Source organism: Nocardia sp. NBC_00416, from assembly GCF_036032445.1.
In the GTDB taxonomy this organism is placed as follows: Bacteria; Actinomycetota; Actinomycetes; order Mycobacteriales; family Mycobacteriaceae; genus Nocardia.
Genome location: NZ_CP107932.1, coordinates 5,064,244 through 5,121,914, shown reverse-complemented (window position 1 = coordinate 5,121,914; position 57,671 = coordinate 5,064,244). Strand labels below are relative to the sequence as shown.

General features: G+C 67.8%; 53 protein-coding genes (2 of these 53 only partly in view). 23 read left to right on the top strand and 30 right to left on the bottom strand.

All coding sequences use genetic code 11. The annotated features are described in order from the left end of the window. The 6 genes from OG804_RS22015 to OG804_RS21990 form a co-directional block, all read right to left on the bottom strand. A protein-coding gene (locus tag OG804_RS22015) for a GyrI-like domain-containing protein (RefSeq protein ID WP_328389418.1) crosses the window boundary here: on the bottom strand, positions 1–72 show its 5' end (the start). 354 nt of this gene lie to the left of the window's left edge; the window shows 72 of its 426 coding nt (coding positions 1–72); its start codon is at positions 70–72; its stop codon lies beyond the left edge, outside the window. Positions 73–80: 8 nt separating this feature from the next. Continuing rightward, the gene (locus tag OG804_RS22010; RefSeq protein ID WP_328389416.1) at positions 81–548 is read right to left on the bottom strand and encodes a GyrI-like domain-containing protein; all 468 of its coding nucleotides are present in this window, start codon (positions 546–548) and stop codon (positions 81–83) included. Positions 549–718: 170 nt separating this feature from the next. After that, a complete protein-coding gene (locus tag OG804_RS22005; RefSeq protein ID WP_328389414.1) occupies positions 719–3,058 on the bottom strand; it encodes a transglycosylase domain-containing protein in 2,340 nt (779 codons plus the stop codon). A 62-nt stretch (positions 3,059–3,120) separates the two neighbouring features. Then, on the bottom strand, positions 3,121–4,005 hold the full coding sequence (locus tag OG804_RS22000; RefSeq protein ID WP_442941596.1) for a carbohydrate ABC transporter permease: 885 nt from the start codon (positions 4,003–4,005) through the stop codon (positions 3,121–3,123). Then, a complete protein-coding gene (locus OG804_RS21995; RefSeq protein ID WP_328389410.1) occupies positions 4,005–4,955 on the bottom strand; it encodes a carbohydrate ABC transporter permease in 951 nt (316 codons plus the stop codon). Before OG804_RS21995 ends, OG804_RS22000 begins: the two co-directional genes overlap by 1 nt. A 124-nt stretch (positions 4,956–5,079) precedes the next feature. Beyond that, a complete protein-coding gene (locus tag OG804_RS21990) occupies positions 5,080–6,363 on the bottom strand; it encodes an ABC transporter substrate-binding protein (protein ID WP_328389408.1) in 1,284 nt (427 codons plus the stop codon). A gap of 248 nt (positions 6,364–6,611) precedes the next feature. Between OG804_RS21990 and OG804_RS21985 the strand changes: the two genes are divergently transcribed. Together OG804_RS21985 and OG804_RS21980 are read left to right on the top strand one after the other, a co-directional pair. Beyond that, positions 6,612–7,484: a DUF2786 domain-containing protein gene (locus OG804_RS21985; RefSeq protein ID WP_328389406.1), complete on the top strand. Its 873-nt coding sequence runs from the start codon at positions 6,612–6,614 to the stop codon at positions 7,482–7,484. 2 nt (positions 7,485–7,486) lie between these two features. After that, positions 7,487–8,020, top strand: coding sequence for a TIGR04338 family metallohydrolase (locus OG804_RS21980; protein WP_328389404.1), 534 nt, complete (start codon positions 7,487–7,489; stop codon positions 8,018–8,020). A 198-nt stretch (positions 8,021–8,218) separates the two neighbouring features. Here OG804_RS21980 and OG804_RS21975 read toward each other — a convergent pair whose 3' ends face one another. Together OG804_RS21975 and OG804_RS21970 are read right to left on the bottom strand one after the other, a co-directional pair. Further along, positions 8,219–9,208, bottom strand: a complete 990-nt coding sequence (locus tag OG804_RS21975; protein WP_328389402.1) for an o-succinylbenzoate synthase — start codon at positions 9,206–9,208, stop codon at positions 8,219–8,221. A 139-nt stretch (positions 9,209–9,347) separates the two neighbouring features. Next, complete coding sequence (locus OG804_RS21970) at positions 9,348–10,526, bottom strand: thiolase family protein (protein ID WP_328398607.1); 1,179 nt, start codon at positions 10,524–10,526, stop codon at positions 9,348–9,350. 104 nt (positions 10,527–10,630) lie between these two features. Between OG804_RS21970 and OG804_RS21965 the strand changes: the two genes are divergently transcribed. After that, positions 10,631–11,125 (top strand): winged helix-turn-helix transcriptional regulator, encoded by a 495-nt coding sequence (locus tag OG804_RS21965; RefSeq protein ID WP_328389400.1) that lies wholly within the window; start codon positions 10,631–10,633, stop codon positions 11,123–11,125. A gap of 55 nt (positions 11,126–11,180) precedes the next feature. Here the strand turns inward: OG804_RS21965 and OG804_RS21960 are convergent, their stop codons facing one another. Then, complete coding sequence (locus OG804_RS21960; RefSeq protein WP_328389398.1) at positions 11,181–12,254, bottom strand: ABC transporter ATP-binding protein; 1,074 nt, start codon at positions 12,252–12,254, stop codon at positions 11,181–11,183. A 280-nt stretch (positions 12,255–12,534) separates the two neighbouring features. On the opposite strand from OG804_RS21960, the gene OG804_RS21955 reads away from it, so the two are divergent. Continuing rightward, the gene (locus OG804_RS21955) at positions 12,535–13,770 is read left to right on the top strand and encodes an MFS transporter (protein WP_328389396.1); all 1,236 of its coding nucleotides are present in this window, start codon (positions 12,535–12,537) and stop codon (positions 13,768–13,770) included. Positions 13,771–13,784: 14 nt separating this feature from the next. Further along, entirely contained in the window at positions 13,785–14,153 is a 369-nt protein-coding gene (locus OG804_RS21950) for an ArsR/SmtB family transcription factor (RefSeq protein ID WP_328389394.1), read from the top strand. A 25-nt stretch (positions 14,154–14,178) separates the two neighbouring features. Here OG804_RS21950 and OG804_RS21945 read toward each other — a convergent pair whose 3' ends face one another. Further along, entirely contained in the window at positions 14,179–15,141 is a 963-nt protein-coding gene (locus tag OG804_RS21945; RefSeq protein ID WP_328389393.1) for an RNA polymerase sigma-70 factor, read from the bottom strand. A gap of 115 nt (positions 15,142–15,256) precedes the next feature. Next, positions 15,257–16,486, bottom strand: coding sequence for an NAD(P)/FAD-dependent oxidoreductase (locus OG804_RS21940; protein ID WP_328389391.1), 1,230 nt, complete (start codon positions 16,484–16,486; stop codon positions 15,257–15,259). 258 nt (positions 16,487–16,744) lie between these two features. On the opposite strand from OG804_RS21940, the gene OG804_RS21935 reads away from it, so the two are divergent. Next, positions 16,745–17,152, top strand: a complete 408-nt coding sequence (locus OG804_RS21935; RefSeq protein ID WP_328389389.1) for a YciI family protein — start codon at positions 16,745–16,747, stop codon at positions 17,150–17,152. Positions 17,153–17,189: 37 nt separating this feature from the next. Further along, the gene (locus OG804_RS21930; protein ID WP_328389387.1) at positions 17,190–18,335 is read left to right on the top strand and encodes an RNA polymerase sigma factor; all 1,146 of its coding nucleotides are present in this window, start codon (positions 17,190–17,192) and stop codon (positions 18,333–18,335) included. A gap of 114 nt (positions 18,336–18,449) precedes the next feature. Here the strand turns inward: OG804_RS21930 and OG804_RS21925 are convergent, their stop codons facing one another. Genes OG804_RS21925 through OG804_RS21910 form a run of 4 tightly spaced genes read right to left on the bottom strand, consistent with a single transcriptional unit; the run spans position 18,450 to position 23,875 of the window. Further along, entirely contained in the window at positions 18,450–19,751 is a 1,302-nt protein-coding gene (locus OG804_RS21925) for an MFS transporter (protein WP_328389384.1), read from the bottom strand. 25 nt (positions 19,752–19,776) lie between these two features. Beyond that, on the bottom strand, positions 19,777–20,994 hold the full coding sequence (locus OG804_RS21920; RefSeq protein ID WP_328389382.1) for a CaiB/BaiF CoA transferase family protein: 1,218 nt from the start codon (positions 20,992–20,994) through the stop codon (positions 19,777–19,779). Between the two features lie 11 nt (positions 20,995–21,005). Then, positions 21,006–22,466: a dihydroorotase gene (locus OG804_RS21915; protein WP_328389380.1), complete on the bottom strand. Its 1,461-nt coding sequence runs from the start codon at positions 22,464–22,466 to the stop codon at positions 21,006–21,008. Positions 22,467–22,507: 41 nt separating this feature from the next. After that, a complete protein-coding gene (locus tag OG804_RS21910) occupies positions 22,508–23,875 on the bottom strand; it encodes an FAD-dependent oxidoreductase (protein WP_328389378.1) in 1,368 nt (455 codons plus the stop codon). A 245-nt stretch (positions 23,876–24,120) separates the two neighbouring features. On the opposite strand from OG804_RS21910, the gene OG804_RS21905 reads away from it, so the two are divergent. The 4 genes from OG804_RS21905 to OG804_RS21890 are packed head-to-tail and all read left to right on the top strand — an operon-like array spanning position 24,121 to position 28,029. Next, the gene (locus OG804_RS21905) at positions 24,121–24,915 is read left to right on the top strand and encodes an IclR family transcriptional regulator (protein ID WP_328389375.1); all 795 of its coding nucleotides are present in this window, start codon (positions 24,121–24,123) and stop codon (positions 24,913–24,915) included. After that, positions 24,912–25,754: an HpcH/HpaI aldolase/citrate lyase family protein gene (locus OG804_RS21900; protein ID WP_328389373.1), complete on the top strand. Its 843-nt coding sequence runs from the start codon at positions 24,912–24,914 to the stop codon at positions 25,752–25,754. The genes OG804_RS21905 and OG804_RS21900 overlap by 4 nt, the downstream gene beginning before the upstream one ends. Continuing rightward, positions 25,751–26,590, top strand: a complete 840-nt coding sequence (locus OG804_RS21895; RefSeq protein WP_328389371.1) for a cyclase family protein — start codon at positions 25,751–25,753, stop codon at positions 26,588–26,590. Before OG804_RS21900 ends, OG804_RS21895 begins: the two co-directional genes overlap by 4 nt. Further along, on the top strand, positions 26,587–28,029 hold the full coding sequence (locus OG804_RS21890) for an MmgE/PrpD family protein (RefSeq protein WP_328389369.1): 1,443 nt from the start codon (positions 26,587–26,589) through the stop codon (positions 28,027–28,029). The genes OG804_RS21895 and OG804_RS21890 overlap by 4 nt, the downstream gene beginning before the upstream one ends. A gap of 132 nt (positions 28,030–28,161) precedes the next feature. Here OG804_RS21890 and OG804_RS21885 read toward each other — a convergent pair whose 3' ends face one another. Continuing rightward, the gene (locus OG804_RS21885; RefSeq protein WP_328389368.1) at positions 28,162–28,989 is read right to left on the bottom strand and encodes an alpha/beta fold hydrolase; all 828 of its coding nucleotides are present in this window, start codon (positions 28,987–28,989) and stop codon (positions 28,162–28,164) included. A gap of 255 nt (positions 28,990–29,244) precedes the next feature. On the opposite strand from OG804_RS21885, the gene OG804_RS21880 reads away from it, so the two are divergent. Continuing rightward, positions 29,245–30,039: an LLM class F420-dependent oxidoreductase gene (locus OG804_RS21880; protein ID WP_328389367.1), complete on the top strand. Its 795-nt coding sequence runs from the start codon at positions 29,245–29,247 to the stop codon at positions 30,037–30,039. 99 nt (positions 30,040–30,138) lie between these two features. On the opposite strand, the gene OG804_RS21875 is transcribed toward OG804_RS21880, so the two are convergent. Then, positions 30,139–30,789, bottom strand: a complete 651-nt coding sequence (locus tag OG804_RS21875; RefSeq protein ID WP_328389366.1) for an ammonium transporter — start codon at positions 30,787–30,789, stop codon at positions 30,139–30,141. Between the two features lie 493 nt (positions 30,790–31,282). Here OG804_RS21875 and OG804_RS21870 point away from each other — a divergent pair, with 493 nt between their 5' ends. Beyond that, the gene (locus OG804_RS21870; RefSeq protein ID WP_328389364.1) at positions 31,283–31,579 is read left to right on the top strand and encodes a hypothetical protein; all 297 of its coding nucleotides are present in this window, start codon (positions 31,283–31,285) and stop codon (positions 31,577–31,579) included. 321 nt (positions 31,580–31,900) lie between these two features. Here OG804_RS21870 and OG804_RS21865 read toward each other — a convergent pair whose 3' ends face one another. Further along, positions 31,901–32,392: a GNAT family N-acetyltransferase gene (locus OG804_RS21865; protein ID WP_328389362.1), complete on the bottom strand. Its 492-nt coding sequence runs from the start codon at positions 32,390–32,392 to the stop codon at positions 31,901–31,903. Beyond that, positions 32,389–33,090, bottom strand: a complete 702-nt coding sequence (locus OG804_RS21860) for an SDR family oxidoreductase (protein ID WP_328389361.1) — start codon at positions 33,088–33,090, stop codon at positions 32,389–32,391. The genes OG804_RS21865 and OG804_RS21860 overlap by 4 nt, the downstream gene beginning before the upstream one ends. A 259-nt stretch (positions 33,091–33,349) precedes the next feature. On the opposite strand from OG804_RS21860, the gene ggh reads away from it, so the two are divergent. After that, the gene (ggh, locus tag OG804_RS21855; RefSeq protein WP_328389359.1) at positions 33,350–34,687 is read left to right on the top strand and encodes a glucosylglycerate hydrolase; all 1,338 of its coding nucleotides are present in this window, start codon (positions 33,350–33,352) and stop codon (positions 34,685–34,687) included. Between the two features lie 25 nt (positions 34,688–34,712). Here ggh and OG804_RS21850 read toward each other — a convergent pair whose 3' ends face one another. Then, positions 34,713–35,138, bottom strand: a complete 426-nt coding sequence (locus tag OG804_RS21850; protein ID WP_328389357.1) for an SdpI family protein — start codon at positions 35,136–35,138, stop codon at positions 34,713–34,715. A gap of 482 nt (positions 35,139–35,620) precedes the next feature. On the opposite strand from OG804_RS21850, the gene leuS reads away from it, so the two are divergent. Further along, positions 35,621–38,521, top strand: a complete 2,901-nt coding sequence (gene leuS / locus OG804_RS21845; RefSeq protein WP_328389355.1) for a leucine--tRNA ligase — start codon at positions 35,621–35,623, stop codon at positions 38,519–38,521. A 774-nt stretch (positions 38,522–39,295) separates the two neighbouring features. Then, entirely contained in the window at positions 39,296–41,338 is a 2,043-nt protein-coding gene (locus OG804_RS21840; RefSeq protein ID WP_328389353.1) for a PhoX family protein, read from the top strand. Between the two features lie 18 nt (positions 41,339–41,356). On the opposite strand, the gene OG804_RS21835 is transcribed toward OG804_RS21840, so the two are convergent. After that, complete coding sequence (locus OG804_RS21835; protein ID WP_328398605.1) at positions 41,357–42,061, bottom strand: glycoside hydrolase family 25 protein; 705 nt, start codon at positions 42,059–42,061, stop codon at positions 41,357–41,359. 390 nt (positions 42,062–42,451) lie between these two features. Beyond that, positions 42,452–43,018, bottom strand: a complete 567-nt coding sequence (locus OG804_RS21830; RefSeq protein ID WP_328389351.1) for a hypothetical protein — start codon at positions 43,016–43,018, stop codon at positions 42,452–42,454. Positions 43,019–43,236: 218 nt separating this feature from the next. On the opposite strand from OG804_RS21830, the gene OG804_RS21825 reads away from it, so the two are divergent. From OG804_RS21825 to OG804_RS21810, 4 genes are all read left to right on the top strand, one after another. Further along, entirely contained in the window at positions 43,237–43,749 is a 513-nt protein-coding gene (locus OG804_RS21825) for an EXLDI protein (protein WP_328389349.1), read from the top strand. 117 nt (positions 43,750–43,866) lie between these two features. Beyond that, positions 43,867–44,094, top strand: coding sequence for a hypothetical protein (locus OG804_RS21820; RefSeq protein WP_328389347.1), 228 nt, complete (start codon positions 43,867–43,869; stop codon positions 44,092–44,094). A gap of 249 nt (positions 44,095–44,343) precedes the next feature. Beyond that, on the top strand, positions 44,344–45,852 hold the full coding sequence (locus OG804_RS21815) for a class I adenylate-forming enzyme family protein (protein ID WP_328389345.1): 1,509 nt from the start codon (positions 44,344–44,346) through the stop codon (positions 45,850–45,852). Positions 45,853–46,442: 590 nt separating this feature from the next. Next, the gene (locus tag OG804_RS21810) at positions 46,443–46,910 is read left to right on the top strand and encodes a polyketide cyclase (protein WP_328389343.1); all 468 of its coding nucleotides are present in this window, start codon (positions 46,443–46,445) and stop codon (positions 46,908–46,910) included. A 1,242-nt stretch (positions 46,911–48,152) separates the two neighbouring features. Here the strand turns inward: OG804_RS21810 and OG804_RS21805 are convergent. Both OG804_RS21805 and OG804_RS21800 read right to left on the bottom strand, forming a co-directional pair. Beyond that, positions 48,153–48,512: a hypothetical protein gene (locus OG804_RS21805; protein WP_328389341.1), complete on the bottom strand. Its 360-nt coding sequence runs from the start codon at positions 48,510–48,512 to the stop codon at positions 48,153–48,155. Between the two features lie 848 nt (positions 48,513–49,360). Beyond that, the gene (locus OG804_RS21800) at positions 49,361–50,020 is read right to left on the bottom strand and encodes a YqgE/AlgH family protein (protein WP_328389339.1); all 660 of its coding nucleotides are present in this window, start codon (positions 50,018–50,020) and stop codon (positions 49,361–49,363) included. Positions 50,021–50,147: 127 nt separating this feature from the next. Between OG804_RS21800 and OG804_RS21795 the strand changes: the two genes are divergently transcribed. Further along, positions 50,148–50,909: a lysophospholipid acyltransferase family protein gene (locus OG804_RS21795; RefSeq protein WP_328389338.1), complete on the top strand. Its 762-nt coding sequence runs from the start codon at positions 50,148–50,150 to the stop codon at positions 50,907–50,909. A 25-nt stretch (positions 50,910–50,934) separates the two neighbouring features. Here the strand turns inward: OG804_RS21795 and OG804_RS21790 are convergent, their stop codons facing one another. Next, positions 50,935–51,246 carry a GNAT family N-acetyltransferase gene (locus tag OG804_RS21790; protein ID WP_328389337.1) on the bottom strand — a complete coding sequence of 104 codons (312 nt, stop codon included), beginning with the start codon at positions 51,244–51,246 and terminating at the stop codon, positions 50,935–50,937. Positions 51,247–51,326: 80 nt separating this feature from the next. Continuing rightward, positions 51,327–52,424: a zinc-binding dehydrogenase gene (locus OG804_RS21785; protein ID WP_328389336.1), complete on the bottom strand. Its 1,098-nt coding sequence runs from the start codon at positions 52,422–52,424 to the stop codon at positions 51,327–51,329. Between the two features lie 261 nt (positions 52,425–52,685). On the opposite strand from OG804_RS21785, the gene OG804_RS21780 reads away from it, so the two are divergent. Then, positions 52,686–53,147 (top strand): nitroreductase/quinone reductase family protein, encoded by a 462-nt coding sequence (locus tag OG804_RS21780; protein WP_328389334.1) that lies wholly within the window; start codon positions 52,686–52,688, stop codon positions 53,145–53,147. 16 nt (positions 53,148–53,163) lie between these two features. Here the strand turns inward: OG804_RS21780 and aroQ are convergent, their stop codons facing one another. Then, positions 53,164–53,634, bottom strand: coding sequence for a type II 3-dehydroquinate dehydratase (aroQ, locus tag OG804_RS21775; RefSeq protein ID WP_328389332.1), 471 nt, complete (start codon positions 53,632–53,634; stop codon positions 53,164–53,166). A gap of 367 nt (positions 53,635–54,001) precedes the next feature. Here aroQ and OG804_RS21770 point away from each other — a divergent pair, with 367 nt between their 5' ends. Beyond that, a complete protein-coding gene (locus OG804_RS21770; protein WP_328389330.1) occupies positions 54,002–55,618 on the top strand; it encodes an NTF2-like N-terminal transpeptidase domain-containing protein in 1,617 nt (538 codons plus the stop codon). A 25-nt stretch (positions 55,619–55,643) separates the two neighbouring features. Here OG804_RS21770 and OG804_RS21765 read toward each other — a convergent pair whose 3' ends face one another. The 3 genes from OG804_RS21765 to OG804_RS21755 form a co-directional block, all read right to left on the bottom strand. After that, complete coding sequence (locus OG804_RS21765) at positions 55,644–56,012, bottom strand: DUF3054 domain-containing protein (RefSeq protein WP_328389328.1); 369 nt, start codon at positions 56,010–56,012, stop codon at positions 55,644–55,646. Positions 56,013–56,085: 73 nt separating this feature from the next. Beyond that, a complete protein-coding gene (locus OG804_RS21760; protein WP_328389326.1) occupies positions 56,086–57,189 on the bottom strand; it encodes a lysylphosphatidylglycerol synthase transmembrane domain-containing protein in 1,104 nt (367 codons plus the stop codon). Positions 57,190–57,257: 68 nt separating this feature from the next. Then, positions 57,258–57,671, bottom strand: partial view of an adenylate/guanylate cyclase domain-containing protein gene (locus OG804_RS21755; RefSeq protein WP_328398603.1) — the 3' portion only. Its footprint extends 1,065 nt past the window's final position; the window shows 414 of its 1,479 coding nt (coding positions 1,066–1,479); its start codon lies off the right edge, out of view; it ends in the stop codon at positions 57,258–57,260.

The window sequence follows — 57,671 nt, the reverse complement described above, 5'->3', positions numbered from 1 at the left end:
CTCACGACCGGCCAGCGGGATGGTGAGCCCGGCTACCAGGCTTTCGTCCAGTTCGACAATCTCGAAATCCACAGCTCTTCCTACCTGCTCGCCGAATCGTCTTCTGCCAGTGCCACGAACACTTCCACCGTGTTCCGGTCCGGGTAGCGTTCGTGGTCGCCGGTGTAGGAACGGGTCAGCCGGCCGCCGGCTTCGGCGTCCCAGATGGCGCGCCACAGGGTCACGATCGTTTCGCCGAGATCGTCGCCGCTGAGCGTGAAGCGGGCATAGCGGCCGGCGGGGATGCGGGCGAGGATATCGCCGGGCAGCAGGTCGTCGAGGCTGCGGCAGCGGTAGCCGATGATATGGGTGAGGTAGGAGTTGATCTCCGGCGCGTGGTCGACGAACGCGCTGGCCGGGGGGCCGGGTAAGGCTCGGGCCAGAGTGCGTTTCCAGGCTTCTTCGACTCTGGTGCGGCGCGGTCCTTCCACAGCGAGTGCCGGGCTGCGCAGCACCATTCCCGCCACCAGCGTTTCCGGGCGGTCAACGACATTGAATTCCACCGGCATAGCCCCTATGTCTCGTCATACGTCGTCGCTCGAGCGCTATCCTCCCGCACGCCCGTCCCGGCACGGGCGTCGGCCCGGGCCGGTCGGTCGGATGGGCGACATCTCACTCTGGCCAACGATGCTGCCATGCCGACCGTTCCTTCGGTGGTATCACGACCGGAATCCGTGGTTCACGGCACCGGGATCGTTACCCCCGGCAGGATTTCCACGACCCGGGGCGGCGGCGGAGGGGGCGGCGCCGCCGGGGGTGCTTCCACCGGGGGCGGGGCGGGAGCCCGTGGCACCGGCGCGGGTTCCGGCTCGGGTTCGGGTACATACGGTTCGGAAGCCGGCGGGATCACGATGAAGGGTTGCTGCTGCGACGGTTGCTGCTCCTGCGGTTGTGGCTCCGGTGGCGGGGGCGGCGGGTTGAGGATGTCGTAGGGGTTGCGCGAGGGTTGATCGGGCGCGGACGGGGCGCTGGATGACGGGGCCGGTGCGGGACCCGGCGCGCCTATCTGTTCGGTCGGAGTGTCGGCCAGGGCGCCGTCCATGGTTCGTTTCCAGATATCGGCGGGCAGACCCGATCCGTAGATGCGCCCGCCGCCCGCGGTCATGATCGGCAGGTTCAGCTCCGTGCCGACCCAGACCGCGGTGGACAGCGACGGGGTGAACCCGACCATCCAGGCATCCTTGTTCTGTCCGGTATCGCCCAGCTGGGTCGTGCCGGTCTTGGCCGAAGAGGGGCGGCCGTTGAGTCCGTGCCCGTTGGAGTACGAGGCGATCGGCAGCATGGCCGCGGCGGTCTGCGCGGCGATGGTCTGCGGTATCCGCTGCTCGCCGGGCGGCGGCTGCGCGCCGGTCCGCTGTTGCGGGTCGCCGCCGCGGTCCAGCAGTACCCGGCCGTCGCCGCGGACCACCCGCTGCACGAAGTACGGCTGGTGGTATTGCCCGTCGCCCGCGATGGTGGCGTAGGCCGAGGCCATGTCCAAGGGACGGACCAGGTACGTGCCCAGCACGATGGACGGCATGGGCGGGGCGCCCAGTTCGGTGAGGGACTGCCCCGGAACACCGGGGATGTCCTGGGGGATACCGGCCTGGTGGGCGGCGTCGGCGATCGCCTGGGGACCGTTGTTCATGGCCAGGGTGAGCCGATAGAAGCTGGTATTGAGCGAACGTTTGTAAGCCTCGCCCAGGCTGCAGGCGCCGCAGGATTCGTCTTCGACATTGCGGACCAGGACTCCGTTGACGTCCACGGGCGCGCTGTCGAACGCCCGGGACAGCGGGATGCCCTGTTGCAGCGCCGCGAGTACCGCGAAGGTCTTGAACGCCGAACCCGTCTGCACCGGGGCCTGGGCGAAATCGAAACCGATCCCGTCCGCGCCGCCGTAGTAGGCGCGAACCGCCCCGGACCGTGGATCGATGGACGCCACCGCCGCCCGGAGTTCCGGGGGCTGCCCGTCGAGAGTCTCGCCGGCGGCGGCGGTGGCGGCCTGCTGGGCCTTCGCGTCGATGGTGGTGGTGATCTGCAGGGCGCCGGTGTTCAGTTCCCGGTCGGAGATCCCGGCGTCGGACAGTTCGCGCAACACCTGCGTCTTGATATGCCCTTCCGGGCCGCGGGTGCTGCGGACGTCGTCCGGGGCGGGCGGGGGGATCGTCGGCGGGAAGTCGATCGTGTCGCGTTCGCCGGGGGCCAGGGTGTCCATCTCGACCATGCCGTTGAGCACGTAGTTCCAGCGTTGCAGCAGCTGGGGGAGCTGGGCCTGCGGATCCAGGCCGGACGGGGACCGGATCAACGCGGCCAGTACCGCTCCCTCGGCGACGGTGAGTTCGGAGACCGGTTTGCCGAAGTACGCCGTGGCCGCCGCGGCGATCCCGTAGGCGCCGCGGCCGAAGTAGATGGTGTTGAGGTAGGCGCCGAGGATCTCGTCCTTGCTCCATTCCTTCGACATCTTCGAGGAGATGATCAGTTCGTGCATCTTCCGGCTGACCGTGCGCTCGGAGCCGAGGAAAGCGTTCTTCACATACTGCTGGGTGATGGTGGAACCGCCGCCGGCGTTGGCCCGCCCCAAGGCGTTGTCCCGGACGGCGCGCAGCAGACCCGAAGCCGAGAAGCCGGGATTGGTGTAGAAGTTGCGGTCTTCCGCGGAGAGCACCGCGTCGCGCACGTGGTCGGGCACATCGGACAGCGGCACCGGGATGCGATTGCCCTCGGGGGGTACGACCTCGGCCAGTACGGTCGTGCCGTCGGAGGCGGTGATCCGCGCGGTCTGGTTGATCGGCACGGTTCCGGCGGGCGGGATCTCCGCGCTCCAATAAACCAGCGCCACCAGCAGCGCCGGTATGGCGACCAGGATGGTGAACAGCCACAGCACCAGGTGGCGGATGCGCTGGCCGCGCGTCCGATGTGGGCGGTTATAGGTGGGTGGGCGGGGACGGGGACCGGAGTCGTCCAGCTGTTTCCATCCGGCAATGGAGGGGTACTGCGGTGGTAGCGGACCACGGCGAGAACGGGACGAGCTCACGATCATCTCCTCTCGGAGCGTCGGAACAACTCAGGCGTACCATCGCCAGTCCTCAGGATACCCAGTGATCAGCTTTTGACGCCGCCGGCGGTGAGACCCGAAATGATGCGCCGCTGGAAAATGAGCACCAGAATCACCAGCGGCACGGTCACCAGCGTGCCCGCCGCCATAATCGCCGCATAGGGCTCTACCTGGGGATTGTTACCGGAGAATCGGGCGATCGCCACCGTCACCGGCTCCGTTTCGCTGCCCGAGAGCACCCGGGCGAGCAGATACTCGTTGACCGCGGCGATGAAGGCCAGAATCGCGGTGGTGAACACCGCGGGCGCGGCCAGCGGCAGCATGACCAGACGGAACGCCTGGATCTTGGTGGCGCCGTCGATACGAGCGGCTTCCTCCAGTTCCCACGGCAGTTCGGCGAAGAACGAGGCCAGGATGTAGACGGTCAACGGCAGCACGAACGAGATGTTCGGCAGGATGAGCGCCTGGTATTCGCCGATCCAGCCGATATCGGTGAACAGCTGGAACAGCGGAGTGACCAGAACCACCACCGGGAACATCGACGCGCTCAGGATCAGCCCGGACACCAGGTAGCGGCCGCGGAAAGTGAGCCGGGCCAGCGCGTAGGCGGCCATGATCCCGATGATCAGCGCGATGGCGGTACTGGCCGCACCGATGATCACGCTGTTGAGCAGAGCCTTGCCGAAATCGTTACCGCGGCTCGTGTCGAACGCGTCGCGGAAATTGTCCAACGTGACATGGGTGGGCCACGGTGTGGAGTCGAAGGTGTAGGCGGGGTCGCGGAAAGCGGTCACCGCCATCCAATAGAACGGGGCCAGCCCCCAGAGGAGCACGATCAGCGCACCCACGTAGATGCGCGCCGAACCGAGTTTGCGCCGCCACGCGGGCGCCGGTCCGGCGGTACCGGCTTTGTGTGTTGTCACCGCGGCCATCACGCCTTCCGCTGTTCTTCCTGCGTCCGCACCGCGTTCGCGCCCAATATCTTCACGAGTACGAAGGCCGCCGCGAAGATCAACAGGAAGGTGATCGTCGATAGTGCGGCCGCGCTGTTGGGTCCCTGCCGCGTCTGCTCGACCACCAGCACCGACAGGGTCCTGGTGGCCGGCAGATTATCGGTCATGATGGCGGGCAGGTCGTACATGCGCAGCGCGTCCATACTGCGGAACAGCACCGCGACCAGCAGCGCGGGCTTCAGCAGCGGCATGGTGATCTGAGTGAACCGCTGCCAGGCCGAGGCGCCGTCCACCCGGGCCGCCTCGTACACGTCCTCGGGGATGATCTGCAGACCGGCCAGCAGCAGCAGGGCCACGAACGGTGCGGTCTTCCACACATCGGCGGCGATCACCGCGAACCGGGCGGGCCAGGTATCGGAGGTCCACAGTATTTCCGTGCCGAACACGGTGTTGACGATGCCGTCGTACTGGAACATGAACTCCCAGAGCCGGGCCGTCACCGCGGTCGGGATGGCCCAGGGGATCAGCACGGCCGCCCGCAGCAGCGCCCGGCCACGGAAGGTCTTGCCCATCACCATCGCCATCCCCAGCCCGATCGCCACCTCGAGTGTCACGGTGACGACGGCGAAGAACAGGGTCACGCCGACCGCGCCCCAGAATTCGGCGCCCAGGTTGCCGGTGGGACATTCGGTGACGCCCCCGGTGATGACCTGGCACTGGCCGAGCAGCCAGTGCAGGTAGTTGTAGAAGGTGCCCTGGCCGCTGTCGACGAATCGGCCGGTCGTCTCGTCGAGCTGATCGTCGAAGTGGAACGACATCCACAGTGCCCGGATCACCGGGTAACCGATCACCACGGTGAGCGCTATCAGCACCGGCGCGACGAACAACCACGCCCGGCCCGACATCCGCGCTTCGTCGCGAAGCTTCATGGCCGTCCCACGATTACGCGCTGCGTTCGCGGGCTCATCTGTACGGACCGACGCCTGCGCGTCCGTTCCGGAAGGATCCGACACCGTTCTCTCTCCTGGCTCGCCGGGTCCGGTTGAACAATCACTACGATCCGGCCGTCTCGATGCCCTTCTGCATGCCGATGATCGCGTCGTTCACGGACTTGGTTCCGGTCAGGGCAGCATATGCGTTGTCCTGAATGGCTTTGGACACCGCCGGATAGAACGGGGTGACCGGTCGGGGCACCGCGCTGGCGATGGAATCCTTCAAGGCGGGCAGGTACGGCATCTTGGCGATGAGCGCCGGATCGTCGTAGATCGAGGCCCGCACCGACGGCAGTGCGCCGGAGGCGATGATGTGCTGGGCTTCCTCGCTGATCAGGTACTTCAGGAAATCCAGTGCCGTGGCCTTGTTCTCGGAATACGCGCTGATCGCGGCGTTGTAGCCGCCGAGAGTCGAAGCGCCGATGCCGGTGTCGCCGGGTAGCGGGGCCACGCCGAACTTGTCCTTCACGGCCGAGGCCTCCGAAGACGCGTCGCCGTAGGTGGACGGCCAGCTGCGCAGGAACATGAGCTTGCCCTGGTTGAAGGCGGCGCCGCTCTCCGGTTCCTGGAAGGTGATCGCCTCACGGGGTATATCACCGACCCGGAAGGCGTCCACCAGCTGTTCCAGGCCCGCCCGCGACTGCGGACTGTTCACCGTCGGCGTGCGGCCGTCGGTGCCGACGAAGGTGCCGCCGAACGCGTTGATCACCTCGGCGGTGTTCACGGTCAGACCTTCGTACGGCGCGAACTGGCCCGCATAGCAGCCGATCTGGTTATCGCGCGCCAGCGGGCAGCTCGCCCGCATCTCGGCCCAGGTACGCGGCGGCACCGGGACCAGATCCTTGCGGTAGAACAGCAGGCCGCCGTTGGTGTTGCGGGGGGCGGCGTAGAGGGTGCCGTTGTAGGTGGCGCTGGCGACGGGCGGGGACAGCAACGGGGAGGTGTCGATGGCGAACTGATCCTCGAGCGGCTGGATCCAGCCCTTCGCCGCGAATTCCGCGGTCCACGGAACGTCGAGCGCCACCACGTCGTAGTCCGACGATTTCGCGCGCATGTGCTCGACCAGATCGTCGTACTGCGCGGACGCGTCGTTGGACTGTTCCTTGTAGGTGACCTGTTCGTCCGGGTGGGTGGCGTTCCAGTTGTCGATCACCTGTTTGACCGCACCGGTTTCGGTGGTGTCCTTACCCTCGACGTAGGTGATCGGGCCGCGTCCGTCCTGGTTCCTGCCGAGCTGTTCGTCGGTATCGCTGGTGTTGCATGCGGTGGCAAAGGTCACGGTCAGCAGCGCGATCGGCCATAGGACGAGCGCGGCACGTAGAGACGGCACCTTCTTGAAAGCCATCGCGGAACTCCAGGGTCGACACGTGAGCGGCAGCACAAGGCAACATACATGGTGTGCACGTCGCGTGCCGGGTTCTCCCCGGACCGGAGTGAACGGCGGCTCCGGTTGCCGGTTCCCGGCCCGGCCCGGGCGAATAGTGCGGTTCAGGTATAACGACAGGTGAGAGGGTTTGTGAACCTCTCCCCGGCTCCGGGCCGGACCGGCCGCGGGTGGAGCCCGTGCGGCTACGCCGATTAGGCTGGTCCGCGATGTCCTCCGCCGACGCAGTATCCGATCGCCTGCTCACCAGGATCGGCGGACTGCTGCGCAAAGCCGAATCCACCGACAACGAACACGAGGCCGAGGCCTTCCTCGCCGCGGCCCAGCGGCTGGCCACCCGGTCCTCCATAGATCTGGCGGTGGCGCGGGCACACACCCGGGACCGGGAACGGCCCGCCGAGCTGATCCAGCGGATGATCCCGATCGGTGAACCCGGCCGAAAGGGTCTGCGCACCTATGTGCAGTTGTTCGTCGCCATCGCCGGGGCCAACGATGTGCGCTGCGATGTCGCCCGGACCTCGACACAGGTCTACGCCTACGGTTTCGCCGCCGATATCACGGTCTGCGAGGCGCTGTACTCGAGCCTGCTGGTGCAGATGGTGCGGGCGTCGGACCGGTACATCAAATCCGGCGAGTACCGGTCGGCGACGATGGAGAAGGTCGTCGCCGAACGCCGGCGCGGCCGCCGGGTGCGCCGGGTGGTGCGGGTCCCGGTCGCCGGGGTGACGGCCCGCCTGAACTTCCAGATGGCATTCGCGGAACGGATCGGCCTCCGGTTGGCCGAGGCCAAACAGGAGGTCGAACGCGCCGCGACCACCCGTGACACGCACGCCGCCGACCCGATCTCCCAGGAGCAGGCCGCGGGAACGGCGCTCGCGTTGCGGGGCAAGGAGATCGAACTGGCGGATTTCTACACGCGTAACTCTGAGGCCCGCGGTACCTGGCGGGGACCGCATACATCCACCGGTTACGCTCCGGACGCCCGGCGAGCGGGCGACCGAGCCGGTCGGGCGGCCAGGCTGGGCTTCGCGCCGGAACTGGATTCCGGTCGGGGACAGCTCATCGGCGGCGTGGGGGAGTAGCGGTGTCCGCGGTGCGAGATACGCAGCGCGCGAGGGTCTACGACGCCGAGCAGTTGGTACGCGTGATATTCGACCGGGCCGCCGAATTCGGGCATCGCACGATCGAACTGCACGGTTCGCGATTGACCCTGCCCGACGAACGGAAATTCGCCTCGGTGGAATCGGTGCAGCGGTACTGCGATCGCGTCCTCGCCCTGGGCTGGGTCGCCTCGAACTGGGCCCGCGCCGGGGTGCCCATCCGGGTTCGCGCCCGCGCCGGGACTGTCGCCGCCCACTACGAATCGGATCCCGCCGTGCTGGCGGTGCCGGTGCACGCAGATCGCGCGTCGCGCGGCGGCAGATCCGCGTGGGCGCTGCGGGAGCTGGTGGTCCTGCACGAACTCGCCCATCACCTCGAACCACGGCCCGCCGCGGTGGCGGCGCACGGGCCCGGATTCTGCGGACGGTACGTGGAATTGGTCGACGGGGTGATCGGGCCGGAAGCCGGTCTGCTGCTGCGCGTCACGCTGCACGACTGCGGGGTTCGGCTGGGGTGAGCTGTGTTTATTTGCGCCGCCTGCGGCGGCGCGGGTTGCGGCCCCTGAGGGCCCGCGTTTCAGCGCCCGAGACTCGCGCCTGCGGCGCATGCGTTTCGGGCGCTGAAATGCGGGCCGGGCCGCAACCTTTGTGAGCCTCGCTGAACTCGGCGCGGGGTGGGTACGACGGTCCGGAGTTCGCCGAGCCGTCCGAGGGGTTCAGTCCCGCGTGCCGTAAGCGCGCCATATGCGCAGGAACCGCTCGGTCCACCAGGCCGTGCGATCCGGGTCCGGGTGGCGGTATTTCTCCAGCAGGGCCGGGTCGGGATCCGGGCTGGTACGGGGTACCGGGAGGTAGCCGTCCACCGGGCGCAGCGAATCGGTGACCAGATCGCCTTCGAACAGGGTCACGGTGCCGAGGCCGCAGGCGTGGTCGAGGTGCGGCAGCGACCCGGCGAGGGCGAGTTGTGCGGCGAGTCCGACGCTGGTTTCCAGCGCCGACGAGATGACGCACGGCAGTCCGGCCGCGGCGGCTACGTCGAGCGCTCGCCGGACGCCCCCGAGCGGGGTGCATTTGAGCACCGCGATATCCGCGGCGCCGGCTACCGCCACCCGTAGCGGGTCTTCGGCGCGGCGAATGGATTCGTCGGCCGCGATCGGGACTCCGACACGGCGCCGCACCGCCGCGAGTTCCTCGAGTGTGCGGCAGGGTTGTTCCACGTATTCCAGGCCGTCGGCCGCCCTGTCGATTTCGCGGATAGCGCGGATCGCCGTATCCACGTCCCATACGGCGTTGGCGTCGACCCGGATCGCCCCGGCGGGGCCCAGCGCCGACCGTACGGCCTCCACCCGGGCCAGATCCTCGGCCAGTGCGTCCGGGTGATCGGCGACTTTCACTTTCGCCGTGCGGCAGCCCGATCCGGCCACGAGTTCATGGGCCCGCTCCGGTGTCACCGCGGGGACGGTGCAGTTGACGGGAATCCGGTCCCGCAGCGGTTCCGGCCAGCCCACGGTGATCTGTTCGATTGTCGTGGCCAGCCAGTGCGCCGCCTCGCGGTCGTCGTATTCGACGAACGGACAGAACTCGCCCCAACCGCCCGGCCCGCGTACCAGCACGCCTTCGCGCACGGTGATCCCGCGGAACTTCGACCGCATGGGGATCGCGTAGACGTGGATCGCGTCGAGCCGGGGCAGTTCGCTCACCGGCATCACACTAGGCCAGACCTGGTGAACCCGACGGGCCGCCGTTCGGGGTGCGCCGCCGACCCTCGGATCCGACGCGCCTCGCACCCCGCCCTGGATCCGCGGCGGGTGCGCGCGGATCCAGGGACGATCGGCCGGGCTCGATTCAGAGAAGTTCGAGGACGGTCGCGTTGGCGAGCCCGCCGGCCTCGCACATGGTCTGCAGGCCGTAGCGGGCGCCGCGTTCCCGCATGGCGTGGACGAGGGTGGTCATCAGCCGGGCCCCGGACGCGCCGAGCGGATGCCCGAGCGCGATCGCGCCGCCGTTGACGTTCACTCGCCGCGGATCGGCGCCGGTGTCGTGCGCCCAGGCCGCGACGACGGACGCGAACGCCTCGTTGATCTCGATCAGATCGATATCGGCGAGGGTGAGGCCGGCCCGGTCCAATACTTTGCGGGTCGCGGGGATGACGCCGGTGAGCATGAACAACGGGTCGTCCCCGGCGACCGCGAAACTGTGCAGCCGAGCAAGCGGGCGCAGGCCGAGTTCGCGGGCCCGCTCGCTGGTGGTGATCAGGACCGCGGCACTGCCGTCGCTGATCTGGCTCGCGGTCGCGGCGGTGATGTTCCAGCCGATCTGGGGGAAGCGTTCGGCCATGGCCGCGTCGTAATACGCGGGTTTCAGCCCGGCCAAGGTGTCCAGGGTGGAACCCGTGCGGATGCCTTCGTCGGTTTCGAGTCCGGCCAGCGGGGCGAGTTCCGCGGCGAACCGGCCGTCCTTCGTGGCCCGGGCGGCTTTCTCGTGGCTGGCAAGTGCGAATTCGTCCAGCTGTCCGCGGGACAGCCCCCATTTCGCGGCGATGAGTTCGGCGCTGATCCCCTGGGGGACCAGCCCTTCCGGGTATCGCTGGGCGAAACCCACGCCCGAGATATCGCCCGCGCCCGCGGGTATTCGGGCGCTGGCCCCCATCGGCACCCGGCTCATGGATTCCACGCCGGTGGCCACCACCATGTCGTAGGCGCCGGCGATCACCCCCTGTGCGGCGAAGTGGACGGCCTGCTGGCTGCTGCCGCACTGGCGGTCCACCGTCGTCGCCGGCACCGATTCCGGGAATCCGGCGGCCAGCGCCGCCCGCCGGGTCATGTTCACTCCCTGTTCGCCGACTTGGCTCACGACCCCGCCGATCACATCGTCGATCAGGGCCGGGTCCACGCCGGTGCGGGCGACCAGGGCGCTCAGGCTGTGCGCCATGAGGTCCACGGGGTGGATCCCGTGCAGGGCGCCGCTGGATTTTCCGCGCCCGATGGGGGTTCGTACCGCATCGACGATCACCGCGTCTCGCATGTTGATTCCTTCCGCCACCAGAGCGTTCCTCTGGCTAAAGTTATCTATAGCCAGAGTAGGTGCTGACATTAGTAGAGGCAAGTCAGCATGGCTATGATGAGCGGATGGCAGCCGTGATGGAAGGCCCCCTGGCCGATCTCGACTCGTGGAAACCCGACCACTGCTCGATCGCGAAGGCGCTCGATGTGGTCGGCACCCGCTCGGCGATCCTGATCCTGCGGGAGGCGTACTACGGGACCACCCGGTTCGACGGTTTCGCGTCCCGGGTGGGCATCACCGACGCCGCCGTAGCCGGCCAATTGCGCAGACTGACCGACGCGGGGCTCTTCACCAGGCAGCCGTATCGCGAGGAGGGCAAACGCACCCGGCACGAGTACGTGCTCACCGCCAAGGGGCGCGATCTGCTCCCGGTGGTGCTGGCGCTGATGCAATGGGGCAATGCGCACCTGCAACCCGGGCCGCCGCCGCTCGATCTGGTGGAGGCCGCTACCGGGGATCCGGTCCGGGTCCAGGTGCGCAGCGAATCGGGTCGCGAGATCGGCGTCGACGACCTGGGTGTCCGGCTCAACGAACAGTGGCGCGCGGGCCGACGGCGGTGAACCGTCGGGGCCGCGGGCGCACTGTGGATTCAGCTGCCCCGGCGGGCGGGCGGTATCAGCTCAGTCGCCGACCGTCGTCCACCGCGAAGAAATAGACGTGCTCGGGGCCGGGCGCCAGGTGGACCCGGGTGCCCTTGGCGGGCGGATTGCGCCAATCGGTGCGCGCGACGATCGTGTCCGCGCCCTGGGTGTGATCGGTGGGGCGACCGTAGATGAACGCGTCGGAACCGAGTTCCTCCACCACGTCCACCTCGATCTCGATCCCCGAGTCGCCGGTTTCCAGATGCTCCGGGCGAATGCCCACCGTCACCGACGTTCCCGCCGCGTCGGCGACCGAGCGCGGCAACGGCAACGCGAATCCGCCGATCCGGATCGCCCCGTCGGTGACCGGCAGGGTGAACAGGTTCATCGCCGGTGATCCCATGAAACCGGCGACGAAGACATTCGCCGGGTCGCGGTACAGGTCGCGCGGTGCCGCGCACTGCTGGAGCAGCCCGTCGCGCATCACCGCGACCCGGTCGCCCATGGTCATGGCCTCGACCTGGTCGTGGGTGACATAGACGGTGGTCGTGGCCAGGCGGCGCTGCAGCTGCGCGATCTGGGTGCGGGTCTGTACCCGCAGTTTCGCGTCGAGATTGGACAGCGGTTCGTCCATCAGGAAAACCTGCGGATCACGAACGATCGCGCGCCCCATGGCCACCCGCTGTCGCTGGCCGCCGGACAGCGCCTTGGGCAGGCGGTCCAGCAGCTGCTCCAGATCGAGAAGCTTGGCCGCTTCCAGTACCCGCCGCTGTTTCTCGTCCTTGCCGACCTTGGCCAGTTTGAGCGCGAAACCCATGTTCTCGGCCACCGTCATATGCGGGTACAGCGCATAGTTCTGGAAGACCATCGCGATATCGCGATCCTTGGGGTCGGAGTGGGTGACATCGCGGTCGCCGATGAGGATGCGTCCGTCGGTGACATCCTCCAGCCCGGCCAGCATGCGCAGCGATGTGGATTTACCGCACCCGGACGGGCCGACCAGCACCAGGAATTCACCGTCGGCGATCTCGAGCCGCAATTGGTCGACGGCGGGCGTTTTCGCCCCCGGGTACTGCCGGGTGGCGCGATCGAAAGTCACCGTGGCCACGGCTGTTCACTTCCCTTCACCGTTTGGAACACGCGAAGTGGAGCGAATTCGCAACATGTGCGTGGTCATGGCGTCAGAGGCTACCGCTGGTGTTCTCGAGCTCCGCATGGTCTGTACTTTTCCGCTGCGTATCGTGCCAGCGAACGCAACGACTGTCCACCCGTTGAGCGATGCGCGGGTCGGCCGATGCCCGCCCGGCCCGACCTATACGTGCTCATGTGCGCACATATAGGATGTTCTGTGGATGCTCGTTCGGCGGAGACGAAGGTTGGGTGCGGCGGTGCTGGATGTACTGGGACACCAGGTGTTCCGACGGCTCTTCGCCGCCCAGGTGGTGGCGCTGGCCGGGACCGGATTGCTGACCGTCGCGCTGGGTCTGCTGGCCTACGACCTGGCCGGCGCGGACGCCGGCGCCGTGCTCGCGACGGCGTTGGCGATCAAGATGGTGGCCTATGTCGCGGTGGCGCCGCTGATCGCCGCATTGACCGACCGGCTGCCGCGACGAGCGGTGCTGATCACCGCCGACGCCGTACGCGCCGCGGTGGCGTTGCTGCTGCCGTTCGTCGGCCAGACATGGCAGATCTACCTGCTGATATTCGTTCTGCAGGCGGCCTCGGCGACTTTCACACCCGCTTTCCAGGCGATGATTCCCGCGGTACTGCCCGACGAGAGCGACTACACCCGCGCGCTGTCGCTGTCGCGTCTGGCCTACGACCTCGAAGCGCTGCTGTCGCCCTTGCTGGCCGCCGCCGCGCTCACCGTCGTCGGCTATCACTCCCTGTTCCTCGGCACGCTCGCCGGTTTCCTGGCGTCGGCACTGCTGGTCCTGACCACCCCGCTGCCCGCTATCGCGCCGCCGGACCGATCCCGGCCGTTGATCGCGCGGGTCCTCACCGGGGCCCGGGTGCTGGGTTCGCACCCGGCGCTGCGGGGCCTGCTGGCGCTGAACCTGGTGGTAGCCAGCGGAACCGGGCTGGTGATGGTCGATACCGTGGTCTTCGTTCGCGATCTGCTGCACGGCACCGATACCGGGACGGCGGTCGCATTGGGCTGCTTCGGCGCCGGATCGATGCTGGTCGCGCTGCTGTTGCCAGGTCTGCTCGCCGACCTGCCCGAGCGGAGTCTGATGCTCACCGGCGCGACTGTCGTCCCCGCCGCGCTGCTCTTTTCCGCCTTGCTGCCGGCCGTCCGACCCGGCCCGGGGGTCGGCTGGACGATCCTGGTGGCGGCCTGGCTCGCACTCGGCGCGGGAACCTCGATGATCAGCACCCCGGCGGCGCGGCTGCTGCGCCGGCACTCCGGCGAACCCGGACGTCAGGCCGTGTTCACCGCGCAGTTCTCCCTTTCGCACGCCTGCTTCCTGCTCACCTATCCGATCGCCGGATGGGTCGCGGCCGCGGCCGGCCATACGTTTTCCATGGTGGTCCTGGCCCTGCTGGCTACACTCGGGTCCATCACAGCCGCACGCGTGTGGCCCGCGCACCAGCCCGCCGCGGCGGCTGTGCTGGTCCGATGAAAGTGGTGACGACGATGGCCGAGCGTGCAGACGAACCCGCGCCGGCACCGGCCAGCCTCACCCACCCGGTCTCCCCGGACGCCGCCCGCCTCGAGGCCGCGGGTGGCATGTTCCAGATGCTGGCCGACCCCACCCGCCTGCACATCCTGTGGCTGCTCACCCATGGCGAAGCCGATGTCACCGCGTTGGTCGACGCGTGCGGCGCCTCCCGCACCGCGGTGAGCCAGCATCTGGCCAAACTCCGCTTCACGGGACTGGTCGATACTCGTAAAGAGGGCCGCCGCATCATCTACCGCCTGCACGGCGGCCACATCACCCGCGTGATCCGGGAGGGGCTCAGCCACGCCGACCACCTCATCACCGGCGAGCCCCCGCACGAATAACGCTCCGTCGTAGTGCGACTCGGTGTCATCGCAGGGTGAGCGGGGTCTCGGACCCGAGGTGGGTCAATTTCTGCGGGTTGCGGACGTAGTAGAGGCCGATGATGCGCTGCTGCTCGATCCGGATCGCGATGACGCCGTCGAGCACCCCGTCGAAGTGCACAGCCAGTGCGGGGCTGCCGTTGACCGTGGTCGGCTCGGTGGTGAGTGCGACGTTGTTCTTGGTGAGGCCGCCGACGATGAAGCGGGCCACCTTGTCCGCGCCGATGATCGGCCGTGGCGCGGCCTGCTTGATACCGCCACCGTCGCTGATCGAGACGACGTCGGGGGCCAGCACATCGAGCAGACCTTGTAGGTCCCGGGTGTCGACCGCCCGCCGGAAGGCGTCGAGAGCCGCCTCGGCTTGGCCCGCGGTGACCGAACGGCGCGGGCGGCGGGCTTCGACATGGCGTCGGGCACGGTGGGCGATCTGGTGTACGGCGGCGGGGGTCTTGCCGACAGCGGCCGCTATCTCGTCGTAGTCGACTCCGAACGCCTCGCGCAGTACGTATACCGCGCGTTCGGTCGGGGTCAGTGTCTCGAGGACGAGCATCAACGCCATCGACACGCTTTCGGCGAGCTCGAAGTCGGCGGCCACATCCGGTGTGGTGAGCAACGGCTCCGGTAGCCAGGATCCCACGTACGCCTCTCTGCGGCGTTTCACGGACCGCAGTCGGTTCAGCGCTTGCCGGGTCGTGATCCGGACCAGATACGCGCGAGCCTCGTCGACGTGCGCCGGATCGATCCCGACCCAGCGCAACCAGGTTTCCTGGAGGACGTCGTCGGCGTCGGCCGCCGACCCGAGCATCTCGTAGGCGACGGTGAACAGCAGATTTCGGTGGGCGAGGAACGTTTCCGTCGCTTCTATTGTGGTGCGGTCGCCGCCGCCGCCGTCAGCAGCGGCGGCCGCGCTGTCGGTGCACCGCTGCCCGCCGGGCTCACCTGTTCGCATGGATCTCTCCTGTCTCGTCGGCGCCCGGTCGATCCGGTGCCGCCGGGCTTCGGCGACGACGCGCATGCGATACACCTGCACGGTCGGAGTCGGGCCATATCTCGGATAGTCGAAGTCACCGGTCGCCGAGCGCGGCGACGGGGATTCCGGTGTCCTCGGCGGCCGGCGTCGCCGGAAGGTCGCGTGCCGCTTGCAGCAACCGCGGCCGGTGCTTGCCGTCCTTGGGCCAGGAGTGTGAACCGGGCTTGCGTGCTTCGGTCACCAGGTGTGCGACGCTCGCGGCGCACGAGATCTCCTTGAGCTTCCTGCCCACCGGCCCGGTGAAGTAGAGGCCCATCGCCGTGTCGTCCTTGTGGGCGAGCTGGAAGATACCCGCACCGCGGCCGAAGCTGATGCACATGGCGGGGAACGACAGGTCGATCGGTGCGGCCGCCCGGCCGGCGATCCGGTTCAGCACGGTGTCGGCGGCATGGGCGCCGAGGCATCCCGCGGCGTAGGCGCTCATCCGGAAGGGAAGGTCCGACGGCGCCGACGAGTCGCCGGCCGCGACGATGCGCTCGTCGTCGACACTGGTCAGCGTTTCGCTGGTGAGCAGGCGCCCGGTCGCGTCGGTGCGCAGCCCGCTGCGGGCCGCCAGATCTGGCACACCGAAGCCCACGGTCCAGATGGTGATCCGGCTCGCCACCGTGCGGCCGTCGGCGAGTTCCACGGCTTCCGGTGTCACCGCCGTGACCGACGCACCGGGGCCTTCGAGGATGTCGGCGCCCAGCCCGGCAAGATACTTGCGGGCGGTTCGCCGAGCCCGGGGGTGCAGGTACGGGCCGAGTTCACCACCGCAGATCAACGTCACGGCGCGGCCCTGCTCTGCCAGCTCCGCGGCGGTCTCGATACCGGACGGACCGCCCCCGACGACCGTCACCGGGGTCGTCGCCGGGGTGTCCCACAGCACTGAACGCGCCCGCCGGGCCGCCTCCAGAGTCGCGATCGGGTGGGCGAATTCGGCCGCGCCCGGCACGTGCGGGCCTGCGCTGTCGCTGCCCACCGCGTAGATCAGATAGTCGTACCCGACAGTGCCGCCCGCGGTCAGCGTCACGCTGCGCCCGGGCGCGTCGATATGTGCCGCGCTGTCGACGACCAGCCGGACGCCTTCGGCCAGGACTTCCCGGTAGTCGACGACCGCGTCGTGGGTCCCGCCGACCAGCTGGTGCAGACGCAGCCGCGGGACGAAGACCGGCCGAGGGTTGATCACGGTCACCGTCACGTCGTCACGCTGGGTCAGGCGATTGGCTGCCATCACTCCGGCATACCCGCCGCCGATCACGACCACTTCGATGTTCTTGCCCATGATGTCTCCTTTGCTCCGAGGGGGTCGAGCACAAGACACCGCTGGGGCGGGAATCCTGACATGGTGTGATACGGATCACTCGGCGGCGGGTGCGTCTACCGGCCAGTGGTACCGACCCAGGACCTGGTGGCCGCCGGGCAGCGCTCCGCCCGGACGTGCCGAAGAAAGACTTGGCGGAGGATGTCGAGAACGGCACGGCGGTTCCGTCCCAGGGGCGGAAGCGGTCACCGTGGCCGCAACCGGACCGAGGAGACCAACATGGCGAAGTACCTGCTTCTCAAGCACTATCGCGGCGCCCCCGAAGCGGTGAACGCGGTCCCGATGGACCAGTGGACCCAGCAAGAGGTCGAAGACCACGTGCAGTACATGACCGATTTCGCAGCCCGGCTCGAGCAGACCGGCGAGTTCGTCGACAGCCAGGCCCTCTCGTCGGAGGGCACGTTCGTCCGCTCCGGCGGGGCGGGCCGGCCGCCGGTCACCGACGGACCTTTCGCGGAGACCAAGGATCTGATCGCCGGTTGGACGATGATCGACGTCGACACCTACGACCGCGCACTCGAACTCGCCGCCGAGTTGTCGGCGGCCCCCGGCGCCGGCGGTCGGCCGATCCACGAGTGGCTGGAGGTGCGCCCGATCATGAGCGCACCGCCGACGGTCACCGAGTGACGGACCGGTCAGGGCGCATTCGGGGGAGGATCGGGTGATGGACGAACTGCTGCTGCGGGAGCTGACGCCCGCGGTGATCGGTGTCCTCGTGCATCGCGGAGTCGACTTCGCGACGGCCGAGGACGCCGTGCAGGAGGCACTCATCCAGGCCGCGCTCACCTGGCCCGGTCAGCCCCTCGCCGACCCGAAGGGCTGGCTCGTCACGGTCGCCTGGCGCAAGTTCCTCGACGCGCACCGCTCCGCGGCTGCGCGCCGCGACCGGGAGCAGCGGATCGAAGCCGAACCGCCCCCCGGACCTACCGAGTCGGCGGACGACACCTTGCAGCTCTTCTTCCTCTGCGCCCATCCGTCGCTGACCCCGGCCGCCGCGGTGGCCCTCACGCTGCGCGCGGTGGGCGGTCTGACCACCCGGCAGATCGCACGGGCCTATCTGGTGCCCGAGGCGACGATGGCGCAGCGGATCAGCCGGGCCAAACGCACGGTTCGCGACGTCCGATTCGCCGAGCCCGGTGACCTCGCGACCGTGCTACGAGTGCTCTATCTGGTCTTCAACGAGGGCTATACCGGCGACGTCGACCTGGCGGCCGAGGCGATCCGGCTCACCCGGCAGTTGGCGTCGATGACCGACGACGAGGAGACCGCGGGGCTGCTGGCATTGATGTTGCTGCATCACGCCCGGCGAGCGGCGCGAACGCGCCGCGACGGCAGCTTGGTCGCGCTGGCCGAGCAGGACCGCTCCCGCTGGGACACCTCGCTCATCGCGGAGGGCGTCGCCATCCTGCAGGCGGCACTGGCCCGGGACCGCCTCGGCGAGTTCCAGGCGCAGGCCGCGGTCGCCGCCCTGCACGCCGATGCGCCGCGCGCGGAGGAGACCGACTGGGTGCAGATCGTCGACTGGTACGACGAGCTGCTCCGGCTCACCGGGAGCCCGGTCGTGCAACTCAACCGGGCCGTCGCAGTCGGCGAGGCCGACGGTCCCGGGGCCGGGCTCGCGGCCCTGGCGGCGGTGGACCCCGGCCTGCCCCGCCACACCGCGGCCGCGGCCTACCTGCACGAGAAGGCGGGCGACCTGCCGACCGCGGCACGGCTGTACGCCGACGCCGCCGAAGTGGCCCCCAACCTGGCCGAACGACATCACCTCAACCTGCAGGCGGCGCGGATCGGTCAGTCGTTGCGTGAGTGAGCCTGTCTCCGCGCGACTTCCGCACGGAATACGCGTACGCCCCACGTGACCCTCATCGTCACGTGGGGCGCACGCCCTCGCCCTGCCCGGCGGATCACACCGGGGCCCGGGCAGTTATTTCGCGGTGGTGAACTCGCCTTTCGGCGCGCCCGGAACCACTGCGGCCGGTTCGCGTTCCGGTTCCTTGGTGAAGAACAGCATCGCGACCGCACCCACCAGGCACAGGATCGTCATGACCAGGAAGCCACCGTTGTAAGTGCCCGTCCGGCCCACGATGAAGCCCATGACCGTCGGCGCGATGATGCCCGACAGCGCGAAACAGGCGTCCGCGAAACCGGCGGCCGTACCGGGCTGCGACGGTGCGGCGTCGATCGAGGCCACCCACCAGATACCGCCGGTGACGAAGCCGAAGCCGACGCCGGCCGAGATGCAGATCAGCGCGATCGTGAGATTGCCGGGGAAGAACACGATCGGGGCGATCGAGGCCCCGGCGAGCAGCAGTGCCACGCCGATGATGACGAAGCGGGACCGGATGCTCTCGGTGCGTTTGTACACGCGGTCCACCAGGATCCCGCCGGCGAGCGCACCCACGACACCGGCCGCCCACGGTGCCACCGAGAATCCGCCGACGGCCTTGATCGACAGACCGAATTCGTGTTCGAGGTACTGCGGGAGCCAGTACATGAAGGCCCAGAACATGAAGCCCCACGAGAAGTAGCCGAGGCCGACCAGCCACAGGTTACGGTTGCGCAGGATCTCGCCCCAGTCGACTTTCGACTCGTGGCCGCTGTCCTCACCGTCGGTCTGACCCGACCGGATGTAGCGCTGTTCCTCTTCGGAGACGAACGACGCCTCGCTCGGCGAGTTCTTCAGGAAGGGGAAGGCCACCGCGACCCAGACGAGCCCGGCGATCGCGAGGACCCAGAACATGCCCTTCCAGCTGGTGAGCGCGATCAGCTGGGTGAGGATCGGTCCGCCGATCAACAGGCTGCCCGAAACGGCGACGCCACCGATCATGGCGAGTGCTTTACCGCGTTCGTGCGCCGGCAACCACCGGCTGGCGATCCGGGTCGCGGCCGGGAAGCAGGGCGCTTCACCGGCTCCGAGGAGGATACGCAGCAGGATCAGGCCGATGAATCCGCCGGCGAACGGGGTCAGCGCGGTGGCCGCGGCCCAGATGAACATGCCCGTGATGAGCACCCGGCGGGAACCGAACCGATCGACCAGTGGCCCCGAGAGCAGGGCGAAGAGCATGTAGCCGATCGAGAATGCGGAACTGATGATGCCGTACTGGGCCGTCGTGATCCCGAACTCGTCCCGCAGATGGCTGGCTGCGAACGAGATGGCGCTGCGATCAATATAATTCACCACCACCAGGCCCAGAATGATGGCGATGGTCCACCAACGCGTTTTCATAGCGAACTCCTAAAGCTGTCGCGGGTCAGATGACCCCGCGTGCCCGCAGGTCGTCGATGTCCTCGGGGCTGCGCCCGAGGCGGGTGAGGACCTTGTCGGTATCGGCACCGGCGGGTCGTCCGGTGTGACGGATCGCACCGGGGGATCGGGTCATACGCCACATGACGTTCTGCATGCGGACGGGACCGAGCTCGCTGTCCTCGACGGTGGTGACCATGTCGGTGGCGACGACCTGCGGATCTGTGAGCAGGTCGCTCGGACGGTAGACCGGCGCGACGGCCGCGCCGGCTTCTTCGAAGACACTCGTGACCTCGTCACGGGTCCGTTCGGCGATCCAGTCGCCGACGTAGGTGTCGAGCAGGTCCGCGTGCTGGGCGCGGGTGCGCCCGGTGGCGAACCACGGCTCGTCGATCACTTCGGGATGCCCCACCAGCGTCATCACGCGCTCGGCGATGGCGTGCGCGCTGGTGGAGATCGCGACCCAGTGATCGTCTTTGGTGCGATACAGGTTGCGCGGGGCGTTGTTCTGCGACCTGTTGCCGGTGCGCTCCTGATCGATGCCGAGCTGATCGGCATAGATCACTCCGGGACCGACCGCGGTCATGATCGGGCTGAGCAGGTCCAGATCGACCTCCTGCCCGGTCCCGCCGTTGCGTTCCCGGTCGAACAGCGCCATCGAGATCGCCGACGAACCGGCGATACCGGCGATGGAGTCGGCGAGCCCGAAGGCGGGCAGGGTCGGCGGTCCGTCGGGCTGGCCGGTGAGATAGGCGAAACCGCTCATCGATTCGACCAGCGTGCCGAACGCGGGACGTTTGGCGTACGGGCCGTGCTGCCCGAATCCGGTGACGCGCAGCATGATCAGGCCCGGATTGTGCGCCGACAGTTCCGCGTAGGACAGACCCCAGCGTTCGAAGGTGCCCGGCCGGAAGTTCTCGATCACCACGTCCGCTTCGGCGGCCAGGTCCCGGAACACGGCCTGGCCGTCCGCGGTGCTCAAGTTCAGCGTGACAGTCTGCTTGTTGCGGGCGACCATCTTCCACCAGAGCGGGATCCCGTCCTTGTCCAGCCCGTGGCCGCGCATCCCGTCCGGTTTCTGCGGATGCTCGATCTTGATGACCTCGGCGCCGAAGTCACCGAGGATCTGCGCGGTCAGCGGTCCGGCCAGAATCGTGGAGGCGTCCAGGACCTTGATCCCCCGGAGCGGACCTGTCGGCTGGTTCTCGTTCGTCTCGTCCTTCAACTCCGGACCCCTCAGTACGGACGCGCGATGTAGCGGCCCTCGGGCTCGCCGGTGACGACGCCGTCGGCGAGGACGCGGTTGCCGCGCACGAAGGTGTCGGTGACGGCGGCGGTCAGCTCGAAACCTTCGAACGGCGTGTACTCCTGGGTGGATTCGGAGTCGGCGGCGCGCACGGTCCAGGTTCGGTTCGGGTCGACGATCGCGATATCGGCGTCGACGCCCTCTTCGAGGCGGCCCTTGCCGGGCAGGCCGTAGCGGTCGGCCGGGTTCGAGGCGATGAGCTGGGCGATCCGGCGCAGGGACAGGCCGCGCTTGCGTCCTTCACTGATCAGACCGGGCAGCAGGTATTCGGTGCCGCCGAAGCCGGACTTGGCGGCGAACACGTCGTCGCGGTCTTCACCGAACTTGACCTCGTCCTTGCAGCAGGCGTGATCGGAGACCACCCAGTCGATGTTCCCGGCGAGCAGGTGCTCCCACAGCGCCTCGACGTCCTCGCGGGGGCGGATCGGCGGATTCACCTTGGCGCCCAGGCCGTTGGCGTTGTCGATATCGGTGAGCAGGTGCCCGATGGTGACCTCGCGGCGGAAGTTCACGTGCGGGAAGGCCTCGGCCATCTTCATGGCGGCCTTCAGCGCCTTCGCCGAGCTCAGGTGCAGCAGGTTGATATTCGGCAGACCTGTCTCGTCGGCGAGGAAGGACGCGATGGTCACCGCCAGGCCCTCGGAGTGCTGCGGACGCGAGGCGCTGTAGGCGGCGAGCCCGCTGAGCGTGCCCTCCTGCTCGACGATCTTGGTGTAGGCGCTCATGATCTCGGCGGTCTCACAGTGCAGCGACAGCGAGATGTGCGGGGCCAGTTCGGGGAACTGTTCGCGGGCCTTCTGGACACCGCGCATCACGAACTCGAAATGCGCGATGTCGTAGCGCTCGTCCTCGGGGATCATCAGGAAATCGCTCTGCGAGGTGGAACGCCCGTGCAGGCCGTGGCTGCCGTAGAACATGAAGATCTTGAACGAGGTCACGCCCTGATCCGAGGCCAGGTCCGGGATCTCGCCGATATGTTCCTTGGACATCGGCGCCAGGTGGAACGCGTAATCGATATAGCTGCGGCCCGCCGACGCCTCGAGGACCTCCGGGAAGAAGTCGGCGTACGCGCCGCCCTTGTTCAGGTAGTACTGGCCGGTGCGCATATAGGTCAGCGCGGTGGTGACACCGCCCTGCGCGCTCGCGCGGGATTCGGTCTGCGTGTCCTCGGCCAGGGCGTTGTAGATGCCCCAGTGCTGGTGCGCGTCGACCACGCCGGGGAAGACCAGCTTGTCGGTGGCGTCGACGATCTCGGCGTCGGCGGCCTCGAGATTCGGGCCGATGGCCGCGATCTTGCCGTCGACGACGAGGACATCCGCGGTCTCACCCTCTTCGGGGGCCGCGCTGCCGGTGCGCACGACGGTGCCGTTCTTGATCAGATACGTGGTCATCTCTTCTCCTGGCGAATATCTGGATAGATGTTTTGTGTTGTTCAGGCCGTGACGGCGCTGCTCACGTGCTCGGCGGCGAGGAACGCCAGCCCGAGCGCGGTGATGAGTCCGTTGCCCGCTAGGTAGCCGCCGGCTCCGTGGCCGGAGATGCCGATGGCGGCGCCGCCCGACGCGTACAGGCCGGGGATCGGTGACCCGTCGGCGAGTACCCGTGCGTGTTCGTCGACGACCAGACCGCCCTGCGTGTGGAACAGCGCCGGGGTGATGGCGATCGCGATATAGGGCGAAGTCAGGGGGTGGCGGGCATCGGTGCGGCCCTGCCGGTCCGGTTCGGTCCCGACGGCGGCGCGCTGGGCGGCCGCGAGTTCGTCCTCGAGTGCGTCGGCCGGAACGCCGATCCGCTCGGCCAGTTCGGCGGCGGTGTCGGCGCGGACCAGCGACCCGCTCTCGGCGACCGTGCGGAAATCGTCGAACACCGAGCACAGGGCCTCGATGTGTTCGTCGATGACGATCCAGCCGGAGCTGCCGGGCCGCGCGGCGAGGATGGCGGCGAATTCGGAGTAGCCGGTGGTCTCGGGTGCGAAACGGCGGCCCGTGTTGTCGACGATCACGCCGCCGTGGACCACGGTGGCCCAGCCGATGAGCGTCTGGCTGCGCGAGGACAAGGCGGCATGGCCCTGGTAGGCGTCCAGGAAGGCGCTGTCGGCGCCGAGGTCGCGCCCGATCCGCAGGGCGTCGCCCCGGCTGAACTGGCCGCCGTGATAGTGGGCCTCGGCGATTTCCGGAATCCACCGGTGGACCAGGTCGCTGTCGGCGCCGAACCCGTTGGTCGCCAGCAGCACGGCCGGCGCGGTCACGTGCTCGGTGTTCCCGTCGGGGGTGGCGATCTCCACACCGGTGACCCGTCCGTCGGTGGTGCGCACCTCGCGGAGGGCCATCGGGGCGATGAGCTCGATCCGGGGATGTGCCCGGGCGCGCTCCACGAGATGGCGCAGCAGCCGGGAGCCGTGCCGTCCGGGGATGGTGTGGCAGCGGTCGGCGCTGTGGCCGGGGTAGCGGAAGTCGGTGACCAGTTCGAGGTCGAGGCCCTGGGCGTCGGCCAGCCAGGTGACCAGCGGCGCGCCCGCTTCGGCGAGGGCCCGGGCCAGTCGGCGGTCGGCGGTACCGGCGGTTTTGCGGTCGATGTCGTCGAGGAAGCGGTCCGGGCTGTCCGCTACGCCCGCGGCCTGCTGCCAGCGGGTTCCGGCGGCCGGGATCATCGCGGTGCACATGGAGGTGTTGTTGCCCCGCTGGAAGTGCTCGTCGGCGTCGACGACGAGCACATTCGCGCCGAGTTCGGCGGCGCGCAGCGCGGCGACGAGTCCGCCGCCCGCACCGGCGACGACGAGATCGAAATCCGGACCGTCCACGCTTCCTCCTATCATGTTCCGTTCAGCGGAACGCAAGAATGTGGTCCCCTGCACTATGCACGTTTGACAATCCGGACACAAGTGCCTGTAGAGAGGATTAACGCCGCAGAAACTCGAGGCCGGGGCGCTTCAGGCCCCTGGACAATCGTTTCGCTAAGCGGTACAACTTTGTTCAGATATAAGTCGCTCACGCCGGTAGCGTCGCCCGTCGGAACAACCAGAAGACCCCGCAGAACGGAGCCACGATGGAGTCCTCCAGTGGAGGCACCACGTCCGCCGCGCGGGCAGCGGATGTGCTGCTCGAGTTCGGCCGGCGGTCGAGCGCACTCGGCGTCTCGGAGATCGCCCGCTCGACCGGTATGTCGAAGGCGGTCGCCCACCGCATCCTGACGACCTTCGTCGAATGCGGCCTGCTCCTCTACGAGCCCTCGACCCGCCGGTACCTGCTCGGCCCGGCGGCGGCGACTCTCGGCGCGCGCGCACTGGATGTGTCCCCGCTGCGGCGGATGGCCCGCGAGGCACTGGTGGACCTACAGCGGTCCACCGGCGAGACGGCGACCGTCACAGGCCGCCTACCAGGGGGTCGCGTCTACCTCGACCAGGTAGAGAGTACCCAGGAAATCAAGATGACCGTCGAGCTGGGTCGCCGGTTCGAGCTGCACAGCGGCTCGTCGGGCCGCATCATCCTGGCCCACCTCTCCGAAGCGGAGCAGGACGATCTGCTCGCGCAACCGCTGCCCCGGCTGACCGCCACCACGATCATCGACCCCGACTCGCTGCGCGTCATCCTCCGGGAAGCGCGCGAGCGCGGTGTGTGCCGATCCTCCGGGGAACGACAGGAAGGGGCGGGGTCGATCGCCGCCCCGGTGTTCGGTGCGGACGGCGCCGTGATCGGCTCGGTATCGGTCTGCGGGCCCAGCTATCGGATGACCGAAGCCGCCTGCGACCGATACGAGAGCGCGCTCGTCGAAGCGGCGCAGCGTATTTCGCGTGCTCTGGGCTACCGCGCCCCGGAAAACCCGGCCTCGGAGACGAAATGACACCACGCAGCTGGCTCTACGTGCCCGGGCACCGCGACGACCGCATCGGCAAGGCATTCGACAGTGCCGCCGATGCCGTGGTCATCGATCTCGAGGACGCGGTCCCCGTCGGCGCGAAGGACCGCGCCCTCGCGAACGCGCTCGACGCCCTGCGCGTCGTGCCACAAGATCGCCGGGTCTGGTTGCGGCTCAACGCGATCGGCACCGAATGGCTGGATCACGAACTCGCCGCGCTGGCCGCCGCCGCGGTCCCGCTCGCGGGCGTGCGACTGCCCAAAGCCGACGATCCCGACACAGTAGCGGCGACCGCCGACCGGCTCACCTGCGAAGTCCACGCCATCGTCGAATCCGCCGCCGGCCTGCTGGCGGCGCCCCGGATCGCGCGGTGCCATCCGCGGGTCACCGGGATCGCGCTGGGCGAAGCCGACCTTGCCGCCGACCTGCGGACCGAGGGCGACGGCCTGACCTGGGCACGCGGCTGGATCGTCACCGCGGCACGTGCGGCCGGACTGGCCTCACCGGTCCAGAGCGTCTGGACCGCGGTCGACGATCCGGCCGGATTGGCGGCGACCTCGCGCGTCGGCCGCGCCCAGGGTTTCTTCGGGCGCTCCGTCATCCACCCGAATCAGATCGACATCGTCAACGAGGCCTATACGCCGTCGCCGGAGGAACAGGACCGGGCCCGACGGATCGTGGAGTGTGCGGCCGCGTCCATGGCGGCGGGTGAATCCGCGGTTCTCGACGAGAACGGCAGATTCATCGATCCCGCCGTGGTCGCCAATGCCCGCGTGGTTCTCGACCGAGCAGCTGCCACCGCAGTACGAGGAGTGAAAGCATGACCGAACAGACCGTCACCGCAGCACCGGACGCGCTGCTGCACGCCGTGGTGAGCAGCGACGTCGATTTCGTCGAGCTCGGGCACCCGCACACCACGGGAATGCCCTGCTCACCCAACCATCCGGGGTTCCGGATGACCCTGATCCGCCGGCACGGCGATATGGTCCGCCCGGACGGCGGGTCGGCGTCCAACGAGATCATCGTGACCGGCGGGCACGTCGGCACCCACGTGGACGCCCTCTCCCACGTCAGCCACGAGGGCAAATTGCACGGCGGCGTGGACGCCCAGGACGCGCAGCGCGGCGGACGGTTCTCCGAACTGGGCGCGGAATCGATCCCGTTCATGCTCCGGCGCGGTCTGCTGCTCGATGTGCCGCGGGTGCGCGGTGTCGATGCCCTCGAAGCCGGCCAGGCCGTCACCGAACAGGATCTACGCGACGCCGCCGAGGCGGCCGGGGTGACCCCGCGGCGCGGCGATGTCGTACTCATCCGCACCGGCTGGGCCCGGCATTTCGACGACGCCCAGCGCTACCTCGGTCAGCAGGACGGAGTTCCGGGCGCCGATGTGAGCGCGGCCCGCTGGCTGGCCGCCGCCGGGATCGTGGCCGCGGGCGCGGACACCACGGCGTTCGAGCACATTCCGCCGGGCAAGGGGCACAGCGTGCTGCCGGTGCACCGGGTGCTGCTGGTGGAGAACGGGATCCACATCATCGAGCATCTGAACCTCGAGGACGCGAGCGCTCGCGGCCTCACCGAGTTCACCTTCGTGATGGCGCCGCTGCGTATCACCGGCGGCACCGGATCGCCGGTGCGCCCCGTCGCGGTGGTGCCCGCATGAGCACCGCCGCCGCCACCGTCCCGGCTCGCCACGACCTGCACGGCACCGTCGTGGGCCGCCTCGCCGCCCTCGCCGACCACACCCGCACCACCGGACTCGCCGAGGAGCTGCGCCGAGATGTGGCCCGGCGCGTCCTCGACGTGCTCGGCAACTCGCTGGCCGCCCAGGGACAGCCGTCCGCCCGCGCCGTGACCGCGGTGGCCCGCGGCTGGGCCGGCGCCGCCGCGGCCAGCGGTATCGGTACCGGGGAACGCTTTCCCGCCGCCACCGCCGCACTGGTGAACGGCACCCTCGCGCATTCGATGGATTCCGACGACACCCACCTTCCGTCCGTGCTGCATCCGTCGGCGTCGGTGGTGCCCGCGGCGCTGGCGGTCGGGGAGGCGACCGGTGCGTCGGGCGCCGCGGTGCTCGACGCCGCGGGCGTCGGGATCGAGATCGCGGTGCGCCTGGGGATGGGCGGTTACGACGAGGAACTCGGCAATTCCGAGTTCTTCGAACGCGGTCAGCACGCCACGTCGATCTGCGGCGCCGTCGGATCCGCCGCCGCGGCGGCGATGCTGTACGGCCTCGACGCCGAAGGCATCGCGGACGCGATGGGGATCGCCGCCAGTTTCGGCGCGGGCCTGCTCGAGGCCAACCGGACCGGCGGCACGGTGAAACGCGCGCACTGCGGGTGGGCCGCGCATTCCGGTGTCACCGCAGCGGAATTCGCCCGGCACGGACTCACCGGGCCGCCCACGGTGATCGAGGGCCGGTTCGGTTTCCTGCACGCGTTCTGCGGCGACCGCGCGGACGCGGCGAAGGTGGTCGACCGGTTGGGCGAGCACTGGGAACTGCCCGGCATCTTCTTCAAGCCCTACCCCTGTAACCATTTCACCCACGCCGGTATCGATGCCGCCCGCGCCCTGCGCGCCGGGGGACTCGATCCGGACGAGATCGTGGAAATCGTGCTGGGCGTGCCGACACCGGTGCTGCGCACCATCGCGGAGCCGCCCGCGGCCAAGGCCGCACCGGAATCCGGCTATCACGCCGCCTTCTCGGGTCCGTTCACCGTGGCACGGGCGCTGCTCGGCGGATCCGGACTGGGCGTGGGGCACGCGGACTTCACCGATGAGGCGGCCAAGGACCCGCGCACGCTCGAATTGGCCGCGCTGGTGGTCGCGAACAGCGACGCTCGGTGCGACGAGATCTACCCGCACCAGTTCCCGGCTGTGCTCCGGGTACGTACGCGCGACGATATCTGGCACGAGGCGCGGGTCGACCACAATCGCGGGGGTCCGGCGAATCCGCTCTCCGACGACGAACTCACCCTGAAATTCGATCTGAATGTGGAGGCGAGGTTGTCCCCGGTGCAGGCGGCGACGGTCGCGGAGCGGGCGCTCGCGCTACCGGCGGCGGAATCGTTGGACGCGCTGATGTCGCTGGTCAGGGGCTGAGACCCGAACCGAGGGCAGGGGCGGGCCGGAGAACAGGGACAGCGGGCCCCGCGCAGTGGTGAACCGCTGCGCGGGGCCCGCTCATCGTCGTGACCGATACACCACCGACCACGTTCGGTCCGGGACCCGCGGTCAGCTGTCGAGGAACTCCAGCAGGTCGGCGTTGAACCGCTCCTTGTCCCCGGGGACCAAGGCGATACCGTGCGATCCGCCCTCGTACACCTTCAACGTCGAATCCTTGATGATCTCAGCGGATTTGCGGCCGGTGGCGTCGATCGGAACCACCTGGTCGTCGTCGCCGTGCACGATCAGCGTGGGCACGTCGAATTTCTGCAGATCCGCCGTGAAATCCGTATAAGCGAATGCGTCGACGCATTTCACGCCGGCCTGGATGCTCTCGTGCATGGCCATGAACCAGAATTCGTCGCGGTTGCCCTGGGTCACCTTGTTGCCCGGGCGGTTCGCGCCGAAGAATCCTTCCGAGGTGTCCTTCCAGAATTGCGAACGCTCGGTGAGGATCCCGGTCTTGATCTCGTCGAAGACCTTTTCCGGCACACCTTCCGGATTGCTGTCGTTCTTGATCATCAGGGGCGGTATCGCCGACAGCAGCACCGCCGAGTGCACCCGTTCGGTGCCGTGCCGGCCGATGTAGCGGGCGAGCTCACCGCCGCCCATGCTGTGCGCCACCAGCGTCGCGTCACGGATATCGAGGCTGTTCAGGAGATCGTTGAGGTCGTCGGCGAAGGTGTCGAAGTCGTATCCCTGCCACGGCTGGTCCGAGCGTCCGTGGCCGCGCCGGTCGTGGGCGATCCCCCGGTAGCCGTTATCGGCCACGCACTTCATCTGGTCTTCCCAGGCGTCGGCGTTCAGCGGCCAGCCGTGGATGAACACGACCGGGCGACCGTTGCCCCAATCCTTGTAATAGATGTTCACATTGTCGCGAGTCGTGCACACAGGCATGAGTAAGTCCTCCTTCTGTGCGTGACGCCGACCTGCTCGGGCCGTGACAACGAGACGCGGTCGAAATGCTACCGACGGAAGACTCCCAGGAAAGGGGTGTATTCATCTGTTACGGAATCCATGCCCGACCGGAATTCACGCGGAATTCTTCCTCCGGTGCCGCCGTGTCGTCACGGCCGATTGCCGCCGGGCCGGGTCGCGTCCGCCCCGGTAGCCTCGGTCCGGGAGACCCACCGACGACGAGGAGTCAAGCAGATGAGCCGACCGGTTCGGATCGGAGTCCAACTCCAGCCCCAGCACGCCCCCGACTACGGACTCATCCGCGACGCGGTGTTGCGGGCCGAGGACGCCGGGGTGGACATCGTGTTCAACTGGGATCACTTCTATCCGCTGTACGGAGACCCCGATGGCGCGCATTACGAATGCTGGACCATGCTCGGGGCGTTCGCCGAGCAGACCGAACGGGTCGAGATCGGGGCGCTGGTGACCGGCGGCGGCTACCGCAACCCGGACCTGCTCGCGGATATGGCCCGCACCGTGGATCAGATCAGTGGCGGCCGGCTCATCCTGGGCATCGGCTCGGGCTGGTTCGAACGCGACTACGACGAGTACGGCTACGAGTTCGGCACCGCCGGTGGTCGCCTGAACCTGTTGAAGGAATACCTGCCCCGGATCACCGCCCGGCTGGCCAAACTGAACCCGCAGCCGGTCCGGGAGATCCCGATCCTGATCGGTGGCGGCGGGGAGAAGAAGACGCTACGACTGGTGGCCGAATACGCCGATATCTGGCACAGCTTCGGCGAGCTGGATGTTTTCACCCACAAGAGTCAGGTTCTCGAAGAGCACTGCTCCCGGGTGGGCACCGAATCGGGCAAGATCGAGCGCTCGGTCGCCTGGCCCGGTGCGGAGGCCGCCCCCAAGTATCTCGACGCGGGCGCGACCCTGTTCACGGTGGGGATCACCGGGCCGGACTACGACCTGACCCAGGTGAACGAGGCGCTCGCCTGGCGAGATCAGACCAATCCGGAGCCGGTCAGCGGTATCGCCTGACCCGCTCCGTACGTGTGGCCCCTGCTGTCCCGGCACCAGGGGCCACACGTGTTCGGGGATCTCTCCGGGCCGGAGTGTCACCGGCTCTCGTTCGGCGGGTCAGTTCGTCGACGACACCTGTTGCCGCGGAGCCCATTTGGAGGTGCCGGGCGCGGCGGCCAGCGTGTTGAACAGGTCGACACCGGCGATCACCAGCGCCGGTCCGCCCACCACGATGGTGCCGATGATCCCGCCGACCGTGGCTGCGGTGATGATGCCGGGGATTCCGGTACCCGGCCCGCCGAGGAATGTGATGAGTCCGACGGCCGCCCCGAGTGCCGTGCCGATGAACCCGCCGATGGCGGTCGCGATACCGAACTGGGAGGCGAAGTTCGACTGGGCGGCGTAGTTCTCCTGCGGTGAAGCCACCGGCTTCACCGCAGGACGCGCCGCCGCGGCGTCCTTGATCGCGGTCAGTTCCAGCACACGCCCGTCATCCCGGATCGCGTGCGGCAGTGGGTATTCGGTCTCGCCCTCGACCACGGCCAGTGGCAGGGACACCACGGTCGCTCCGGCTTTGTCCTTGATCTCCACCGCCTCACCGTTGATATCGAAGGTGCCGTTGGTGAGGGTGGTGACGACCGTGTTGCCGATGAGTTCGGCGCGGTATTCGATATCGGGGGCGACGGGTTCTGCGCGTACGACTCCCGCGCCTACGGCGGCGGTGGCCAGTACGGGCACCACAACGGTAGCGATCTTGCGGATAATCATGAGTTCCTGTGTCCGATCTTCGTCACGTGTTGCCGGATGGATTCCGGCCAGGCAAGCGCAGCTATCTGACTCGCCGGGGCCGAAGGGGGGCTGCCGCGGCGGCTTCGAACTACACCGACGTTACGTGGCCGGAACAATGAACGACACTGAATTTGCGAAAAATATTCCGAATGAGGTTTAAAGGTCGGATGATTCGGTAACACTGTTGGGTTGCGGTCTGTACCGATCGGGCGGTGCGTTCGTTGGCCGCCGCGCCGAGGTGTCTCATCCCCGCTCGGCTGCGCCGGGTTCCCCCGCGATAGCAGTGGTCGCGAGTGCGGCCGTTCCAGTGTGACTCCGGGGTCTGACACAACCGGTGACGGCCGCATCTTCGTTATCCGGGGTGAACCATCGGCTAACTGCAATTATGCGCACTTGGTGATGTAATGGAGGGGTGTAGTCCCAGCTGAACGCTTCGAGGAAAACAACCGCTTCGAGGAAAGAGGGAACACCGATGACGACGGCACACGATCAGCACACCGACCATACGCATGTGCACGGTCCGGATTGCGGTCATGTCGCGGTTCCGCACGGCGATCACGTGGATTACGTCCACGACGGCCATCTGCACCGCGAACACGACGGGCACTACGACGAATGTCAAACCCAGGGTCATGCCGAACACACCTCCCATGAGCACGTGCACGGTGAAGGTTGCGGTCATGTCGCGGTCCCGCACGGCGACCACGTCGACTACATCCACGAAGGCCACCGGCACGCCGCCCACAACGGCCACTACGACGAGCACTGACCTCCGCGGGACGAGACCGCCGGTCTCGTGCCGACCCGGCGCCGCCGCGGCTTCGCGGCGGCGCCGTCCGGTACCGGAGCTGCCTGACGACGGCGCCCTCTTCATCGAGGATCGCGATCGACGGCGTACCGTCCATCGCCACCTGAAGTCGAATACGCGGCCGGCGCCGCGGGTCACACAGCATCAGTGCCGCGCCGATTCTCGGTATCGGTGGCGAGAACACCCCGTTGGGATGCCGTGCCTGCGCGAGCGGGACTGTCGGGTCTCCCGTATGTCTCATGGCCAGCATGGTTCCGCCGGATCTGCCGAGCGACCGGTCCGTCAGGGTGGCGGCTGCAACACCACGACATAGTCGATCGATCGCTGGTTCTGCACGCAGGTATGGCTGCCGGATTCCACGAATCCGAGGTTCCCGAGCAGGCGCCGGCTGCGGGCGTTCCACGACTGGACGACCGCGCGCAGCGCCGAAACCGGATGTGCGCGGCGGATATCGGCGATCACCGTGCTGCCGAAGCTGCGGCCGTGGCCCCGGCCGACCCAGCGGGGATCCATACCCACACCGAGGTCGATCACCCCGAACTCGGCGCGCAGTCCCGGGACCCTCGCTTCCGCGCCGGTGCAGTAGAACCCGACCATCCGATCATCGTCGGCACCGACCAGCGCCAGGTATTCGCCTGCCGCGCGGGGGAGTTCGTCCGCGGCGCCGATATCGTAGACGCCCCACGGTCCGTCGTAGCGCCAGGCCGCGACACGATCAGCGTCGCCGGGCGCCCACGGGCGTACGACCAGGCGTTCGGGCCATCCGGTGCTCACCAGGGCCGGAGCACGATTTCGGTCGGATGGGCGTCACGGGGTGTATCGATCGCCGACCGGATCGCCCGGGCGACGGTCTGCGGCCGCAGGAACTGGTCCGGATCGTAGGACCGCCGCTCATCGGCCACGATCGCGCGCTGCATATCGGTATCGATTCGTCCCGGATGGATCGAGGTCACTCGGATCGAAGGCTCTTCGAGGCGCAGTGCGTCGCCGAACGCCCGCAGACCGAACTTGCTCGCGGCATACGAGGCCCAGCCGGCGTTCGCGCGCAGCCCCGCTCCCGAATTGACCAGCACCACATGGCCGTTCGCGGCGCGCAGGGCCGGCAGCAGCAGCCGGGTGAGCTCCACGACGGCGACCAGATTGGCCTCGAGGGTATCGCGCCACTGCTGTACCGAGGACTCGGCGATCGTGCTCAGGTCCGCGATACCGGCGTTGTGCACCAGGACATCCAGCCGCTCGATCGGCCGCACCGCCACCGCCACCGCGGCGTAATCGGTGAGCTCCACGGGCCATCCGGTGGCATCGGGGAGTTCGGACAGAATCGGTTCCAGCCCGGCTGCTGTGCGCGCTCCGAGCAGCAGCCGGTGATCAGGCGCCAGTTCGCGCGCGATGGCCGCGCCGAGCCCGCGACCGCCGCCGGTGACCAGCGCTACCGGCCGTTCCCACCGCTCACCGTCGGATTCCTGCCGCATATCGCCCACTCCTCGCTCTACGTCGCCGGGACCCGCCCGTACTCGCTCGGACCCTTCCGTCGCCGAGCGGTCCGCGAACAGCTCGCCGGATAGTGCGTACCACACCGCACCGCGGCCGGGTCCGCGACGCGAGGGTTCGGCGCCCTCGCGTAGCGCGCCCGAAATATGGCGCACACTGGAGCGAAACCGTGACTCGGTAGATATTGCGATCACGCTCACCGATCGAGCGCTCGCCGACCCGAGGCAGCAAGATATAGAGATGGCACACCCAGGTTTCACTCCCACGCAGCTCGCCGCCCGCGCGGCCTATCTGCTGCGCGGCAACGATTTGGGAACCATGACCAGCGCCGCACCCCGCCTGTACCCGCACATGTGGAGCTGGGACGCGGCTTTCGTCGCGGTGGGACTGGCGCCGCTGAGCGTGGAACGCGCGGTGATCGAACTCGACACCCTGCTGTCCGCGCAGTGGAAGAACGGGATGATCCCGCACATCGTCTTCGCCAACGGAGTAGACGGCTACTTCCCGGGGCCCGCCCGCTGGGAATGCCGGCTGCTGGCCGCCAACGCGCCGGACGGACCGGATACCTCCGGGATCACCCAGCCGCCCGTGCACGCCATCGCGGTGCAGCGGATTCTGGACCATTCCCGTCGGCACGGCCGCAGCACCCGGGCGGTGGCCGAGGAGTTCCTCAACCGCCGCTGGGCGGATCTGGTGCGTTGGCATCGCTGGCTGGCCCATGCCCGTGACCCGTTCGGCAGTGGCCGGATCACGCTCTACCACGGCTGGGAATCCGGGATGGACAACTCCCCGCGCTGGGACCGGGCCTACGAGAACGTCGTGCCCGGTGACCTGCCGCCCTACCGGCGCGAGGACGTACTGATCGTCGCCGACCCCACCCAGCGGCCCACCGACCGCGAATACGACCGGTACCTGTGGCTGGTGGAGCAGATGCGCCGCGCCCGCTACGACGACGACATGCTGAGCTCGGTGATGGGGTTCGCGGTCGAGGACGTGTTCGTCACCGCGATATTCGCGCTGGCCTGCGAGGTGCTGGGACAGATCGGCGAGGACTACCACCAGGCCAGATCCGATACCCGCGATCTCTTCGCCTGGGCCGAACGGTTCCGCGCCGGAGTCGTCGCCACGACCGATGCCCGCACCGGGGCCGCCCGCGACTACGACACCCGGGCGCAGCGCTGGATCACCACCGAGACGCTGGCCATGTTCGCACCTCTCATCAGCGGCGGCCTGCCCCGAGCCACCGAAAGCAATCTGCTGCGCCTGTTCGAGGGCCCGCGGTTCTGCGGCCACCCGGACCTGCGCTACGCGCTGCCGCCCTCCACCTCGCCGGTCTCGAAGGATTTCCGGCCTCGCGAATACTGGCGGGGCCCGGTATGGCCGGTGATGAGCTGGCTGTTCTCCTGGGTGTTCGCCCATCGCGGCTGGGCCGAACGTTCCTACATGTTGCGCGCCGAAGCCCTGCGGCAGGCCAGCGACGGAAGTTTCGCCGAGTACTACGAGCCGTTCACCGGGGCGCCCCTGGGCAGTATGCAGCAGTCGTGGACGGCGGCCTCGGTACTGGACTGGCTGGGTTGAGCGGCCCGAAGACCGGCTCGGAATCTCAGACCGTCCGGGCTCCGGCGGCCGGTTCGCAGATGTCCTTCAGCGAACATCCGCCGCAGGACCCACCGCACCCGCCGGTCGCGGGCTCGGGCGGTGCGACGGCTTCAGCGGCACGGGCCCCCGCGGTGGCGCCCGAACCGATGGTGAACAGTGCGATGACCAGTACACCGACGGCCACCAGCCCGCCGGTGAAACCGCCCGCGGCCAGCACGACCAGCCCGCCGGCGCTCAACAGCGCGGCGCCGGCGATCAAGGCGGGGGCCGCGACCCGGTTGGCGGCGCGGAAAGCGGCTTCGTCGCGGAGCGCGGCCTCGGTGTGGACGCCGAGGTAGCGGTTTCCGGGGAGGCGGCCGATGAGCCCGAGCACACCCGTCGTCAGGGCCACCACAGCCAGGACGAAAAGCAGAATCGCGACAAAGAACACCAGGTGAGAGTATCAGTGCTCTGTTTATTGGCGCCGCCTGCGGCGGCGCGGGGGTTGAGGCCCCCTTGGTCCCGACGTTCAGCCCTCGAGACTCGCGCCTGCGGCGCATGCGCTTCGAGGGCTGAACGTCGGGACGGGCCTCAACCCTTTGTGGTGTCTCGCTGAACGCGACGCCGGGCGGTGACGTCGCATACCGGACTCGCGACGGCCGGGACGGCAGGCTATGTCCGGCGAGCCCCGTATGGCTGGGAGGCGGCCGGAGACGGGGCGAAGTCGCGTGATATCCCTCACGTGTGCTCGGGGCGGTCTGCTATAGCGGCCGGGCGACAGGGGCTCGACATCTCCCAGAGTGTGCCGCCGAACGACACCGGCCCGCGGGGCTGGAGGCAGGTCGCGGACACACCTTTTTGGGCTTGTCAGGGCCCAAGTCTTAGGCTGTGACGACGGAATTCTCCCCGAGAGCAGCTAGAGAAGGCAGGACCGTGCAGGACACCCGCGCAACCGAGACGGCCGGGCAGAGCTCGGTAGACAACGGCGCAGCCCAGGGCCGCGCCGACGATACGCCTGCCCACCGGTACACCGCCGAGCTCGCCGGGGAGATCGAGGGCAGGTGGCAGCGGCGCTGGAACGAGCGCGGCACCTTCCACGCTCCGAACCCGGTCGGCCCGCTGGCGGGTGAGGTTCCGGCGGACAAGCTGTTCGTCCAGGACATGTTCCCGTACCCGTCGGGGGCGGGGCTGCACGTGGGTCATCCGCTGGGGTACATCGCCACCGACGTGTTCGCCCGCTATCACCGGATGCACGGTCGCAATGTGCTGCACGCGCTGGGTTACGACGCGTTCGGCCTGCCCGCCGAGCAGTACGCCGTGCAGACCGGCGCGCATCCGCGCGACACCACCGAGTCCAATATCGCCACCATGCAGCGTCAGCTGGACCGGCTGGGCCTGGGCCACGACCGTCGGCGTTCGTTCGCCACCACCGATCCCGAGTACTACCGGTGGACGCAGTGGATTTTTCTGCGCATCTACAACGCCTGGTACGACCAGGAGGCCGGCCGGGCACGGCCGATCGCGGAACTGGAGCGTCAGTTCGCCTCCGGCGCCCGCCCGGCGCCGGAGGGACAGGACTGGTCGGCCATGTCCGCGGCCCAGCACGGCGCGGTGATCGACTCGTACCGGCTGGTGTATCAGACGGATTCGATGGTCAACTGGTGTCCGGGACTGGGCACGGTCCTGTCCAACGAAGAGGTCACCGCCGAGGGGCGCAGCGAACGCGGTAATTTCCCGGTTTTCCGTAAACGCCTGTGGCAGTGGATGATGCGGATCACCGCCTATGCGGACCGGCTGATCGACGATCTGGACCATGTGAACTGGCCGGACAATGTCAAAGCCATGCAGCGCAACTGGATCGGGCGTTCCCGCGGCGCCCGGGTCGAGTTCGCGACCGCCGCCGGCAACGTGGAGGTTTTCACCACGCGCCCCGACACCTTGTTCGGCGCGACCTACATGGTGCTGGCCCCGGAACACGAGATGGTCGACCAGCTGACCGCGGCCGCCTGGCCGGACGCGGTCGACGCGCGGTGGACCGGGGCCGCCGCCACCCCGGGTGCGGCGGTCGCCGCATACCGCAAGGGCATCGCCGCCAAATCGGATCTGGAGCGGCAGGAGAACAAGGAGAAGACCGGCGTCTTCCTGGGGGCCTACGCCACCAACCCGGTCAACGGCGCCCGGATCCCGATCTTCATCGCGGACTATGTGCTGAGCGGTTACGGCACCGGCGCGATCATGGCCGTACCGGGCCAGGATCAGCGCGACTGGGATTTCGCGACGGCTTTCGGCCTGCCGATCATCCGTACTGTGCGCCCGCCCGCGGAATTCGACGGCGAGGCCTTCACCGGTGACGGCCCGGCCATCAATTCCGACTATCTGGACGGCCTGACCATCGCCGACGCCAAGGCCGCGGTGATCGCCCGGCTGGAAACCGACGGCCACGGCGCGGGCACAGTGCAGTACAAGCTGCGGGACTGGCTGTTCGCGCGGCAGCGGTACTGGGGCGAACCGTTCCCCATCGTCTACGACGAGTCCGGCGCCCCGCACGCGTTGCCGGAATCGATGCTGCCCGTGCGGCTGCCCGAGCTGGACGATTTCGCCCCGGTCACCTTCGACCCCGACGACGCGAATTCCGAACCGTCCCCGCCGCTGGCCAAGGCCACCGACTGGGTCGAGGTGGAGCTGGATCTGGGCGACGGCCCGCGCACCTATCGGCGCGATACCAATGTGATGCCCAACTGGGCGGGCAGTTCCTGGTACCAGCTGCGCTACGCCGATCCCACCAATACCGAGGCGTTCTGCGCGAAGGAGAACGAGAACTATTGGCTGGGCCCGCGCCCGGCCGAACACGGCGCCGACGACCCGGGTGGGGTCGATCTGTACGTGGGCGGAGTGGAGCACGCGGTGCTGCACCTGCTGTACGCCCGGTTCTGGCAGAAGGTGCTGTTCGACCTGGGTGATGTGACCGGCAGCGAACCCTACCGTCGCCTGTTCAACCAGGGGTACATCCAGGCCTTCGCCTATACCGACGCGCGCGGCGCCTATGTCCCGGCCGCGGAGGTCACCGAACGCGACGGCAAGTTCTACTGGACCGATGCGGCGGGCGCCGAGGTCGAGGTGAACCAGGAATACGGCAAGATCGGCAAATCGCTGAAGAACGCGATCGCGCCCGATGAGATCTGTGATCTGTACGGGGCCGACACCTTCCGCTTCTACGAGATGTCGATGGGCCCCCTGGACACCTCCCGGCCGTGGGCGACCAAGGACGTCATCGGCGCGCACCGGTTCCTGCAGCGGGTCTGGCGGCTGGTGGTCGACGAGGAGACCGGAGGGTCGCGGGTCACCGAGGACAATCCGACCGACGAGACGCTGCGGCTGCTGCACCGGACCATCGCCGGGGTCGACGAGGATCTGGCCGCCATGCGCGACAACACCGCCGGCGCGAAACTGATCGAGCTGACCAACCACTTGACCAAGGCCTACCCGAAGGGTGCGCCGCGCGCGGCGGTGGAACCGGTGGTGCTGATGCTGGCGCCGCTGGCCCCGCATATGACCGAGGAGCTGTGGGAACGTCTGGGGCATACCCACTCGCTGGCCCACGGTCCGTTCCCGGTGGCCGATCCGGCGTTGCTGACCGCGGAGACGGTGGAGTACCCGATCCAGGTCAACGGGAAGGTCCGCAGCCGGATCCAGGTGGATCCGGAGGCCGATCAGGCCGCGATCGAAGCGGCCGCGCTGGCCGACGAGAAGATCGCCGCCCTGCTCGACGGCAAGCCCCCGCGCAAGCTGATCGTGGTGCCGGGCCGTTTGGTGAACATCGTCGCTGCGTTGTAGGCGCCCGTTGCGGCGGTACGAGGTAGCCCCTGAGGTCCCACCGTTCGGTCTTGGAGACTTGCGCCTGCGGCGCATGCGCTTCGAGGGCTGAACTGCGGGACTGGCCTCGACCTTTTCGGCCTCGCCGACTCGACACCGAGGAGTGAACGGCTATCCGGAAGGTGACCCGGTAGGCGCGTACGCACTGTGAATCGGCTGCCGCGGACCGCTCGTACCGCCGGGATGCTGATCATGCCTTCCAGCAGGGTCCGAACCAGAACAGCTCGGTGGCGGGGGTGCGTAGCGTGCGGACGGGTTCCGGCGTCGTCGAGCCCGGCCAGGTTGCCGCTGCCGGGGTCGCTGACCAGGGCCGTGAGCGGTGTAGGAGTCGGGAAGACCTGTCCGGCGGGGGCGGTGGTGACCGGTGGCGAGCGGGTCGGTCCGGCAGCCAATTCCGGGTGTATCCGGCGACAGGCGTTCACCGAACACGACCCGGGAGCCAGAGCCGGCCGAGTATGCACGACCGACCCGCCGCGGATGTTGCGGCTGATAAAGGATGCACATGCGGGAGTTCCCCCGCATGGTCACATCAGCGGTCGGGGCCCGCCCCGAGTCTGGATTGACCAGAGGGAGGGAGCGCAGCGACCGACCGTCAGGAGGGAAGACTCGGGGTTGATAGGGCCCCGACCCCGCGCCGCCGGAGGCGGCGCAATAGACACTGTTAATCTGCGGTACTCCTGAGACTCGCCTGCGTCCGCTAGCGTGCGTGCGTTCAGCCCGGAACAGGAGTCCACTGTGAAACCTCTTGCGCTATTCGTCGCTCACGACCCGGCCGGGTCGCGGTCCCGAGTCACGTGTCAGTACAAATGCGGAAACGCCTGCTTCCACGCGGTGCCCAATACCTCGCCGAACACCTATTTCGGCGATATCGTCGCGGGGATCTCGCGGCGCCGCCTGTTACAGGGCAGCGCGGCCGCGGTGGTGGCGATCGGCGCGGCCGGCGCGCTCGCGGCCTGTGGTGCCGACACGGAGGTCGGCCCTACCGGGAGTAGCGAGGGCACGGGGACCGACTTCACACCGGTGGCGCCGAACACCGAGGACGCGCTGGTCGTTCCGGACGGCTACGAACAGGGCGTGGTCATCCGCTGGGGTGACCCGCTGTTCGATGACGCGCCGAAGTTCGATTTCTTCGCGCAGACGCCCGCCGCGCAGGCGAAGCAGTTCGGTTACAACAACGATTTCGCCGGTCTGCTGCCGATCGAAGGACAACCGGGCAGATACCTGCTCGTGGTGAATCACGAGTACACGACCGAACTGTTCATGTTCCCGGGATACCGGCCCGAGGCGATCACCCGCGAGCAAGTCGATATCGCCATGGCCGCGCACGGCCTGTCCGTGGTGGAGGTGCACGGCGAGCCCGGCACCGGTGCGCTCACGCCCGCTTTCGGCAAGTACAACCGGCGGATCACCGCCACCACCGAGTTCCGGTTGACCGGACCTGCGGCGGGTAGCCCGCTGGTGAAGACCTCCGCCGACCCCACCGGCACCAAGGTCCTCGGCACGGTCAACAACTGTTCCGGCGGGGTGACCCCGTGGGGCACCGTGCTTTCCGGTGAGGAGAACTTCAACGCCTACTTCGTGGGCAAGGCCGCGGACCCGGTCGCGGCCGCGCGGCTGGAGCGGTACGGGATCGGCGAGTCCGATGCCCCGCATTTCTGGGAGAAGTTCGACCGGCGCTTCGATATCGCCGCCGAACCCAACGAATCCAACCGGTTCGGCTGGGTGGTCGAGGTCGACCCGTGGGATCCCGCGTCCACACCGGTCAAACACACCGCGTTGGGCCGCTTCAAACACGAGGCGGCGAATATCCATGTCACCGCGGACGGCACGGTCGTCGCCTACTGCGGTGACGACGAACGCTTCGATTACATGTACAAATTCGTTTCCTCGCGCAAGATCGAGCCGGGCGCCGGTGCGGCCGCGCGCCGCCACAACCTGACCATCCTGGACGCGGGCACCCTCTACGTCGCGAAACTGACCGACGACCACCCGGACCGGATCGACGGATCGGGTGCGGTCCCGTCGGACAAGGGTTTCACCGGAACCGGCCGCTGGATCCCCATCCTGCGTACCGCCGCGGACGGTCGCGGTGAATCGCTGGTCGACGGGATGACGGCCGAAGAGGTCGCGGTCTTCACCCGCCTCGCGGGTGACAAGGCGGGCGCCACGAAGATGGACCGTCCGGAGGATTTCGAGGCCGACCCGAAGACCGGCAAGGTCTATGTGGCCCTGACCAACAACGACAAGCGCGGTGCCGAGGGCAAGCCCGCGCCCGATGAGGCCAACCCCCGCGACAAGAACAAGAACGGTCAGGTCCTCGAGATCACCGATGATCACGCGGGTACGGACTTCACCTGGACGCTGCTGCTCGTCTGCGGTGACCCGGCCGCCGCCGACACCTATTTCGCCGGGTACGACAAGACGAAGGTCAGCCCGATCTCCTGCCCGGACAACCTGGCGTTCGACCCGTACGGCAACCTCTGGATCAGCACCGACGGCAATGCGCTGGACGCCAACGACGGCTTGTTCGCCGTGGTACTGGACGGGGACCGTCGCGGCGAGACCAAACAGTTCCTGTCGGTGCCGGTGGGCGCCGAGACGTGCGGGCCGGTGGTCACCGAAGACCGGGTCTTGGTGTGTGTGCAGCATCCGGGAGAGACCGACGACGCGTCGGTGGAGCGGCCCGCGTCGCACTGGCCGGACGGCGGGACCTCCCAGCCCCGGCCGGCCGTGGTGGCGGTCTGGCGATCCGGTGGCGGCCGGATCGGGGTCCAGTGACAGATGCGGCGCACGGGGCTAACCGCTTCCGGTGAGCCCGCCCATCCGCGCGAAGCGGGCGAAATCGCCTTGTGCGCCGCTGTACACGTTCACATCGGTGGCGCCGTGGATACCCGGGATCGAGCCGGAGTCGGTCTGCTGCCAGAAGGTCCAGGCGGGCCAGCTGCCGGGTACTTCCGGTCCCGGACGGTCGCGGTAGTCGGCGATCCACAGCGGGTAGCCGTGGAACTGATCGCTGTCGGCCATCGCGGTCTGCCAGAACCTCGGGTAGGTGTAGACGATCGGGATCCGGCCGGTGAGGGTACGCACCGTGTTGAGATAGCGGTGGGTCCAGTCGATCAGGGCGCCCGGCGCCAGGCCGCCGGAATTCTCCATGTCCAGTACCGGCGGCAGATCCAGCGGGCCGTTCTGGCCGAGCACGATTGTCGAGTAGAGAGCCGCCTGTGGTTCGGGCGGGAGTTCGGGACGGGCGTAGTGATAGGTGCCGCGGGCCATTCCGGCGACCCGCATCTGCAGGCTGTCCTGCACGAAGAACGGGTTGACGTAGTCCAGGCCCTCGGTGGCCTTGACCATGGCGAAGTGGTGGCCGGCGGCGCGCACGGAGAACCAGTCGATGGGCCGTCCGCCGCCGTGCTGCCAGGACGACACGTCCGGTCCGGTGGGTTCGGCGGTCGCCGGTGCGGAAACGAGCCCGAGGCCCGCCGCCAGCGTGAATGCCGCTATTGCGAACCCGCGCCGCCGTCGGCGGTGCGGGACGAAGCTGCCCGGCCCCGAGTGCGAGCCGGACCATTTCACGGTCGATCTCAATCGGGCAGTGTTCATGGTGTCCGACCCTAGGCAGGTGGCCGGGCACTCCCCGGTATTGCGCCGCCGTGTCCGGCCACCGTGCTCGACGGGCAGGGGCGCGCAGGGCACCGCGGCCGGGACCCGCGGACCGAGCCGGCCCGGCTGCCCACCGAGCGGATCACCTACTGCCCTATCGTCGGCGGGCACGAGTCCGGCGGACGCTTCTGGTTCGGGCCGGGTCCGCCGGAGCGGACTCGGCCCGTTCTGCTGCTCTACAACGACTCGCTTGCTTATGTGCCGCTATCTAACGGCTACTTGATGGCTGTATCAGCGTGCGCTTCCTGTGCCCGGGAGGCCCGGCAGCGCGAACGGCAGTTGAATCAGGGACGGCAGGTGGACCTGGGGCAGCAGGCTGGGCGCGGGCGGCGGGACGTAAGGGTTGGGCATGTTCCAGACCGGAGGGTTCTGGGTGCCGCCGTGGTTGTCGCGGTCCCAGGTGGCGGGCTGGTCGTAGTCGCGGCCGCGATTGCCGTTGTTGTGGGAGTCGCGGCCGGGGTAGTTGTTTGCGCCGCTGTTGAGGTGGTCTTCGTAGCCGTCGTAGTTCTGGCGGTTGTGGTCTTTGTAGCCGTATTGGCCGTTGTCGTCCCAGCCGAAGTCGCCGTTGTCGCCCCAGTCGTCGCCGTCCCAGGCCTGGTGATCGTTGTCGTCCCAGCCGTTGCTGTCCCAGCCGTTGCTATCGCCGAAGCTGTCGCTGGAATCGCTGATCTGGGTCGCCTGGCCGGGGTCGGCGAGGGCGGGGCCGGCGGTGACGGCCAGGGGGGCGAGGGCGATGACCGCGATCGCGGCGATTCGCGCGGCGAGGCGGCGGGTGCGCTGTTCGGGGTTTCGGTTCATCGGTGGGTCCTCACTCGTCACGCCCCGGTCTGGACTGGGGGGCGGTCGCACCTTTGCGGTGCTTTATCGGAACATCACCTACCGTACCGCTGAACAACGGTACGTTCAATAGGTAGGCGTCAAGAGGGGTGACCGGCGCGACTGTCGCGGCGGCGCGGAATGCGGGAGATGCCGGACACCCGCTTGTCTATGCGTATATGTCTACGTATAGTGAGTTCATGCCGAACAAGACCATCTACGTCGCCGACGACGACCTGCCCCTGTTCCAGCGAGCGCAGGAGTTGGTCGGCGGCAATCTGTCCGGCGCGGTCGTCACCGCTCTGCGGCGGTTCATCGAGCTGGAGGAGGGCAAGCTCGAGGGGTACGACGAGGTGGTGCTGAGAGTCGGGCACAACGGGGTCCGGCAGGTGCGGTTCCAGGGGTCGCTGCTCGGTGAGTACCGGGACGCGAACGACGAGCAGATGGAGCACGTCCGCGTATACCGCAGCCGCAAGGGCAAATTCGTGCTCCACGCCCAGTATTCGAAATGGTCGGAATATCCCGAAACGCAGAACTGGGTCCGTGATCTGAAGAACTGGCGCCGGATGCTCGGCATCGAACAGGACTGGGGCGACTACCTGCTCACCATCACCGACACCCTGGACGAGTTGAAGGGCAAGATCCCGGATCAGATGTACCAGCGGATCTCCGATATCGCCGAGATGGCCCCCGTGGAAGAACTCGACATCTGATCGGTTCCGCCCGCTTCCGATCGCCGCGCACCCTTGCCATCCGGGGACCGACGCCATTGCGCCACATGGAATCTCGGGCAACGCTACGATCAGGACGTAGCTCGCGAAAGGGTATCTGTGTCGGCTGAGTCCATAACGTTGTCATTCGTGGGCACCGGACTATCCACCGCCAACCGACCGGCGGGCGAGTTGCATGATCTGCTGCTGGAGGAACTCGACGCGACCTGTGTTCGTCGTGCCGGAACGGAACTGAATCAGGATGTCGGAGCGACGCTCGTGCTCGCGGGCGCGATGTCGGCCACTCCGGCGGCGACCGACCTCGCCCGAGGTTGTCCGGTTGGCTGACCCGTCGACAGGGGGTCGGTTGCGCGTCGAACACACAGTCCCAGGCGACGCTGCTCGTGCAGCGGTCGTCTATGGGCACATGCGGGCCGAGCGAGCCGAGCAGGTGATCCACGATTCTTCTCCGGGTGCGGCAATTCGTCGTCGACGAGATCGAACCGCCGGGCAGGTGATCCGGCACGCATGGGATATCGACCATCCGGTACGCCGGGTAGATGGCTGCGGTCGCGGCCAGGATTCAAGGAGACGCCGATGACCATCCCGCACTCTCCGACGTTGGCCGGCCTGCTGGCCGGGCACGCCCGGGACCGCGCCGAAAGCCGCGCGATCAGCGCGCCCGCGGGGTCGCAGACCTATGCGGAGTTCGCCGGGGACGTGGCGCGAATCGCGGACCGGCTGCGCGCTGCCGGTCTGCGCCGGGGAGACCGGATGGCGGTGTTCGCGCACAACGACTTGGCCTACATTCAGCTCGTCTACGCCGCCTCCTGGGCCGGTATCGTCCTGGTCGGCCTGAACTGGCGGCTGACCGGAGCCGAGCTCCGGGCTGTTCTGGAGGACTGCAACCCGTCCCTGCTCTTCGCCGATCGGGAGTTGCCATCGGGGTCGGACCCACGGTGCCCGGTGGTCCGGCTGGACGGAACCGAAGGCTTCGAATTCGAGCACTGGTATGCCACAGGGGATTCCGGCTACGCGCCGGATGCCGATCAAACCGACGAGTCCGTCGTGCTGCTGTCCTACACGACCGGCACCACCGGCGAGCCCAAAGGCATCCAGCTGGTCGAGCGAAATCTTCGGGAGATGGCCCAGCAGGCGGCCGCAGCCTGGGCGCTGCACCCGGAGATGAGGTACATGGCCTGCCTGCCGATGTTTCGTATGAGCGGGATGAGCTCGGTGACGTGCTGCGTGCACATGGGCGGCGAGGTGGTCATCCCGTCGGGGAGCTCGGTCGCCGAGATCGCCGGCGCCGTCGAGGACCGAGGTGTCACCCACACCAGCCTGGTGCCGACCTTGCTGTCCGGTCTGGTTGCCGAGAACTCCGCCGACGCTTTCGACCTGTCCAGTCTCGAACTGATCATCTACGGCTCGGCGCCCTCGACCAGCTCGCTGATCGAGGAGGCGATGGAGATGCTGCCGCAGACCGGTTTTTCGCAGGGTTACGGCTTGACCGAAACCTGTGCCGGAGTGGCGGTCGCACCGAGCTACCGCCGGGGGGAGGTCGACCGGCATCCGGGTAGCGTCGGCCGCCTCCACCCCACCTGCGAGTGCCGGATCGTCGATGTTTCCACCGGTCGCGATCTCGGCACCGGTGAGGACGGCGAGATCTGGCTGCGGACACCGCAACTGACCATAGGATATTGGAACAAACCTGCGGAGACCGCGGCCGCGATATCCGCCGACGGCTGGTTCCGTACCGGCGATATCGGGATGATCGACGACGACGGATTCCTCTACGTCCACGACCGGCTCAAGAACATGATCATCTTGGCCGGCGAGAACGTCTACTCGGTCGAGGTCGAGAACGCGATCGGTGCGCACCCCGCGGTGCTCGAGTCCGCCGTCGTCGGCGTACCCCACCCGCACTGGGGTGAGACCGTGAAAGCGGTCGTGGTGCTGCGCAGCGGTCAGGAGCTCGACGAGACAGAACTGCTCGGCTGGCTCGAGGGTCGGCTTGCCCGTTATAAGCGCCCGAGGATCGTCGAGTTCGTCGTTGATCTTCCCCGGGCAGGCAGCGGCGAGATCCTGAAACGTGAACTCAGATAGGGCAAGGCCGGACAGTCCCGGGGTGGCCGCCGCAGATTCGGCGAGGTCCGCGGCTGCCCCGTACAGGCCGCCATTCGGCGGATCCTGCCAACCACCTCGGTCGGCTCGTTCCGGTGTCGAGCAGTTCTGAGGGTGCCGTCGTCGACAGCAAAGTCCGCCCGCACGATTATGGGGGATTTGTCTGAAACAACGAAGGTGATCAGTGTCGCTATTCGTCCGGCTCGGAGATTCGGCCGGGCGCGATAGTGAAGATATGAACGAATCGCGCGGCGGTGATATCGAACAATGTCGTTGTACGGCTGCGAAATTCAAGATCTGTACGAGTCGATCGAGCAGAATATCCTTGTGCTACTGCAAAATTAGATTCCGAGGCCCTCGAGGGCAGGCTACAGGGGCTGTCGAAAGTTCGTCGGGATGATATCCGAACCACGGAACTGCGGGCGGTGAAGCGTTACTGAATGCGTTGTGCCGACATCTATTTCGACCGATCTGGCACCCCTGGATCCCCGCCGGGGACGACGACCGAACCGCCTTGCCGAATCGCCGTCTTACGCCAGCGTCCGCGCGACGATTGTGCGAGGATGGATCCTATGACTGATAGGTTCGAGGTTCGACGGGAGATCGCGGCACAGCCGGCCGAGATCTTCGCCCTGCTGTGCTCACCCGAAGGGCATGTATCGATCGACAGCACGGGCATGCTGCAATCCGCTGAAGAAAAAGCCATTACCGCTGTCGGCGATGAATTCGTCGTGCATATGGACCGCGAATCGCTCAATGATTTTCCACTGATGGGAAAGTATGACGTCACGGTGACCATCACCGCATTCGAACAGGACGCCCATCTCGCGTGGACAGTCTCCCGAGAGGGCCAGGCGCCGGTCGACCACCGCTACGGATACCGCCTGGAACCCGGCGAGCTCGGCACCTGGGTGACGTCGTACTACGACTGGAGCCAGATCGGCCTGCAATACCGCGCAATGGGAATCTTCCCGGTTCTTCAGGAATCCGTGCTGCGGGCCTCGCTCGGCCTCCTCGCCAGGACCGTGGAGAAGAAGTAGGCGATTCGCCGGGCTGGTGGGCATCGTGTCAGGTGCCCACCGACATCCACCAGCAGTGGACGTCAGTGGCTGAATGGTTCGATCCCGGCGTCGCCGAGGAATTGCCGCCGAATGAGGATCCCGCGGGCCGGTGATAGTTCGGAATTCTCCGAACAGCACCATGGAAAGTGAGTCCTGGATGGTCCGATCATACGAGCGTGTCCGACGAAATCGGACCGTTGAACCCGCTACGTTCTGATCAATTCGCCACCGTTGGGTGCACGATGCTCGAAATATTCGAGAGTATCGATTTCCATGACGAGCTTGCCCCGGGCACGAGAAAATCGGCCCAAGCCGTTAGCCCGGCAAGATCTTCCTCGCGGGTGTCGAAGAAGTCGAAGCCGGTCCACGGGTGGAGAGCTGAGTCGTATGGACCCGCGGGTGGCGTTCGCCTATCTGTCAGGACGAAGGTGCAGTCAGGATATCGACGGCGGACGTCGTCGAGTTGTTTCGGCGAGTTATCTGTACCGGCCATGTGATAGCCGCACCGACTGTACGATTCGGCGTGACGGTCGAATTCGCAAGGGCCATCGAGTATTCGCGCTCCGCGGGGCAACCGGAGTAGGGAGAAAGTCGGCCCGATCTCGCTGTCGGAGATTCGAATCTGCCCAGGAAGGAACATATTTCGCCGAGGACTTCGTCGAAGAATTCATCCGCGCAGTTCTCTCGCATGATATGGCCGGAAAGTGTCAGTGGCCCGAGATGCGCCACGGTGTGACACGGGATCGTGCCACTGTCCTTCCTGGACGATCTTTTCCACCGTCATATGCCAGAGCGTGACCCACCACTCGAGCGGGTGGGTCTTTCCGATGACGTAATGTGACGCATACCCGAGGTCGGCCCATCTGCTGCTCGATGGAAATCGTCATCGCTGGCTCCAGTGAAAGCGCTACGGCTGCACAGTGATTCATGACCGAATGAACAGCGTGGTCGGTCCACTCGAGCAGTGGGCGGGCCGGCCGTCACCGGACGCACATACGGTCGGATACTTGCCCCCGGGGTGTAGCTCCCCGGCAGGGGAGCTACACCGACGGATCAACTCTTGCAGTAGCCCACAGGGGCGAGCCGCGGTGGTTCCGGCCCTGCGACGAGAGCAGCATTCTCGTTCAGGATCGATTCCACGAGCCACCTCTTTTTCAGCTGCGCAAGCATGAATCGGAGGCCGAGGCGCGGATATGTGTTCCGGCTACCACAAGGCGCGGATCACTGCTGGTCGAGATCGACCAGTTTACAGATGCACAGCGTCACCGTGTGGGCGAGAATGCCGCCGAAATAGTCGGTGCAGAACTTCGCGTACCCGACCGGATCGCACTGGTGCGCATGCCACGCCGAGTCGACTTCCAGATCGTCGGGCAGGTAGTTGCCCTGCATGCCGCTGGCCCGGAAGCGTTCGAGCGACCGCTGGTAGCGGGTTACTCGATCGTCGATCTGCTCCTCGGTCAACGCCGTGGAGCCGGGCCAGAACAAGTGGCCCCAGCGCAGGTTCTCCTTGAGATGGGTCGTGTCGAAATCCGCCGCAGGTACTTCGGTTTCAGCCGATACGGCCGCGATACTCGTCGTCATAGCCCGAACCCTCGATTCGCTTAGAACTCACCATGTCGGCCGACAAGTCCCCAGAACTGCTGGAGTAATCAGAGTTTGGTGTGTAGTGGGTCACTAGTCAAGGGCTGAGTGCTCCCATTCCTGGGAGAGAAGATGCACGGACATGGTTGTGACTCAATCGATTTGACGTACCGGGCGCTGTCCAGGCGCGTTCTCGGAGCTCGCCGGGGCGCCTCCGAAGTCGCCCAGCGTCTGCCGACAGCCGGAACGATCGGGACTGCCCCGAGGTCGGTTGACTCCTGACCTGTGAGGATTGCGCCCAGCTGGTCGGATGTTCAGTATGCCGAAGCCGTATCCCTCGTAGTTCCGTTGTGACCTGGTCGCGCGGGAGGGCGAGATGTCGTCGATCCGAATCGCCTAACCCGCTCCGCCACAGATTCTTTCGATGCCTCTGCGACATGAGGCGGATGCTGGGCAGGTTCGCCCAGTTCGAACGCGACACGAGCATCGACCGCGTCATCAGTGGCATGAAACGCAAAGCCGCCAAAGGATTCTGGAAAGGCGGATGGTGACCGGCTGCCTGCCCACCCCGCCACCCACGGCGTCGCACTACACCCCGACGAAGCCGAAGCCCCACCACCGTCTTGATCTACGCGCCGCTGGTGTCGATGCCCGCGAGCGGGATGTCAGTCGTCGACGACCCGGTCACCATGCGCGCCGACCGCGCCGACCGCGCCGACCGGCGAGTTGCCGGGCCGCTCATGGCAGCGGTTGTCCGTTCGCGCCGCCGACGCCGACCACAGGCCCGCTCATCGCGCTACCGGCGACGCGGACACCCACTCGACTGATCCGAGCGTGCCGTTGCGGTACTAGTTGCGTTCGACCTCGATCGGATGGGTGGCCAGCAGGGACAGCGGCAGCGGCTGGCGGCGCAGCACCTGGGCCCACATATCGGTGCGGCGCCCGGCGATCGGGTCGCTGGGCAGCGCCGACACCACTATCCAGTCGTCGTTGGCCAGTTCACTGTCGAGCTGGCCGAAAGTCCACCCGGCGTATCCGGCGAAGATCCGGACACCTTCGACCAGCGGTCCGATGCGTTCCGGTTCCGCGTCCAGGTCCACCAGCACCACCCGGCCGTCCACCCGTCGCAGCCCGGGCACGCCGTCGATGGACGTCCCCACCCGGACCGTGCCCAGGCAGAGTGCGGCGTCTCGTTTGACCGGCCCGCCCACGAACAGCGTGTGCGGCTGCGCGGACAACTCGGCCCACTGGGGGAGCACATCGTGCACGGGGGTATCGCTGGGCCGGTTCAGCACCACCCCGAGCGTGCCCGCGTCGTTGTGCTCGATGATGTAGACGACCGTGCGGCGGAACGTGGGCTCGGCCAGTTCGGTCGAGGAAACGAGCAGCGTGCCGGCTCGCACCGCCTGCTCACTCTGCCGGTTACCGCGACGACCAGGGGCGGGTTCGTGCCCGTCACCGCGGCCGCCCCGGGTCTTGCGGTCATCGGGGTCATCTGCCTGCGCCACCTGGCCATCATCGCAGTTATTGGGCGATCACGCCGCTCTGATCGACTCTTCTCTTCGCCCGGAGTTCGCTCGGCCGACGATTCCGGGCCATCTGGACATACCGGAGCAGACTCGTAGAGTCAGCCGTATGCGTGTCCCTGAGGTGACCCTCGGCAACAGTGAAGACGTCTACGACTTCTACCGTGAACACCGGCAGAAGCGGTTGCAGGCGATGGGCGCCTACGCCCTGCTCGGGCGTCGCTACCGGCCGCGGATCAGCTATGCGCACGGGGCGCGGACCGCGATCCGCGACCTCATTCGCGGCGGGACCCCGCTGCTGATCGCGGTGAACCACCTGTCCCGCCTGGACCCCTACAGCCTCGCGGCGGCCGCCTGGCGCAGTGAACTGCGGCCCATCATCGGCCGCACCCGGGTACTGGCGAAGGACGAGTTGTTCGAAGAAGTGAAATTGCGCCGGCGCATCGACATGATGGGCGGGATACCGGTGTTCCGGGGGAGCGACCACGGGCTGCGGGCGGTGAACGCAGCCGGGCAGCGGATGATGGATATCTGCGCCGAGCGCCTGGCCGAAGGGGACAGCCTGGCGATCTTCCCGGAGGGGACTTGCAACGATATCGACCCGGCGCAGGTGCAGGCGATCGGGACGGGTATCGGGCATATCGCGTTCCGGACCGCGAAGCTCGACGTCCGGCCCGCGCTGGTGTCCCTCGGGCTGAGTTACGGCCCGCGCGCGGATCCGGCGGTGGAGCCGACCAAGGACGAGGCGAAATCGGCGAGCTTCCATTTCGGAGTGCCGCGCACCGAACTACCCGTGCGCCCCGCGGAGATATCCCGGGTGGTGCGTACCGACCTCCAGCTGGCGCTGGACGGGGCGGTGGCCGCCTACTGAGTGCGCCGTCCCGCGGCGTCCGCCGCTACTGCGCGAGTCCGAGCCGGTCGCGCGCCCAGTGCGGGACCATCGTCAGGTACTGCGGCGTGGTTTCGATGAAATGCTGAACCGTTCGGCACATCGGCAGTGCGCCCAGCCCGTCGATGCGGGTCTCGTTCAGGGCGGATTCGACCAGGGTGCGGGCATAGCCACGCCCGTCGAACCGCGGGTCGATCTCGGTGTGCACGAATGCGCGCTCGCCGACCGTGTCCTGATATTCGGTATAGCCCGCGACCTCGCCGTCGACCGTGATCTCGAAGCGTTCCAATGCGATGTTGTTGCGGACCTCCGTCGGCATGGCTCGACGTTACTCGGTCGGCGGTGAATTTTCGCTTTGATCCGCGCGGCGCGCAGGCGCGTCGGCGGGCGGGGCGGGGCTCAGGTCATCTCGATGATCGCGCGGCCGACGATTTCACCGCGGGCGAGCGCTCGATACGCCTCGTCGGCCCGGTCGAGCGGATAGCGGCGGGTGATGACCTCTTGCGGTCGCACCGTGTTCGCCGCGACCATCCGGAGCAGCGCGGGCATATCGGTGCGAGCCTTCGCACCGTAGGAGCCGAGGATCTGCAGTTTGCGGCGGACCAGCCGGGCGAGGTCGATCTCGCCGGTGGATCCGGCCGGGGCGATACCGACGATGACCGCCCGGCCGCCGTCGTCGAGGATGTCCAGCGCGGTCGCGAAGGTCGCCGCGCTGCCGAGGGCCTCGAATGCCACGTCCACACCGTGCCCCCCGGTGAGCTCGCGGACACGGGCGCCGACGTCCTCGGTGCGCGAGTTGATCGTGTGGGTGGCCCCGAGTTTCGCGACGGCGGAAAGCTTCTCGTCGCTGATGTCGACGGCGATGATCTGCGCGACCCCGGTGGCGGCCGCGAACTGCACGATCGAGGACCCCACGCCGCCGGCGGCCACGACCGCGATCCGGTCGCCGAGGTCGAGTTCGGCGGTGCGCACCGCGCCGAGTGCGGTGAAGGAACTGCATCCCAGAATCGATACGGCCTCCAGCCCGACCTCCGCGGGGACCGTGAAGACATCGGAGGCCGGGACGACGCAGTATTCGGCCAATCCGCCCATCGAGTACATGGCCAGCGGTGATCCGTCGGCGCGGGCCAAGCGGGAGGTGCCGTCGTAGAGGGTGCCGTTCAAGCGGTTGTAGGCGAAGAACTTCTCGCACAGGTCCTCGGCTCCGCGCACGCAGTGGCGGCAGTCGCCGCACGGCATGATGAAGCTGCACACCACGTTATCGCCGACCGCGACATTGCCGACCCCTTCGCCGAGTCGTTCGACCACCCCGGACACTTCGTGCCCGAGGACGGCGGGCGTCGGGAATTTCACCTCCGACCGCAGCACGTGCAGATCGGTGTGGCAGACCCCGCAGGCGGTGACCCGCAGCAGGACCTCGCCCCGCTGGGGGACCGGCACCGGGATGTCCTCGACGACCAATCGGGGTTCGACTCCGTGGAAAACTGCGGCCTGCACGCGACTCTCCTCACCATTCGCTCCTGCACGCGCGCCGGGTGTTCGCGAGAACTCCCAGAACTCCCGGGGGCGTACCGACCACGGTGTCAGAAAATCCGGCGTCCGGTACCTGGTTCGGGGGCGATCGGAAATTGGGCCGGTGGGGGCGGATGGCACTGCGCGGGCAGGTTCGCCAAGAAAAGAGAGCACTGCTCTTGACTTCGGCGCTGCGAGATGCGATCGTTGGTCACAACAGAGAGCACCGCTCACAAGGAGATGAAGATGACCACCACTACCGCCACCCGCTACCTCGCCCCCACCGGTTTCGACCCGATCTTCAGCCGGATCGCCAACTTGTTGCCGAAACTCGGGATCAGCCTGGCCGGTTCTCGGTTGCTGGCGGTACGCGGCCGCAAATCCGGAGAATGGCGCACCACCATGGTCAACCTGATGACCGCCGCGGACGGGCAGCGCTATCTCGTCGCGCCGCGCGGCCACACCCAGTGGGTCCGGAACCTGCGGGTCGCCGGCACCGGCGAACTGCGGCTCGGGCGACGAACCGAGGAGTTCGCCGCGGTCGAGATCGCCGACGCCGACAAGGTGCCCCTGCTTCGGCTCTACCTCGAGCGCTGGGGCTGGGAGGTGGGCCGGTTCTTCGAGGGCATCACCAAGGACTCCACCGACGCCGAACTCGCGCAGATCGCCCCCGGCTTCCCGGTTTTCCGGATCGAGCGCGCGAACTGACCGTGGAGCCGGCAGGTCAAGAGGCCGCCGGGCGGGTCAACAGGAACTCGATCGCCGCGGTGTAGCCGTGGCTGCCCATCCCGGCGACCACGGCGTCGGCGATGGGCGAGATGTAAGAATGCCGGCGGAACTCCTCGCGTGCGTGCACATTGCTGATGTGCACCTCGACGATCGGCACTCCGGGAATCACCAGCGCATCCCGCAGCGACACCGAGGTGTGCGTCAATCCGCCGGGGTTGATCACGATCGCCGATACCGTGCCGCGCGCCTGATGGATCCGGTCGATGAGCGCACCCTCGGAATTCGACTGGAAATCGATGATCTCCCGGCCGTGCGCCGCAGCGGCCCGACGACACAATTCGATTACATCGTCGAGGGTTTCCGACCCGTATATCTCGGGTTGCCGGGTGCCGAGCGTATTCAGATTAGGGCCGTTGAGGACCAGAATCGGGCTGCTCGAGGTTTGCGGGACGACGGCATCGGACATGACAGCAACCCTACCGACACCTCACCCGCGTCCGGATGATTCTGAGCTACCGTGACGGGGTATCTCTTCGGTGAACGCGGACTGGCGGGGTAACGGCACACCGCTTCGGGTCGATCGGTAGCGTAGGTCGCCGGGTGTTCTCGGGCGCCTCGCCAATTGATCATGGTCCGCCCCCGCGGTGAGTTGGGCACGGCCACAACTACACACGGTAGGACCGGCTATGGTTTCGGGTTTGCGAGTACTCGCAAGCAGGCTTTTTTCAGGTACGGTGGTCTTGTTACTGGAGTGGCAAGAGTGAAGAGTGGGCGACATGGATGTGTGGGGATCCCGCCGCTTTCGCTTCCGGGGCGCAATGGCCCTTACGGGGGTGGCGGCTCTGGCAATTGCGATGGGATCGTGCGGGTCCGGTACCGAGGCGGCCGGACCCGAAGCGGTCGTCGAACAATTCACCGATCGCCTCGACGAGGGTGACTACACCGCCGCGGCCGAACTGACCTCGTACCCGTCGGCCGCCTCGGCAACCCTGGAGCAAATGTTCAAGGGACTCGAGTCGGGGACCGTCGACTACGAGCAGACCCAATTCATCGGCCTCGACGCGGAGTCCGGGATCTTCAGTCTCGATGTGCGGTGGAGCTTCGGCGAAGAGAAGAACTGGTCGTACGGGCTGGAAGGCACCGTCCGCAAACTCGCCAACGGCTGGCGGATCTCCTGGGACCCCGCCGTGGTCATGCCCGAGCTCAACCAGAACCGCAGTGTCCAACTGGTGCGCACCACTCCCGAACCCGCCCCGCGCGTGGTCGACAACATCGGGAAACCGTTGATGACTCAGCAGACCATCAACGTCGTGAAGCTCGATCCCAACCGGATGCCCGACAAGGTGGCCTCCACCGACGCGCTCGCGCGCGCCATCGAACCGGTGGCGCCGCTGATCACCGGCGCCACCCTGCGGGAGAAACTCGCCGCCTCCGGTGGACAGCCCGTCACCGCGGTGAGCCTGCGCGAAGGCGATTTCGCGATCCTCGAACCGCGGATGGCGCCCATCCCGGGCGTGGTGATGGAACAGGAGCCGCGGCTCATCGTCTCCGATCGCCGCATCTTCTCCCCGGTGCTCGACGCCATGAACAAAGTCTTCGAAGAAAGCCAGGACAAGCATTCCGGTTGGGGTGTGCAGCTGTTCGAGAACGGGCGGTTCGTCAAACAACTGGCCGGCTACCAGGGCCCGGCCGGCCCCGATATCGCCGGGACCATGGACCAGCGGTTGCAGCGGGCCGCCGAGGACGCGGTCGTCAGCGCGGGCACGCCGGCTTCCATCGTGGTGACCCAACCTTCCACCGGCGCCGTGGTCGCGGTCGCGCAGAACAACTACTCCAGTGCCCAGGGCCCGGTCGCGTTCACCGGCTTGTACCCGGCGGGCGGCGCCATGGAGCTGTTCCGGACGGCGGCCGGCGCGGCCAAGGGCAAAGCGCCCAAGGACGTCACCGACCAGGAGGCCGTGGAGGCGGCGGCGATGCTCGGCGTGGGCGTGGATTTCCGGGTACCAGGATTGGAAGAGGTCACCGGGCGCCCGGCGAGCGCGGGCGACGCCGAACCGGTTCGCCAGGGCGGTGGTTCGGACGCGCTGCTGGTCAGCCCGTTCGGCATGGCGATCGCGGCGGCGGCCATCACCAACGGCACGGCGCGGCCGCCGATGATCGAACGGGGCCGGCCGAGCGGAACGGACGCCCCGATGGGTCCGCTGCCGGGACCGGTCGACGCCGCCCTGCGCGCGGCCCTGCGCGACGGGATGAACGCGCCACATATGGCGCGGCTGCGTGGATTCCGCGACGTCACCGGCTTCTCGGCGACCGCCGGTGACGACGGCTGGCTCATCGCCAATATGGGTGATCTGGCCTTCGCGATCCATATCGCCGACGTCGACAGCAGCGATATGGTCGTCCGGATGGGGGAGCGGATGCTGCAGGCGCTGGCCAAACCGGACGAATGAGCGGCGGACGAAGGGTACCGGAGGATCAGTTGATCGCCCGCACGGCTGCGCGCCAGCCGAGCAGGAACAACGCCAGCACCAGGGCCGCCACCACGATGAAGCTGACGGCCGTACCCTGACCGGAGACCACCCGGAGCAGCATGCCGACCACCAGCGTGCACGCCCAGATCGTTACCCCGGTGGGCCAGAGGCGCGAACCGTCGAACGGCACCTCGGCGGGCCGTCGGCGATCGAGCAGGAAGGTGGCGACCCAGCCGACTGCCAGCCCCACCACGAACGGCCACACCGTATGCAACAGCCCGGTCAGCACGGCCTCGTCGTGACTGCGGCGACCGATCACGCAGAACAGCACCACCAGTAGTACATCGGCGCCGATCGCTACGAACCATTTCACTCACAGCAGCTTAGTCTCCGCTGGTCGCACCACCGATCGCGTACCCCGGCCGGGACCGGATCGCCGCGCGGGCTCAGTTGTTGCGCTGGGAGAATTCCTTCTCGTACTCGTCGTCCTCGGCATTGCGGGTGCGGAACAGGAACGCGAAAACGATCCAGCCGATGATCGCGATCAATACGAAACTCACCAGCCGGTACACGAACGCGGCGGCGACAGCCTGCGCCGCCGGCAGTCCCGCGGCGGCGGTGAGGCCGTAGATCAGGGTCGCGTCGACATAGACGATTCCGCCCGGCGCGAACGGGATGGAACCGACCGCCTTACCCGCGGCGAAGGCGATCAGCAGTCCGGCCCACCGGGGATCCCCGCCGATCGCGTAGCAGGCGGCGCCCAGGCAGACCACGTCGGCGAGCCGGTGGACCACCGCCCACCAGGTCACCCAGGCGCCGTCCCGGGTGCCCAGCTGCACCGATTCGACCTGGTCGAGCATTTCCCGGAGCTTGTCGATACCGGTGTCCGCCGGACGTTTGCGCACCCGGTTGATCAAGATCAGAACCCGGCGCAACACTCCGCCGAGCGTGCCCGGATGCCGTGCGGCATAGTTGCCCGCCCACACCAGCGCCACCACCGCGGCCACCGACACGATGAGGTTGACCGGGCCGATCCGGCCACCCGCGAGCACGGTGCCGAGCACCCCGATCAGGGCCAGGCCCGCCGCGGAGACCACACCGGAGAAGACGAGCTGCCACGAGGCGACCACCGGGCTGGCGCCCCAGCGCCGGGTCTGCCGATAAGTGAACGCCGTGGAGAAAACCTGACCGGCCGGCAGAGTCACCGACATGGCCGTGGCGCCGTAGACGACCGCCACCGATTTGTGCTGGCCGACCTCGACGCCACCCGCGTGCAACAGCTGTTTCTGAACATGGCCGAACCCGGTCATGGAAAGCATCTGCGCGGCGATGCACACCGCTACCCAGCCCCAATGGATTTCGCTGAGTTTGCGCCACGATTCGTGTAATCGGGGCCACAGATAGAAAGCCTCACCGATCAGCAGCAACAGCACGATCGAAACGGCCAGCCATTTCAACCAGCCGAATTTCCGGCGGCGATTCTCAGGGGTTCCGGAGTCTTCGGCCGGGGGCACGGCAGCGGTACCCGCTGCATCACCGTTGGCCGTCACGGGCCCAGCCTAATGGACACCCCCCGCCGGAGTCCGCTGCCTGGTCCGATACCGCGACTGCGGCCGGATCAGCGGGTGGACCCGCTCGGCCAGGAAAGGCGGGTCTTGCGGCGCCGGCCGCGCAATTGCACTTCCTCACCCGCCGTCCAGTGCCGTTGCTCGCTGTCCTCGGCGAAATACAGCGCCGACCCGGAGGCCAGTACCCGGCCCGGATGATCCTTGGCCAGTTCGGTCAGTCGCGAGGCCTCGTTCACCGGGTCGCCGATCACGGTGTATTCGAAGCGGTTGGCGGCCCCGATATTCCCCGCGACCGCCAGGCCGGCCGAAACACCGATACCGATATCCAGCCCGGAAACCGTGCGCAGCGCCTCGCGCAGGTCACGGGCCGCGGCCAGGGCGGCGGTGGGCGCGTCCGGCCGGTCCAGCGGGGCGCCGAAAATCGCGAGCGCGGCGTCACCCACGAATTTGTTCACGAATCCGTG

Bases quoted from the DNA above. Each gene is read 5' to 3' on its own strand.
- OG804_RS22010 (WP_328389416.1), bottom strand. From the start codon at position 548: ATGCCGGTGGAATTCAATGTCGTTGACCGCCCGGAAACGCTGGTGGCG.
- OG804_RS22005 (WP_328389414.1), bottom strand. From the start codon at position 3,058: ATGATCGTGAGCTCGTCCCGTTCTCGCCGTGGTCCGCTACCACCGCAG.
- OG804_RS22000 (WP_442941596.1), bottom strand. From the start codon at position 4,005: ATGGCCGCGGTGACAACACACAAAGCCGGTACCGCCGGACCGGCGCCC.
- OG804_RS21995 (WP_328389410.1), bottom strand. From the start codon at position 4,955: ATGAAGCTTCGCGACGAAGCGCGGATGTCGGGCCGGGCGTGGTTGTTC.
- OG804_RS21990 (WP_328389408.1), bottom strand. From the start codon at position 6,363: ATGGCTTTCAAGAAGGTGCCGTCTCTACGTGCCGCGCTCGTCCTATGG.
- OG804_RS21985 (WP_328389406.1), top strand. From the start codon at position 6,612: ATGTCCTCCGCCGACGCAGTATCCGATCGCCTGCTCACCAGGATCGGC.
- OG804_RS21975 (WP_328389402.1), bottom strand. From the start codon at position 9,208: ATGCCGGTGAGCGAACTGCCCCGGCTCGACGCGATCCACGTCTACGCG.
- OG804_RS21970 (WP_328398607.1), bottom strand. From the start codon at position 10,526: ATGCGAGACGCGGTGATCGTCGATGCGGTACGAACCCCCATCGGGCGC.
- OG804_RS21965 (WP_328389400.1), top strand. From the start codon at position 10,631: ATGGCAGCCGTGATGGAAGGCCCCCTGGCCGATCTCGACTCGTGGAAA.
- OG804_RS21950 (WP_328389394.1), top strand. From the start codon at position 13,785: ATGGCCGAGCGTGCAGACGAACCCGCGCCGGCACCGGCCAGCCTCACC.
- OG804_RS21945 (WP_328389393.1), bottom strand. From the start codon at position 15,141: ATGCGAACAGGTGAGCCCGGCGGGCAGCGGTGCACCGACAGCGCGGCC.
- OG804_RS21940 (WP_328389391.1), bottom strand. From the start codon at position 16,486: ATGGGCAAGAACATCGAAGTGGTCGTGATCGGCGGCGGGTATGCCGGA.
- OG804_RS21935 (WP_328389389.1), top strand. From the start codon at position 16,745: ATGGCGAAGTACCTGCTTCTCAAGCACTATCGCGGCGCCCCCGAAGCG.
- OG804_RS21930 (WP_328389387.1), top strand. From the start codon at position 17,190: ATGGACGAACTGCTGCTGCGGGAGCTGACGCCCGCGGTGATCGGTGTC.
- OG804_RS21925 (WP_328389384.1), bottom strand. From the start codon at position 19,751: ATGAAAACGCGTTGGTGGACCATCGCCATCATTCTGGGCCTGGTGGTG.
- OG804_RS21915 (WP_328389380.1), bottom strand. From the start codon at position 22,466: ATGACCACGTATCTGATCAAGAACGGCACCGTCGTGCGCACCGGCAGC.
- OG804_RS21905 (WP_328389375.1), top strand. From the start codon at position 24,121: ATGGAGTCCTCCAGTGGAGGCACCACGTCCGCCGCGCGGGCAGCGGAT.
- OG804_RS21900 (WP_328389373.1), top strand. From the start codon at position 24,912: ATGACACCACGCAGCTGGCTCTACGTGCCCGGGCACCGCGACGACCGC.
- OG804_RS21895 (WP_328389371.1), top strand. From the start codon at position 25,751: ATGACCGAACAGACCGTCACCGCAGCACCGGACGCGCTGCTGCACGCC.
- OG804_RS21890 (WP_328389369.1), top strand. From the start codon at position 26,587: ATGAGCACCGCCGCCGCCACCGTCCCGGCTCGCCACGACCTGCACGGC.
- OG804_RS21885 (WP_328389368.1), bottom strand. From the start codon at position 28,989: ATGCCTGTGTGCACGACTCGCGACAATGTGAACATCTATTACAAGGAT.
- OG804_RS21880 (WP_328389367.1), top strand. From the start codon at position 29,245: ATGAGCCGACCGGTTCGGATCGGAGTCCAACTCCAGCCCCAGCACGCC.
- OG804_RS21875 (WP_328389366.1), bottom strand. From the start codon at position 30,789: ATGATTATCCGCAAGATCGCTACCGTTGTGGTGCCCGTACTGGCCACC.
- OG804_RS21870 (WP_328389364.1), top strand. From the start codon at position 31,283: ATGACGACGGCACACGATCAGCACACCGACCATACGCATGTGCACGGT.
- OG804_RS21860 (WP_328389361.1), bottom strand. From the start codon at position 33,090: ATGCGGCAGGAATCCGACGGTGAGCGGTGGGAACGGCCGGTAGCGCTG.
- ggh (WP_328389359.1), top strand. From the start codon at position 33,350: ATGGCACACCCAGGTTTCACTCCCACGCAGCTCGCCGCCCGCGCGGCC.
- OG804_RS21830 (WP_328389351.1), bottom strand. From the start codon at position 43,018: ATGAACCGAAACCCCGAACAGCGCACCCGCCGCCTCGCCGCGCGAATC.
- OG804_RS21825 (WP_328389349.1), top strand. From the start codon at position 43,237: ATGCCGAACAAGACCATCTACGTCGCCGACGACGACCTGCCCCTGTTC.
- OG804_RS21815 (WP_328389345.1), top strand. From the start codon at position 44,344: ATGACCATCCCGCACTCTCCGACGTTGGCCGGCCTGCTGGCCGGGCAC.
- OG804_RS21810 (WP_328389343.1), top strand. From the start codon at position 46,443: ATGACTGATAGGTTCGAGGTTCGACGGGAGATCGCGGCACAGCCGGCC.
- OG804_RS21805 (WP_328389341.1), bottom strand. From the start codon at position 48,512: ATGACGACGAGTATCGCGGCCGTATCGGCTGAAACCGAAGTACCTGCG.
- OG804_RS21795 (WP_328389338.1), top strand. From the start codon at position 50,148: ATGCGTGTCCCTGAGGTGACCCTCGGCAACAGTGAAGACGTCTACGAC.
- OG804_RS21790 (WP_328389337.1), bottom strand. From the start codon at position 51,246: ATGCCGACGGAGGTCCGCAACAACATCGCATTGGAACGCTTCGAGATC.
- OG804_RS21780 (WP_328389334.1), top strand. From the start codon at position 52,686: ATGACCACCACTACCGCCACCCGCTACCTCGCCCCCACCGGTTTCGAC.
- aroQ (WP_328389332.1), bottom strand. From the start codon at position 53,634: ATGTCCGATGCCGTCGTCCCGCAAACCTCGAGCAGCCCGATTCTGGTC.